At 72.3% G+C, this 44043-nt stretch carries 39 protein-coding genes; 28 read left to right on the forward strand and 11 right to left on the reverse strand.

Translation table 11 applies throughout. From position 1 onward, the window contains the following. Nucleotides 1-167 precede the first annotated feature (167 nt). The 3 genes from QK440_RS27550 to QK440_RS27560 all read left to right on the forward strand — a co-directional run bounded on the left by QK440_RS27550 (nt 168) and on the right by QK440_RS27560 (nt 3457). Entirely contained in the window at nt 168-908 is a 741-nt protein-coding gene (locus QK440_RS27550; protein ID WP_282795933.1) for a response regulator transcription factor, read from the forward strand. Then, nucleotides 905-2323, forward strand: coding sequence for a HAMP domain-containing sensor histidine kinase (locus QK440_RS27555; protein WP_282795934.1), 1419 nt, complete (start codon nt 905-907; stop codon nt 2321-2323). Before QK440_RS27550 ends, QK440_RS27555 begins: the two co-directional genes overlap by 4 nt. Nucleotides 2324-2776: 453 nt before the next feature. Beyond that, complete coding sequence (locus QK440_RS27560) at nt 2777-3457, forward strand: peptidase inhibitor family I36 protein (RefSeq protein WP_282795935.1); 681 nt, start codon at nt 2777-2779, stop codon at nt 3455-3457. A 70-nt stretch (nt 3458-3527) separates the two neighbouring features. Here QK440_RS27560 and QK440_RS27565 read toward each other — a convergent pair whose 3' ends face one another. The 4 genes from QK440_RS27565 to QK440_RS27580 form a co-directional block, all read right to left on the reverse strand. Further along, complete coding sequence (locus QK440_RS27565) at nt 3528-4661, reverse strand: hypothetical protein (RefSeq protein WP_282795936.1); 1134 nt, start codon at nt 4659-4661, stop codon at nt 3528-3530. Then, nucleotides 4658-5182 carry a sigma-70 family RNA polymerase sigma factor gene (locus tag QK440_RS27570; RefSeq protein ID WP_282795937.1) on the reverse strand — a complete coding sequence of 175 codons (525 nt, stop codon included), beginning with the start codon at nt 5180-5182 and terminating at the stop codon, nt 4658-4660. The genes QK440_RS27565 and QK440_RS27570 overlap by 4 nt, the downstream gene beginning before the upstream one ends. A gap of 221 nt (nt 5183-5403) precedes the next feature. Beyond that, nucleotides 5404-6753 carry a DUF2993 domain-containing protein gene (locus tag QK440_RS27575; RefSeq protein ID WP_282795938.1) on the reverse strand — a complete coding sequence of 450 codons (1350 nt, stop codon included), beginning with the start codon at nt 6751-6753 and terminating at the stop codon, nt 5404-5406. A gap of 82 nt (nt 6754-6835) precedes the next feature. Then, complete coding sequence (locus QK440_RS27580) at nt 6836-8695, reverse strand: bifunctional metallophosphatase/5'-nucleotidase (protein ID WP_282795939.1); 1860 nt, start codon at nt 8693-8695, stop codon at nt 6836-6838. A gap of 397 nt (nt 8696-9092) precedes the next feature. On the opposite strand from QK440_RS27580, the gene mshD reads away from it, so the two are divergent. The 10 genes from mshD (at nt 9093) to QK440_RS27630 (ending at nt 20832) form a co-directional block, all read left to right on the forward strand. Continuing rightward, nucleotides 9093-10034, forward strand: coding sequence for a mycothiol synthase (gene mshD / locus QK440_RS27585; protein WP_282795940.1), 942 nt, complete (start codon nt 9093-9095; stop codon nt 10032-10034). A 44-nt stretch (nt 10035-10078) separates the two neighbouring features. After that, on the forward strand, nt 10079-10252 hold the full coding sequence (locus QK440_RS27590) for a hypothetical protein (protein WP_282795941.1): 174 nt from the start codon (nt 10079-10081) through the stop codon (nt 10250-10252). A gap of 206 nt (nt 10253-10458) precedes the next feature. Then, nucleotides 10459-12735 carry an RNA degradosome polyphosphate kinase gene (locus QK440_RS27595; protein ID WP_282795942.1) on the forward strand — a complete coding sequence of 759 codons (2277 nt, stop codon included), beginning with the start codon at nt 10459-10461 and terminating at the stop codon, nt 12733-12735. 1 nt (nt 12736) lies between these two features. Next, nucleotides 12737-13816 (forward strand): CHAD domain-containing protein, encoded by a 1080-nt coding sequence (locus QK440_RS27600; protein WP_282795968.1) that lies wholly within the window; start codon nt 12737-12739, stop codon nt 13814-13816. 238 nt (nt 13817-14054) lie between these two features. Further along, a complete protein-coding gene (locus tag QK440_RS27605) occupies nt 14055-14564 on the forward strand; it encodes an NUDIX hydrolase (protein WP_282795943.1) in 510 nt (169 codons plus the stop codon). A 462-nt stretch (nt 14565-15026) separates the two neighbouring features. Then, a complete protein-coding gene (gene pstS / locus QK440_RS27610) occupies nt 15027-16148 on the forward strand; it encodes a phosphate ABC transporter substrate-binding protein PstS (RefSeq protein WP_282795944.1) in 1122 nt (373 codons plus the stop codon). A 105-nt stretch (nt 16149-16253) separates the two neighbouring features. Continuing rightward, nucleotides 16254-17279: a phosphate ABC transporter permease subunit PstC gene (gene pstC / locus QK440_RS27615; RefSeq protein ID WP_282795945.1), complete on the forward strand. Its 1026-nt coding sequence runs from the start codon at nt 16254-16256 to the stop codon at nt 17277-17279. Further along, complete coding sequence (gene pstA / locus QK440_RS27620) at nt 17276-18328, forward strand: phosphate ABC transporter permease PstA (RefSeq protein WP_282795946.1); 1053 nt, start codon at nt 17276-17278, stop codon at nt 18326-18328. The genes pstC and pstA overlap by 4 nt, the downstream gene beginning before the upstream one ends. A 73-nt stretch (nt 18329-18401) precedes the next feature. Further along, complete coding sequence (gene pstB, locus QK440_RS27625; protein ID WP_282795947.1) at nt 18402-19178, forward strand: phosphate ABC transporter ATP-binding protein PstB; 777 nt, start codon at nt 18402-18404, stop codon at nt 19176-19178. 226 nt (nt 19179-19404) lie between these two features. Further along, nucleotides 19405-20832: an integrin alpha gene (locus QK440_RS27630; RefSeq protein WP_282795948.1), complete on the forward strand. Its 1428-nt coding sequence runs from the start codon at nt 19405-19407 to the stop codon at nt 20830-20832. Nucleotides 20833-20919: 87 nt separating this feature from the next. On the opposite strand, the gene QK440_RS27635 is transcribed toward QK440_RS27630, so the two are convergent. Then, nucleotides 20920-21918: an inorganic phosphate transporter gene (locus QK440_RS27635; protein WP_282795949.1), complete on the reverse strand. Its 999-nt coding sequence runs from the start codon at nt 21916-21918 to the stop codon at nt 20920-20922. Between the two features lie 9 nt (nt 21919-21927). Next, nucleotides 21928-22548, reverse strand: coding sequence for a DUF47 family protein (locus tag QK440_RS27640; protein WP_282795950.1), 621 nt, complete (start codon nt 22546-22548; stop codon nt 21928-21930). Nucleotides 22549-22715: 167 nt separating this feature from the next. Here QK440_RS27640 and QK440_RS27645 point away from each other — a divergent pair, with 167 nt between their 5' ends. Beyond that, nucleotides 22716-23105, forward strand: coding sequence for a metal-sensitive transcriptional regulator (locus QK440_RS27645; protein WP_282795951.1), 390 nt, complete (start codon nt 22716-22718; stop codon nt 23103-23105). 154 nt (nt 23106-23259) lie between these two features. Here the strand turns inward: QK440_RS27645 and QK440_RS27650 are convergent, their stop codons facing one another. Both QK440_RS27650 and QK440_RS27655 read right to left on the reverse strand, forming a co-directional pair. Beyond that, on the reverse strand, nt 23260-23469 hold the full coding sequence (locus QK440_RS27650) for a hypothetical protein (RefSeq protein ID WP_282795952.1): 210 nt from the start codon (nt 23467-23469) through the stop codon (nt 23260-23262). Nucleotides 23470-23565: 96 nt separating this feature from the next. Then, the gene (locus QK440_RS27655) at nt 23566-24375 is read right to left on the reverse strand and encodes a hypothetical protein (RefSeq protein ID WP_282795969.1); all 810 of its coding nucleotides are present in this window, start codon (nt 24373-24375) and stop codon (nt 23566-23568) included. 152 nt (nt 24376-24527) lie between these two features. Between QK440_RS27655 and QK440_RS27660 the strand changes: the two genes are divergently transcribed. Then, complete coding sequence (locus QK440_RS27660; RefSeq protein WP_282795953.1) at nt 24528-24683, forward strand: hypothetical protein; 156 nt, start codon at nt 24528-24530, stop codon at nt 24681-24683. Between the two features lie 72 nt (nt 24684-24755). Next, nucleotides 24756-26357, forward strand: a complete 1602-nt coding sequence (locus QK440_RS27665) for an FAD-binding oxidoreductase (RefSeq protein ID WP_282795970.1) — start codon at nt 24756-24758, stop codon at nt 26355-26357. Nucleotides 26358-26428: 71 nt separating this feature from the next. Here the strand turns inward: QK440_RS27665 and QK440_RS27670 are convergent, their stop codons facing one another. Further along, nucleotides 26429-27130 carry a phosphatase PAP2 family protein gene (locus QK440_RS27670; protein ID WP_282795954.1) on the reverse strand — a complete coding sequence of 234 codons (702 nt, stop codon included), beginning with the start codon at nt 27128-27130 and terminating at the stop codon, nt 26429-26431. A 273-nt stretch (nt 27131-27403) separates the two neighbouring features. Beyond that, nucleotides 27404-28549, reverse strand: coding sequence for an NlpC/P60 family protein (locus QK440_RS27675; protein WP_282795955.1), 1146 nt, complete (start codon nt 28547-28549; stop codon nt 27404-27406). A gap of 200 nt (nt 28550-28749) precedes the next feature. Between QK440_RS27675 and QK440_RS27680 the strand changes: the two genes are divergently transcribed. From QK440_RS27680 to QK440_RS27715, 8 genes are all read left to right on the forward strand, one after another. Continuing rightward, nucleotides 28750-28983 (forward strand): DUF397 domain-containing protein, encoded by a 234-nt coding sequence (locus QK440_RS27680; RefSeq protein ID WP_282795956.1) that lies wholly within the window; start codon nt 28750-28752, stop codon nt 28981-28983. A 486-nt stretch (nt 28984-29469) separates the two neighbouring features. After that, a complete protein-coding gene (locus tag QK440_RS27685) occupies nt 29470-31323 on the forward strand; it encodes a hypothetical protein (RefSeq protein ID WP_282795957.1) in 1854 nt (617 codons plus the stop codon). Nucleotides 31324-31764: 441 nt separating this feature from the next. Next, on the forward strand, nt 31765-32073 hold the full coding sequence (locus QK440_RS27690) for a hypothetical protein (protein WP_030689133.1): 309 nt from the start codon (nt 31765-31767) through the stop codon (nt 32071-32073). A 192-nt stretch (nt 32074-32265) separates the two neighbouring features. After that, nucleotides 32266-33105, forward strand: a complete 840-nt coding sequence (locus tag QK440_RS27695) for a hypothetical protein (protein WP_282795958.1) — start codon at nt 32266-32268, stop codon at nt 33103-33105. Then, nucleotides 33095-34429 carry a hypothetical protein gene (locus tag QK440_RS27700; RefSeq protein WP_282795959.1) on the forward strand — a complete coding sequence of 445 codons (1335 nt, stop codon included), beginning with the start codon at nt 33095-33097 and terminating at the stop codon, nt 34427-34429. Before QK440_RS27695 ends, QK440_RS27700 begins: the two co-directional genes overlap by 11 nt. Continuing rightward, the gene (locus QK440_RS27705; RefSeq protein WP_282795960.1) at nt 34426-35985 is read left to right on the forward strand and encodes an SCO6880 family protein; all 1560 of its coding nucleotides are present in this window, start codon (nt 34426-34428) and stop codon (nt 35983-35985) included. The genes QK440_RS27700 and QK440_RS27705 overlap by 4 nt, the downstream gene beginning before the upstream one ends. Nucleotides 35986-36082: 97 nt before the next feature. Further along, entirely contained in the window at nt 36083-37504 is a 1422-nt protein-coding gene (locus QK440_RS27710) for an ATP-binding protein (protein WP_282795961.1), read from the forward strand. Further along, nucleotides 37504-39174 carry a type VI secretion protein gene (locus QK440_RS27715; RefSeq protein ID WP_282795962.1) on the forward strand — a complete coding sequence of 557 codons (1671 nt, stop codon included), beginning with the start codon at nt 37504-37506 and terminating at the stop codon, nt 39172-39174. The genes QK440_RS27710 and QK440_RS27715 overlap by 1 nt, the downstream gene beginning before the upstream one ends. A gap of 102 nt (nt 39175-39276) precedes the next feature. Here the strand turns inward: QK440_RS27715 and QK440_RS27720 are convergent, their stop codons facing one another. After that, nucleotides 39277-39825 carry a GNAT family N-acetyltransferase gene (locus QK440_RS27720; protein WP_282795963.1) on the reverse strand — a complete coding sequence of 183 codons (549 nt, stop codon included), beginning with the start codon at nt 39823-39825 and terminating at the stop codon, nt 39277-39279. A 188-nt stretch (nt 39826-40013) separates the two neighbouring features. On the opposite strand from QK440_RS27720, the gene QK440_RS27725 reads away from it, so the two are divergent. From QK440_RS27725 to QK440_RS27740, 4 genes are all read left to right on the forward strand, one after another. Beyond that, entirely contained in the window at nt 40014-40991 is a 978-nt protein-coding gene (locus tag QK440_RS27725; protein ID WP_282795964.1) for an ATP-binding cassette domain-containing protein, read from the forward strand. Beyond that, the gene (locus tag QK440_RS27730; RefSeq protein WP_282795965.1) at nt 40988-41773 is read left to right on the forward strand and encodes an ABC transporter permease; all 786 of its coding nucleotides are present in this window, start codon (nt 40988-40990) and stop codon (nt 41771-41773) included. The genes QK440_RS27725 and QK440_RS27730 overlap by 4 nt, the downstream gene beginning before the upstream one ends. Before the next feature lie 104 nt (nt 41774-41877). After that, nucleotides 41878-43212, forward strand: coding sequence for a histidine kinase (locus tag QK440_RS27735; protein ID WP_282795966.1), 1335 nt, complete (start codon nt 41878-41880; stop codon nt 43210-43212). Continuing rightward, entirely contained in the window at nt 43209-43886 is a 678-nt protein-coding gene (locus tag QK440_RS27740; protein ID WP_282795967.1) for a response regulator transcription factor, read from the forward strand. Before QK440_RS27735 ends, QK440_RS27740 begins: the two co-directional genes overlap by 4 nt. Nucleotides 43887-44043 lie beyond the last annotated feature (157 nt).

A 44043-nucleotide genomic window follows, 5' to 3' on the forward strand; every position in this document is an offset into this window, starting at 1 on the left:
TTTCAGCCCGTCCGGCGTTTGAGGACGAGGCGCGGAGCGCCGAAAAAGCGGGGTCCAGGGGCGGCAGCCCCTGGTTTGGACAAAGGGGCGGGACCGGGGCGCCCCGCGCGGGCCCGTGCGACGCTGATAGCGGCCCCGACCACCCCGTACCCGAGGAAGACACACCCATGAGCCCCGCCGAAGGCGACCCGCAGCGGATCCTGATCGTGGACGACGAGCCCGCCGTACGCGAGGCGCTCCAGCGCAGCCTCGCCTTCGAGGGCTACGGCACCGAGGTCGCCGTGGACGGCGCGGACGCCCTGGAGAAGGCGGCCGCGTACCGCCCCGACCTCGTCGTCCTGGACATCCAGATGCCGCGCATGGACGGCCTGACCGCGGCCCGCAGGCTCCGCGCCACCGGGTCGACGACGCCCATCCTGATGCTGACCGCCCGCGACACGGTCGGCGACCGCGTCACCGGCCTGGACGCGGGCGCGGACGACTACCTGGTCAAGCCCTTCGAGCTGGACGAGCTCTTCGCCCGCATCCGCGCGCTGCTGCGCCGCAGCTCGTACGCGGCGGCCGCCGGGCGGACCGCGGAGAGCGACGTCCTCACCTTCGGCGACCTGCGGATGGACCTCTCCACCCGCGAGGTCACGCGCGGCTCGCGCACGGTGGAGCTGACCCGTACCGAGTTCACGCTCCTGGAGATGTTCCTCGCGCACCCGCGCCAGGTGCTCACCCGCGAGCAGATCCTCAAGGCGGTGTGGGGCTTCGACTTCGAGCCGTCGTCCAACTCCCTCGACGTGTACGTCATGTACCTGCGCCGCAAGACCGAGGCGGGCGGCGAGCCGCGCCTGGTGCACACGGTGCGGGGCGTCGGGTACGTGCTGCGCGCGGACGGCACGGGGAACGGCGGGCGCGAGTGAACCCCGTGCTACGCCGCTACCGGGTGCTCCCGCTGCGCTCGCGGCTCGCGCTGCTCGTGGCGACGGCGGTGGCCGCGGCCGTCGCGGCGGCTGCGGTGGCCTGCTGGTTCGTCGTACGGAACACACTGATCAGCTCGATGGACGACGCGCTGAGCGAGAAGCGGGTATCCGACGAGTTCGTCCGGGACGCGATCTACGCCGACGGACGATGCCGTCAGTCGATCGTCAAGGACGGCGACCGGCCCGACCTGTACAAGCAGACCGTCATGGTGGCCGACCAACGGGGCGGCAGTTGCATCATCTTCGGCCAGCAGCGGATCGAGCTCAAGGTGGCGGACACCGAGGTGGCGCAGCGTGAGCGACCGGAGGCCTTCCACGACGCGACCGCGGTGAACGGGGACAAGTACCGCGTCTACACCTACCCGCTGTCCGGTCTTCCGTACGCCGTCTCCGTGGCCCGCCCCCTCGACGAGGTGCAGGACACCCTCAGCAACCTGGTCCTGGTGCTCTCGCTCGTCGCCGGGGCCGGTGTCGTCGGGGCCGGGGCCGCAGGTCTGTGGGTGGCCCGGGCCGGGCTGCGGCCCGTGGACGAGCTCACCGCCGCGGTCGAGCACGTGGCCCGTACCGAGGACCTGAGCCTGCGCCTGCCCACGGACGGCGCCGGTGACGACGAGATCGCCCGGCTCTCCCGTTCCTTCAACGCGATGACCTCGGCGCTCGCGTCCTCGCGGGACCTCCAGCAGCAGCTCATCGCGGACGCGGGGCACGAGCTGCGCACGCCTCTCACCTCGCTGCGGACGAACGTCGAGCTCCTCGCGCGCAGTGACGAGACGGGGCGGGCGATCCCGCCCGACGACCGCAAGGCGCTGCTCACCTCCGTGAAGGCGCAGATGACCGAACTGGCCGCTCTCATCGGCGACTTGCAGGAGCTTTCCCGGCCGGACGCGGCGCCGGGGGCGAAGGTGCAGGTCGTCGCCCTGCACGAGATCGTGGACGCGGCCCTGGAGCGGGCCCGGCTGCGCGGCCCGGACCTGACGTTCTCGGCGGACCTGTCGCCCTGGTACGTCCGGGCGGAGCCGCCCGCCCTGGAGCGGGCCATCGTCAACATCCTCGACAACGCGGTGAAGTTCGGCCCTCCGGGCTCGGCCGTCGAGGTCGCCCTGAAGGACGGCGTCCTGACGGTACGGGACCACGGCCCCGGCATCCCCGCGGACGAACTGCCCCACGTCTTCGACCGCTTCTGGCGCTCCCCCTCCGCCCGCAGCCTCCCCGGCTCCGGCCTGGGCCTGTCGATCGTGGCCCGCGCGGTGCGCCAGGCGGGCGGCGAGGTCTCCCTGGGCCCGGCCCCCGGCCCCGGAACGGTGGTGACGGTCCGCCTGCCAGGAGCCCCGACACCACCACCGGCGGCTCCTTGAGCCTGAGCGGGACGTCACTGCCGGGAATGGCCGAGAATTCCGCCTGTCGGCCGTGACATCCCGGGATTCAACCGGTGACACAGCGGACTTCCGCAGCGAACCTCACGTAGCGCAGCACTCCCCTTCTCCGGTTACGTACCACGGAACAGAGAAACGGAATACACCCGTTGTGGATCACAACTCGTGAACCCCGCAGCAGATGACATGCAAATTTTTCCGTCGGACGGTACAGAGGATCACACCTGCGCATTGCCGAGCCCGTGGTCGCCTCTCCTTTGCCAAACTATAAGAAGTTGAATACCGGGTCATCCGCATCAGCGATGCGGAATTGACCCATCTTGTTCAAGCAACGACTTACCGCCAACTCTGCTCAGCACGATCCGCTCTTACTTGCAGAGTGGTTGGCTGTACCCGCGCCGCTCGGAAGGCCCGGCGGCGCGGAAGGAGAAAATCGTGCACGGATTAACCAGGAGAGCCATCGGGGCCGCCACGGCGACCGTCGCCCTGGCGACTCTCGGCGTCAGCGCGGCCGCAGCCGACGGTCCCTCCGCCGCGCTTCCCTCCGTGGCGCAGGCCGATGAGCGGCCCGCCGTCCGTTCCCTCACACCCGACCAGCGCCAGGATCTGCAGTCCGAGGTCGAGGCCGGTCTCGCCAACTCGCTGGGCGGCCGACAGGTATCGGCGAACGAGATCGCCTTCCCCGGCACTGGCGCTCTCCTCACACTGCCGCTGCCCGGGCAGGACACCGCCCCGCCTTCCAGTGGGCCGGCGATGCGAGCCGTCGGCATCGACGCACCTGAGACCCTGGCCGACTGGGAGGGATGCCCGGCCGGTCAGGACGACAACCGCTGGTACTGCTTCTACCAGCACGAGGACTTCGGCGGGCGCCGACTGCAGTGGAACCACGCGCACTGCCAGGACGCCGTCAAGTTCAAGGACTACGACTTCAAGAACCGCACCTCGTCGTGGGTCAACACCACGAGGAACATCTCCCACTGGGGCATGATCGTCAAGGTGTGGCAGGCGGACGGTCCGAACCGCCTGATGTGGACCGAGAGACCGTGGACGAAGTCCTCCTACGTCGGGGACGAGAACAACGACAAGGCGGACCAATTCGAGGCCTGCCGCAGGTGAGGTACCAGGCAGGCGGCGCATGAGCGGGGCCGGAGGAACGGTAAGGGTTCCTCCGGCCCACGTCGTGATCCTACGGCCTCGCTCCTTCGGCTCGTACGGGTTGCCGTGTCAGGGTTTCGCGTACGGACAGCGTGGCCGGGACCTGCTTGACGTTGATTTTCAGCGGGTCTCCGAAGATCGCCTCCTCGCTGCCCATGACGGCCCCCGTGTCGGGGCTGATCAGCAGCGTCTCGCGTGAGTAGTGCTTCGGGTGTGCGGGGTCGTGGCCCGGCTTCTGCTGTGTCACCACGGCCAGTGCCTCCTGGCCCTGCCACGTACGCGTCGTGTACGTCCGCAGCGGGCCGTACCCCTCTCCGTCCCGGTCCGCGTCCGAGGGCCCGAAGTCGAAGTACCGGTCGGGCTCGGCCAGCACGCGGAGCATCGTCGCGCGTCGCGCCCCGGACAGGTGCTGTGCGCTGTCACCGCCCATCTTTCCCTCACCCGCCCATGCGGCCAGGGCGACAAGGAGCTCGCGGCGTCCGTTCTCCTCCACCGCCGACGACTTCGTCCTGATGAGTTTCGCGAGGGCGTGCGGATCGTCGGGGACGGGCCGGGGAGCGTCGTAGTGGCCGGGACCGTAGCGCTCGTCCGTCACCCCGGTTCCCGCGACCAGGCCGCGCTCGCGGGCCGCCGCTTCGGTCTCGGGGTGGGGGAACAGCGGTTCGCCGAACGCGGACCGGTCCCGCCCGGAGCCGTCCTTGTTGATCCATTGCTCCGACACGGTGGGCACCGCGGCTGTCGCGGCACCCAGCGGCGCGTCGGCGTCGATGTTGAGGGACCACCCCCAGGTCTTCGTGTAGATCCACTCCGAGGGATGCGGCGCAGGCTGCTTCTCCACCTTCGCGGCGAGGTCGAGCAGGGTGCGCCCGGCTGACTGGGGTGTCGGGGTGAGCCGCAGGACCGGAGGGGTCACGGAGGCGACGTACCGGTAGGCGTCCGCGCGGTCCCGGCGGGGCACGTCACCGAGGACCACGGCGGTGGCCGCCGCCGCGACGGCCGCGGCGGCCGTACCGATGACGATCCGCCGGCGTACGGCGTTGCACGCCGGCGCGGCGGCTTCCCGCACGTCGTCGGCGCCCTCGACGCGGGCCAGGACGCGCGCTTCCACGCGTGTGCCGACGGCAGAGGTGTCGAGGTTCGTGGCGGGGTCGGGAGGCAGCGTCATGTGCGGGTCCTCTCGGGGCGGACGGGCCGGCGGGCAGGGGACGTCAGGAGCTGGGCGAGCCGCTTCCGCGCACGGTGGAGGCGGACGAGGAAGGCGACGCGGTTGCACCCCGTCACCGAGGCGGCCTCGGCCGGAGTGAGGCCGTCCCACGTCGTGAGCATCAGTGCCTCGCGGTCGGCGGGCGAGAGCGCGGCGAGGGCGTGGTAGGCGTGGATGCGGTCGATCGCGCCGTCCTCCGCCGACTGCGCCATGGCGTCCCGCCACACCGTCCGCAGCAGGTCGAGCGAGCCCTGGGCGCGATCGTGCCGTGCCAGGTGATCGGCGACCTGCCGCCGGGCGATGGTGTACAACCAGGGCAGGGGATCGCCGCCGCGCTGCTGCGACCGGGCGTGCCAGGCGCGGACGAAGACGTCAGCGCAGACGTCCTCCACCGCGTCGGGCGGAAGGCGCCGGGCGAGGTAGCGCAGGACGTACGGGTGGCAGGTGCGGTACAACTCGGCGAACCGTTCACGCTCGTCCATCCGGCGGCCCTTCGTCGGGTTCGTCTACGTCATGTATGACGCCGGGACGGAGCCTCGATTACACGGCTTTCCCCGGATTCCCGCACGGCGTGCCGGGGTGGAAGTCAGGAGCCCTCGGCTCCGGTTCTGGTCTCCGGCTGACGCGCCTCACGCCCCGCGCGCGGGGTGTGTCACGTGCGGCGCGGGCCCAGGGCGTCGGGACCTGTCGCGCGCCCCGCGCCTCACGTGCCGAAGCCGATGCCGTAGCCCTCGACTACGACGCGGATTCCGCCCTGGTGCACGGTGACGTCGCGCAGGCGTAGCGCTCCCTCGCCCGGTAGCTGCGGGAGTTGGAAGGCCAGGGAGAGGCGGTCGGTGAGGACGGGGCGGGTGAGGCCTTCGAGGCCCTTGAGGAGGGCGGGGTCCAGGCCCAGGCGGCGCAGGAGTTCGGGGTGTTCCCTTGCCACGTCCAGGAGGTTCAGGCGCATCACGTCGTCCACGAACCGGGGCGAGCCGGTCAGGTCGTTCAGCTCGGCGTCGCCGCGCAGCGCCTCGCGGACGGCGGAGTCCGGTACGCCGAGCCGCCGCGCGACCGCCGGCACCGCGAGGAGCGCCTTCGCCCGGTCCGACTCGCGGGCCACCCGCGCGGCGGACGCGCGGCTGAGGTGCAGGCCCTCGGAGGGCTTCGCGCCGGGCCGGTACGTGGCGAGGTCGCCGATGTCGAGCCGCATCCGGTCGATGTCGGTGGCGATGCCGCGCTCGCCGATGCGCTCGATGTGCGCGTCGGCCCGCACCTTCAGGTCGTGCCCGGCGACGGGCAGCGTGCCGCGCGCGAGCACCTGGTCACGGCCGCGGCCGGTGAAGGTGACCTGGGAGGCGCCGAGTTCGCGGTTCAGGTCGTCGAAGGACAGCAGCACCTCGCCGCGCATGCTGTCGATGACGGCGCCCGTCAGGGAGGTGGGGCCCGCGCCCTTGAGGGTGATGTCCTTCGCGGTCGCGGACACCTTCGCGAGTGAGACGCGGTCGGCCGCCACGTCCGGGACGGTGACCCGCACCTCGTCGAGGCGCTGGTCGAGGACCTGCGTGAGGAAGGGGAAGCCCTCGATGTCGACCTCGGGCGCCGCGCTCAGGCCGAGGGGGCCCTTGAGCCGGTCGGCGGCCTCGTGCTCGGCGTAGAGGAGGGCCCAGCGGTCGGCGAGGACGAGGAAGGCGGTCCCGACGGCGAGCGCGACCAGGAGCTTCGCGGCGAGCGGGAGCCCGGCGAACCGGTTCCGCCGACGGCGGCTGCCGCGCCGGTGGTTGGGGGGTGACCAGGGCTCTTCGTCCTCGTCACGCCGCTCGGTCCGGCCGGTCCGACCGGTCCGGCCTGCGCTGCCGCTTGCACCGTTCCCGCGGTTCTCGCGGCTGTCGGTGTCCGGGACCTCCGGGACTTCCGAGGCGTCCGCGGCGTCGTCGGTGTCCTTGAGGAAGTCGTCCAGCGGGTGCCGCGCGAGCTCGGCCAGTTCGTCGTACGGGTTGGGCCGGGCGGCGGGGGGTGGGGAGTGCGGGGAAGCGGAAGGATCGGGTGGGGCTATGCGGTGGGGGGAACGCATCGGTCGATCTCACCACACGTTCACACCCCACCCCAAGCCTCTTTGCGGAGAGTTACTTCACAGCCGCTAAGGAGCTACGGCGCTACTTCACCACGGTGATGCGGTCCGCCTTGGGCGGCGCGATCGGCTTGCCGGCCGAGGAGTTCGCGGCGAAGTAGTCGTTGAGGGCCTTCAGGTCGTCCGCGCCGACCAGCGGCTTGGTGCCCTTGCCCAGCTCGGTGAAGCCGTCGCCGCCGCCCGCGAGGAAGGAGTTCATCGCGACGCGGTAGGTGGCGTTCGGGTCCAGCGGCTCGCCGTTGAGCCGCACCGAGTCCGTGACGACGCGGTCCGCGCCGGACTTGGTCAGGTCGAGCGTGTACGTGAGGCCCGCGGAGACCTGGAGGATCTTCGGGGAGGCCTCGTTCGAGCCGCTGACCTGCTGGCGCAGCGCGGTCAGGAGCTGCGCACCGGTGAGGTCGACGAGGTTCACGGTGTTGCTGAAGGGCTGCACGGTGAACGCCTCGCCGTACGTCACGACGCCGTCGCCCTCGCCGCCGCTCGCCTTGTGGACGAGGTCGGAGCGGATGCCGCCCGGGTTCATCAGGGCGAGCACGGCCTTCGGGTCGAGGGACTTGGCGTGCGCGAGCTGCGCGTCGGCGATGAGGTCGCCGAGCGGGGACTCGGGCGTCGCGGCGCCGCGGCCGGGGATGTCGCCGGAGATGTAGCCGACCGGCCTGTCCGCGATCGGCGCGGCCAGCTTGTTCCAGCGGTCGATCAGGCGCGTCATGTCGGCGGCCTTGGGCTGCGTCCGGCTGACGACGTGGTTCGCGGACTTCACGCTGGTGCGCACGATGTCCTTGGTCCTGCGGTCGTACGTCAGGGTCGTGTCGGTGTAGAGCTTCCCGTACGACGACGCCGACGTGACCATGCGCGGCTTGCCCGCCGGGTCCGGGATGGTGCAGACGTACGCCTGGTGCGTGTGACCGGTGACGAACGCGTCGACCTTGGGCGAGGCGGCCTTGGCGATCGCGGCGATCGGGCCGGAGATGCCGTCGCCCGCGCCCGGCGAGTCGCAGTCGTAGTTGTACGCCTGGCTGGCCGGGGAGCCGCCCTCGTGGACGAGGGTGACGATCGACTTCACGCCCTGCCTGTCGAGGACCTTGGCGTACTTGTTGATCGTCTCGACCTCGTCGTGGAACTTCAGGCCCTTGATGCCCTCGGCCGAGACGATGTCCGGGGTGCCCTCCAGGGTCAGGCCGATGAAGCCGATCTTCACGCCCTTGTGCTTCCACACCCAATAGGGCTTGAGGAGGGGCTTGCCGGTCTTCTCCTTCGTGACGTTCGCCGCGAGGTAGGGGAAGTCGGCGCCCTCGAACTTCTTCGGCTTGCCGTGCTCGTCCTTCTCGTAGCAGCCGTCCTTGGGGTGGCAGCCGCCGTTCTGGATGCGGGCCAGTTCCGTCGCGCCCTCGTCGAACTCGTGGTTGCCGACGCTGGAGACGTCGAGGTCCATCTTGTTCAGGGCCTCGACGGTCGGCTCGTCGTGGAAGAGCCCGGAGAGCAGCGGGCTCCCGCCTATGAGGTCGCCGGCCGCCGCGGTGACGGAGTACGGGTGGCCCTTGCGGGCGGTGCGCAGGGACGTCGCCAGGTACTCGGCGCCGCCCGCGTCGATCTTCTTCTCCGTGCCGTCCGGCTGCTTCTCGACGACCTGGCCCGAGGAGCCCGCGGGCGTCTGGAGGTTGCCGTGGAAGTCGTTGAAGGACAGGAGCTGTACGTCGACCGTGCGCTTGGTGCCGTGGTGGCCCACGGCCGCCATCCGGTCCTGTCCCTGCTGCTGTCCCTGCTCCTGGCCCGCGGTGGCGGGCAGCGCGGCGGCGAGCGCGCCGACGGTGGCGAGGCCCGCCGTGACGGCGAGGACACGGGCGGTTCTGCGCCGGGGCCTGCGTGGCTGGGAGGTGGCTGACACGAAATCCCCTGGGGTGGTGTGGACGACTGGGGCCGTGCCGAAGCCTAAGGTCAACGCGCGTAGCGCAACAGGGGCCCGGGGGTTACGTCCTGGTTGCCTTTCGCTGGCGGGGGCGCCTTGGGCTGGCGGGGGCGCCTTGGGCGGGGCTGTCGCGCTGCGCGCTCGTCCTCAAACGCCGGACGGGCTGTTCTCCCGCTGGCCGCGGGCGGCATCGCGCGCCTCTCCTGTCCCGACCGATCGCGCTCCGCGCTCGTCCTCAAACGCCGGACGGGCTGTTCTCCCCTGGCTGCCGTCGGCATCGCGCGCCGCCCCCACACACAAACCGCTCGCGCCGCGCGCTCATCCTCGCCCGGCGGGCTGTGTCTTCGGCCGGTGGCTTCGTCTTACCCTCGGATCCATGACAGACCAGCAGCCCGCCAGGGGCCCCGCCCTTCGCCAGATCGACACCTACGACGCGCTCACGGCCGAGCAGGCGGACGCCGTGCTCGGGCTTCTCGCGGATGCCGCCCGTACCGATGGTCAGCAGGCCGTGTCCGAGCAGGGGCGGCTGCAACTGCGGGGCGGGGCCCGGGACGGCGTACGGCATCTGCTGCTCACCGTCGGCGGTGAACTCCTGGGGTACGCGCAGCTCGAGGACACCGACCCCGTGGAGGCCCCGGCCGCCGAGCTCGTGGTGCGGCCCGGGCACCGGGGGCACGGCCACGGGCGTGCCCTGGGGACCGCGCTGCTCCACGAGTCGGGCAGGCGGCTGCGGGCGTGGGCGCACGGCGGGCACTCCGCCGCGCGGCACCTGGCGCAGGTCCTGGGGCTCACCCTGTTCCGCGAACTGCGCCAGATGCGGCGGCCGCTGGCCGATCTGGAGCTGCCCGAGCCGGTGCTGCCGCACGGCGTCCGCGTCCGCGCCTTCGTCCCCGGCCAGGACGACGCGGCGTGGCTCGCGGTGAACGCCGAGGCGTTCGCGCACCACCCCGAGCAGGGCTCGCTGACCCAGCGCGACCTCGACGACCGCAAGGCGGAGCCGTGGTTCGACCCGGCCGGCTTCTTCCTCGCCGAGCGCGTGACCGCGGACGGCGGCGCCGAGCTGGTCGGCTTCCACTGGACGAAGGTGCACGCGGCCGAGCAACTCGGCGAGGTGTACGTCCTCGGGGTGCGGCCGGGCGCCCAGGGCGGCGGACTCGGCAAGGCGCTCACCGCGATCGGCCTGCGCCACCTGGCCGCCGCCGGGCTGCCCACGGCGATGCTGTACGTGGACGCGGACAACAAGGCGGCGGTGAACGTCTACGAGCGCCTCGGCTTCACCACGCACGAGACGGACCTGATGTACCGCACGGAGTCCTGACGGGGACGCTCCGGACGAGCACTCGCACCCGGGGGCGGCGTCCCTTGACGCCGCCCCCTTCCGGGACCTCGTCCCCCTGGGCGGCACCGCCACCGGCCGACTTCCCTCCCCGCTCCCACTTCTGGTACACCCAGCTCATCGAGTGCGGCATCGTCCTCGCCCTCGCGGCGGTGGCCGCGTGCGCCGCGTGCGCGGTGCTGCGGCGTCGTACGCCCTGATCCGGCACGCCCGGTGGACGCCTGGGGGACGTCATGCGCACTCCCAGGCGTCATGTCGGCGTAACCCATGATTCAGACAGGCTTGCGACGCTCACGCAATGCAGCCGCCCCCCGTGCCCGACCCAGCGCGCCCGAACGGCCGGGCCCGTCCCGCGCCCTCGTCCTCCGGCGCGCTTGCCGGGGGGCATGCGCGGAAGAATGGATCCATGAGCGAGCCCACCGCGCAGACCGACCGCACGACGAGCCCCGACGCCGACGGCATCCGGCACGCCCAGCCCTCCGTCGGCTCCCTCGCCGCACACCGGCCGCACACCCTCGCGGCCACCGTCTCCGACCTCGACCCGGACCTCGACGCCGACCTCGACGGGTACGATGAGGACGCCGCGTCCGGGCACGAGGGCGCCGCGCTGCCGCAGGGCCGCTTCCTGGACCGGGAGCGGAGCTGGCTCGCCTTCAACGAGCGCGTCCTGGAGCTCGCCGAGGACCCGGACACCCCGCTCCTGGAGCGGGCCAACTTCCTCGCGATCTTCGCCTCGAACCTGGACGAGTTCTTCATGGTGCGGGTCGCGGGGCTCAAGCGCCGCATCGCCACCGGCGTCGCCACCCGCTCCGCCTCCGGGCTCCAGCCCCGCGAGGTCCTGGAGCTGATCTGGACCCGCTCGCGCGAGCTGATGGCCCGGCACGCCGCCTGCTACCAGGAAGAGGTCGCGCCGGCCCTCGCCGACGAGGGCATCCACGTGGTGCGCTGGCACGAGCTGACCGACAAGGAGCAGTCCCGGCTCTACACGCTGTTCATGCAGCGCATCTTCCCGGTGCTCACCCCGCTCGCCGTGGACCCCGCGCACCCCTTCCCGTACATCTCGGGCCTCTCCCTGAACCTGGCCGTCGTCATCGAGAACCCGGTCAGCGGCCACGAGCACTTCGCCCGCGTCAAGGTCCCGCCGCTCCTGTCCCGCTTCCTGGAGGCCTCGCCGCAGCGGTACGTCCCCATCGAGGACGTCATCGCCGCGCCCAGGCACCTCCAGGAGCTGTTCCCGGGGATGAACATCAAGGAGCACCACATGTTCCGGCTCACCCGGAACGAGGACCTGGAGGTCGAGGAGGACGACGCGGAGAACCTCCTCAAGGCGCTGGAGAAGGAGCTCATGCGGCGCCGCTTCGGCCCGCCGGTGCGCCTGGAGGTCGAGGAGTCCATCGACGACAAGGTCCTCAACCTGCTGATGCGGGAGCTGAAGGTCAGCGAGTCCGAGGTGCACCCGCTGCCGGGCCCGCTCGACCTCACCGGCCTGTTCGCCATCGCGGGCCTGGACCGGCCCGAGCTGAAGTACCCCAAGTACGTCGCGGGCACCCACCGCGACCTCGCCGAGGTCGAGTCGGCGTCGGCGCCCGACATCTTCGCCGCCCTGCGCGGCGGCCACGACGTACTGCTCCACCACCCGTACGACTCGTTCTCCACGTCCGTGCAGCTCTTCCTGGAGCAGGCCGCCGCCGACGAGAACGTGCTGGCCATCAAGCAGACGCTGTACCGCACCTCCGGCGACTCCCCGATAGTGGATGCGCTCATCGACGCCGCCGAGTCCGGCAAGCAGGTCCTCGTCCTGGTCGAGCTGAAGGCCCGCTTCGACGAGCAGGCCAACATCAAGTGGGCCCGCAAGCTGGAGGAGGCGGGCTGCCACGTCGTGTACGGCCTCGTCGGCCTCAAGACCCACTGCAAGCTGTCGCTCGTCGTCCGCCAGGAGGGCGACCAGCTCGTGCGCTACTCCCACGTGGGCACCGGCAACTACCACCCCAAGACGGCCCGCCTGTACGAGGACCTCGGCCTGCTCACCGCGAACCAGGAAGTCGGCGCGGACCTGTCCGACCTGTTCAACCGCCTGTCGGGCTACTCGCGGCGCGAGACCTACCGCCGGCTGCTCGTGGCCCCCCGCTCGCTGCGCGACGGCCTCATCGCCCGCGTCGACCGGGAGATACAGCACCACCGCGCGGGCCGCCCCGCCTACGTCCGCATCAAGGTCAACTCGATCGTCGACGAGGCCGTCATCGACGCGCTGTACCGCGCCTCGCAGGCGGGCGTCACCGTGGACGTGTGGGTGCGCGGCATCTGCGCCGTCCGGCCCGGCGTCGCGGGGCTCTCGGAGAACATACGCGTGCGGTCCGTGCTCGGCCGCTTCCTGGAGCACTCCCGGATCTTCGCCTTCTGCAACGGCGGCGAGCCGGAGGTGTGGATCGGCAGCGCCGACATGATGCACCGCAACCTCGACCGCCGCATCGAGGCGCTGGTCAAGGTGACGGCCCCGGCCCACCGGGCCACCCTCGGGCGGCTCCTGGAGACCGGCATGTCGGACACCACGGCCTCGTGGCACCTGGGGGCGGACGGCAACTGGACGCGGCACGCCACCGACCCGGACGGCCAGCCCCTGCGGAACGTACAGGAGATGCTCATAGACGCCCGGAGGCGCCGGCGTGGCACAGCAACACCATGAGATGACGGCGGGCGAGGCCCTGTCGGTCTACCTGCAGGACCAGGCGACCGCGTTCCTCCGCTCGCTGCGGCTGCACCGCGAGTCCTCCACGGACGCGCAGGGAGCCGAGGAGTCGCTGGCGGCGGCCCGCTCGCTGCGGCACGCGGCGCGCCGCATCGGCGCCACGCTGCACACCTTCCGCCCCCTCCTGGACCAGGAGTGGACGGAAGCGCTCCGGCCCGAGCTGGCCTGGCTCTCCGGGACCCTGGCCCGCGAGCACGCGTACGCGGCCCGGCTCGACCGGCTCCTCGGCGCCCTGCACCGCCTCTCGACCCCGGCCCCCGTCCCGGCCCCGGCGGACGCGCCCGCCGTACCGGCCGGTTCCGCGGCGGGCAGCCGGCCCGCGGGGCGCGAGCGGTGGACGCAGCCCACGCCACCGCGCGCCGGTGACACCAGGGCCGGGCAGGGGGCCAAGAAGCCCGCGGGGCACCTGGCCGTGGGCGCCGCCAAGGCCGCCGCCCTCCTGGAGCGGCAGCTCACCCTGGCCCGCACCCGGGCCCACTCCGCGGCCCTCCAGGCCTTCGGCTCCTCCCGCTTCCACGCCGTCGCCGACACCGTCGCCGTCCTGGCCAGCGAGGTCCCCCTCCACCCGGCCCGGGACACCGACCTGAAGCCGCTGGCCGCCGCGGCGGAGGCCCAGCTCGCGGAGGCCGTCGCCGCGCTGCCGCTGCTGCGCGCGGGCCACCCGTACAACGCCGAGGCCCTCGTGCACGGCCTGGCCGCCGACACCGCCCCCGAGGCGCAGGACGCGCCCTGGCTGAAGGTCCGCTCCCTGCTGCGCCTGCACCGCTACGCCCAGGAGGTCCTGCACGGCGACGCCCTGCGCGACCCCCGCCTCGGCCAGGCGGGCCAGGCCCTGGACCTGCACCGGGAGGCGGCGGACGCGGCGACGGCGGCGGCCTCGGCCGCGCGGACGCCCCGCATCGCCCCGGCCACCGCGTACGCGCTCGGCGTCCTGCACGCGGACCAGCGCCACGAGGTGGAGGCGGCGCGGTTCACGTTCCAGCAGGCCTGGCTGCGGGAGGCGGTCACGGCACCATGACGCGGCAGGCGGCGCACGGGCCCCGAAGGACGGCCCGGGTGAGGCACGAGAGGGCCGGAGCGAGCCGCGGAACGGCCCGAGCGACCCACGCGACCTGGGTGGCCCATGTGACCCCGGCGACCCGAGCGGCCCTTGCAACCTATGCGCCCCGAGTGACCCAGTCGGCCCGAGTGACCCAGTCGGCCCAAGCGGCCCGAGCACCCCGCAAGGCAGCCCCGACTCCCCCCGAGGCCCCCCGATGACGGCGGCTCTCCCCGAGCCCGAGCCCGAGCCCGAGCCCAGGCCTAAGTCCGAGCCCAAGCCCGAGCCCAAGCCCGAGCCCGAGCCCGAGTCCGAGCCCGTCCTCGCCGCGGGCTGCCTCCTGTGGCGCCGCTCCACCGCCCCGGGCGGCCTGGAGCTGTGCCTGGTGCACCGGCCCAAGTACGACGACTGGTCCTGGCCGAAAGGCAAGCTCCAGCCGGGCGAGACCCTCCTTGCGTGCGCCCTGCGCGAGGTCGAGGAGGAGACGGGCCACCGCTGCGTGCCCGGCCCCGCGCTGCCCACGGTCCGCTACCTCAGCAACGGCCGCCCCAAGGAGGTCCACTACTGGGCCGCCGAATCCGCGGGTGGCCATTTCACGCCAAGCTCCGAGGTCGACCGCGTGCGCTGGCTCCCCCCTGACGAGACCCGCGCCCGCCTCACCCGGCTCCGGGACAGCGACCTCGTGCCGGTCCTCCTGGACGCCCTGCGCGGCGCCGGGGCGCTCTGAGCCCGCCGGAGCGCGCCCCCGGAGCAGGTGCCCTGAGCGGGCGCCGCCCCCTTTCCCCGGCCTCACGCGTACTCACGCGCACGGGACGCCCCACGCGCACCGCCGGACGACGGCCTCCCGCTCACGGCACCCCCGCGCGGCCCGGTGACACCGAGCCCGGCGCACGCTCCCGGCGCGAAAATATCGATGCGCGCCCCACAAGCCCTTTACGCGCCCGTAGCCGTAATCAGCCCGTGACCTCACCACAAAGTCCGCGTAGGTTCACCGCTCGTTCATGTACGGCCATCAGCCGCTTCACCTGTTCTGCCTAATTTCGGCCTTACGTGATGCGCGGCGCGACCGCCCGGGCCGTCCCCGCACCGCGTGTCGAGAATCATCGGCCGCCATGGCCACCCGAACCACTTCGCACGCCGCCACGACGGGCCGGCAACGGCCGGCGGCTCCCGGAAGGAACTCCCGAAAGTGAAGCTTCAGCGCATGAACCGGCGGGCCCTCACCCTCGGTGCTCTCGCCGTCTCCGGCGCCCTGGCCCTCACGGCGTGCGGCTCGGACGACACCGGCGACAGCAACGGCGGCGAGAAGACCACCGCCAACAGCAAGATCGACTGTGAGGGGGCCAAGGGCCAGCTCATGGCCTCCGGCTCGTCCGCGCAGAAGGGCGCGATCGACGCCTGGGTCAAGCAGTACCGCGCGGCCTGCAAGGACGTGCAGCTCCAGTACAAGCCGGACGGCTCGGGCGCCGGCATCACCTCCTTCCTCCAGGGCCAGACCGCCTTCGCGGGCTCCGACTCGGCCCTGAAGCCGGACGAGATCGCCGAGTCGAAGAAGGTCTGCAAGGACAGCCAGGCCATCGACCTGCCGATGGTCGGCGGCCCGATCGCGGTCGGCTACAACGTCCCGGGCGTCGACAGCCTGGTCCTGGACGCCGAGACCATCGCCGAGATCTTCAACGGCAAGATCAAGACCTGGGACGACAAGGCGATCAAGAAGCTCAACCCCAAGGCCGACCTGCCCGGCACCAAGATCCAGGCCTTCCACCGCTCCGACGAGTCCGGCACCACGGACAACTTCACCAAGTACCTCAAGGGCGCCGCCCCCTCCGCCTGGCCGCACGAGCCGGGCAAGAGCTGGGCCGCCAAGGGCGGTCAGTCCGCGAGCGGCTCCTCCGGCGTCGCCCAGCAGGTGAAGCAGACCGAGGGCGCCATCTCCTACATGGAGCTGTCGTACGCCAGCGAGGGCATCAAGACCGTCGACATCAAGACGGACGCCAAGACGCCGGTCAAGGCCACCGTCGACAACGCCTCCAAGGCCATCGCCGAGGCCAAGGTCGTCGGCAAGGGCAAGGACCTCGCCATGGAGCTGAACTACAAGCCCACGGCCGAGGGCGCGTACCCGATCATCCTCGTCACGTACGAGATCGTCTGCGAGAAGAACAACAAGAAGGACACCCTCGCCACCACGAAGTCCTTCCTGAACTACATCGCCTCCGAGGACGGCCAGGCCCTCCTCAAGGACGAGTCCTACGCCCCGATGCCCACCGAGATCATCACCAAGGTCCGCGACACCATCAAGGGCCTGAGCTGAACCTGAGCGCGGCCCGCCACCCCGGCGGGCCGCGCCGTCCGGTGCACCGCCGCCTGGAGCCGCACGCGCCGACCGCACGGCCGGCTCCGCAGACCGGAGAACCCCATGGACATACCCACCGACACGCCTCCGCCGCCCTCGCACGTCGAGGACGCCAAGCCCACGACCACCGAGCAGAAGCGCGCCGCACGCGGCGCCACCCGCCCGGGTGACCGGATCTTCCTCGGCCTCTCCCGCGGCTCCGGCATCGCCCTGCTGCTCATCATGGCCGCCGTCGCGACCTTCCTCGCCTACCGCGCCTCCGTCGCGCTCGCGGACAACGAGGGCAACTTCCTCACCACCTTCGAGTGGGACCCCGCGGGCGTCGCCCACGACGGCAAGCCCTACTTCGGCATCGCCGTCCTGGTCTTCGGCACCATCGTGAGCTCGATCATCGCGCTCGCCATCGCCGTGCCCGTGGCCATCGGCATCGCGCTGTTCATCTCGCACTACGCGCCGCGCAGGCTGGCCGCCCCCATCGCCTACGTGATCGACCTGCTGGCCGCCGTGCCCTCGATCGTCTACGGCCTGTGGGGCGCCCTCGTGGTCGCCCCGAACCTCACCGGCCTCTACACCTGGCTCGACGACTACTTCGGCTGGACCGGCATCTTCGAGTACGAGGGCGGCGCCCCGCGCTCCCTGATGACCGTCGGCATCCTGCTCGCGATCATGATCCTGCCGATCATCACCAACGTGAGCCGCGAGGTCTTCCTCCAGGTCCCGAAGATGCACGAGGAGGCCGCGCTGGCCCTCGGCGCCACGCGCTGGGAGGTCATCCGCATGTCGGTGCTCCCCTTCGGCCGCTCCGGCATCATCTCCGCCTCGATGCTGGGCCTCGGCCGCGCGCTCGGCGAGACGATCGCCGTGGCCACCGTGCTCTCCCCGAGCTTCGTGATCCAGACGTCCGTCCTCGACTACGGCGGCGGCACGTTCGCGCAGAACATCGCCAGCAAGTTCAGTGAGGCCAGCGAGTACGGCCGCGACGCCCTCATCGCCTCCGGCCTCGTCCTGTTCGTCATCACCCTGCTGGTCAACGGCGCGGCCCGGCTGATCATCGCCCGCCGCAAGGAGTACTCGGGGGCCAACGCATGAGCACCACGCCTGTCATCGAGCACGCGGGCCTCAACACCGCCCGCCTGCCCCGCTGGACCCCGTACGCCGTCGCGGCCGGATCCGTGGCCGTCGCCGCGGGCGTCGGCCTCGCCGCGGGCCTCGACTCCCGCATGCAGTGGGGCCTGATCGCCGCCCTGCTGTTCATCGGCGCCTCCTACGCCCTCTCCGCCTCCGTCGAGGGCACCCGCCAGGCCAAGGACCGCCTCGCCACCTCCCTGGTGTGGGTGATGTTCCTGCTGGCCGTGGTGCCGCTGGCCTCGTTGGTCTACGAGACCGTCGAGCGGGGCGTGAAGGTCTTCGACGGCTACTTCCTGAGCCACTCCATGGGCGTCGTCGCCGACGACGAGCCCGGCGGCGGCATCTACCACGCCATCGTCGGCACCGCCCAGCAGGTGGGCCTCGCCTGCCTGATCGCCGTGCCGATCGGCCTGCTCACCGCGATCTACCTGGTCGAGTACGGACGGGGCAAGCTCGCCAAGACCGTGACCTTCTTCGTCGACGTCATGACGGGCATCCCATCGATCGTCGCCGGTCTGTTCGTCCTCAGCTTCTGGATCCTGATCCTGGGCTTCGACTCCTCCGGCTGGGCCGGCGCCATGGCGCTGTCCATCCTGATGATGCCGGTGGTCGTGCGCTCCACCGAGGAGATGCTGAAACTCGTACCGAACGAGTTGCGCGAGGCCTCCCTCGCCCTCGGCGTGCCGAAGTGGCGCACCATCCTGAAGGTGGTCCTGCCCACCGCGATCGGCGGCATCACCACCGGCGTCATGCTGGCCGTCGCCCGCATCGCCGGCGAGACCGCGCCCGTGCTGCTGCTGGTCTGGGTCAACCCCTTCATCAACACGAACCCGTTCGACGGCCCCCAGGGCTCGCTGCCGCTGTACATCTACCAGCAGTACCAGTCCGGTACGCAGGCCGGTTACGACCGTGCCTGGGCGGCGGCGCTCGCCCTGATCGCCTTCATCATGATCCTCAACCTCCTGGCCCGGCTCGTCGCCCGCTGGAAGGCCCCGAAGACCGGTCGCTGAGGCGACCTCATTCGGCTCCGCCGAGTGGGGCCGTCAGCGACCAACAGCAGACTTCTCGAAAGCAGTGATCCCCATGGCCAAGCGAATCGACGTCTCGGGCCTCAACGCCTTCTACGGCTCCCACAAGGCCATCGAAGACATCTCCATGACGGTCGAGCCCCGCTCGGTGACGGCCTTCATCGGCCCCTCCGGCTGCGGCAAGTCCACCTTCCTGCGCACCCTGAACCGCATGCACGAGGTCACCCCCGGCGGCCGCGTCGAGGGCAAGGTCCTCCTCGACGGCGACGACCTGTACGCCTCGGGCGTCGACCCCGTGAACGTGCGCCGCACCATCGGCATGGTCTTCCAGCGCCCCAACCCCTTCCCCACGATGTCGATCTTCGACAACGTGGCCGCGGGCCTGAAGCTCAACGGCTCCTACAAGAAGTCCGAGCTCAGCGACGTCGTCGAGAAGTCCCTCAGGGGCGCCAACCTCTGGAACGAGGTCAAGGACCGCCTGAACAAGCCCGGCTCCGGCCTCTCCGGCGGCCAGCAGCAGCGCCTGTGCATCGCCCGCGCCATCGCCGTGGAGCCCCAGGTCCTGCTCATGGACGAGCCCTGCTCGGCCCTGGACCCGATCTCCACCCTGGCCATCGAGGACCTGATCGGCGAGCTGAAGGAGCGCTTCACGATCGTCATCGTGACGCACAACATGCAGCAGGCCGCCCGCGTCTCGGACCGCACGGCGTTCTTCAACCTCGCCGCCGTCGGCCAGCCCGGCAAGCTCATCGAGATCGACGAGACGGAGCGCATCTTCTCCAACCCGTCGGTCCAGGCCACCGAGGACTACATCTCCGGCCGCTTCGGCTGAGCCGCCCCCGACTCCCCGCGGTGCTGCATGGCGGTGCCACCGCAGGGGATGAAACGGGCCCGCCCCCTGGCTCCCGGGGGGCGGGCCCGTCCCTTGCCCGGCCTCCGGCGCCCGTGCCCGGCGTAACCCACGTCACACCAACCATCCGGTCCCTCCGGTGGTCAACCCGGCACCAGGACCAGGCCACGGACGCCTACCGGCCTGCCACACCCCAGGGGGAACTCCCGTGCGAAGAACCACCTTCCTGACGGCCGCCGCCTGCACGGCCGCCCTGCTGGGCGCCACCGCCCCGGCCCAGGCCGCCCCCGCCGCCCCGGCCTCGCCCGCGGCCGAGGCCGCCGCCGACTTCAACGGCGACGGCTACCCGGACCTGGCGGTCGGGGCGCCCAACGCCACGGTCGACGGCCTGAAGCGGGCCGGGCTCGTCTCCGTCGTGTACGGCTCCGCCACCGGCCTGCGGTACGACGCCCAGCAGCACATCAGCCGCGCCACCCCCGGCGTCCCCGGTGAGCCCACGACCGGGGAGAACGGCTGGGGCCACCAGGCGAGCCACGGCGACCTCGACGACGACGGCTACGACGACCTCCTGATCAGCGGCGCCGGCGCTCCGGTGGTGCTGTGGGGCGGCAAGGACGGCATCTCCGGGGGCACCGAGGTGCCGGCCGGCGAGGGCACGGAGCAGTCGCCCGCCTTCCGCTCCGGCTGGCACAAGATCGGTGATGTCAACGGCGACGGCAAGGCGGACATCGCCGGCGCCGCCCAGGTCGGACCGCAGGCCGGGGCCATCTGGGGCCTCGGCACCCTGTACGGCCCCTTCGACCGCACCTCGGGCGCGCCGGCCGCCACCGGCTGGCGGGACACCGCGGCCGAGGACGGCGTGGCCACCAGCGGTGTGCGGATCGGCGACATGACCGGCGACGGCGTCGACGACGTCGTGGCCATGGGCACCGGCCGCGTGCCCGCCGACGGCTTCCAGGCCCGCCTCCTCAAGGGCACGCGCGCGGGCTTCGTCCCCGGCGGCAGGCTCGACGCCCGCCACGGCGGCGCCTTCGGCGACCTCAACGGCGACGGCTACCAGGACTTCGTCGGCACCCCGCAGGCGTACGACGCCAAGATGTACGGCGGCATCACCGTCACCTACGGCGGCCCGGACGGCGTGAGCAGGACGCTGCCCGCCCGCCGCTACGACCAGGACAGCCCCGGCGTCCCCGGCGTCAACGAGAAGGGCGACCGCTGGGGCACCGACCTGGCCGTCGGCGACCTCGACAAGGACGGCTACGGCGACATCCTCGTCGGCGCCTCCTGGGAGTCCGCCACCGCCGCGGACACGGCCCTGTCCGGCTCGGTCACCCTGCTGCGCGGCGGCAAGGACGGCGTCACCACCGAGGGCGCCAAGGTCCTCACGCAGAACTCCAAGGGGGTGCCCAGCACCTCCGAGAAGTCGGACCACTTCGGTGAGGCGGTCACCGTCGTCGACGCCGACAGGGACGGCGCGCCCGAGGTGTACGTGGGCGGCAACGGCGAGGACACCTGGGCCGGCCGGGTCTGGCAGCTCCGGACCGGCGCCGACGGGGTGACCGGCACCGGCGCCAGGAGCTTCTCCCTGGGCGGCGGCTACGGCTCCGCGCACTTCGGCGCGTACGTCGCCACGTAGGCCCGTGGCGCGTGGACACGAAAGTGCCCCCGGCCCGGATCGTCGACCGATCCGGACCGGGGGCACTCACTGCCGCCGGGGCGCGCCTCACAGGAAGGCGAGGTTGACCACCCAGAAGCTCAGCGCGGCGACGACGGCCGCCGCGGGCATCGTGATGAACCAGCCGAGGATGATGTTCTTGGCGACGCCCCACCGCACGGCGTTCACCCGCTTGGTCGCCCCCACACCCATGATCGCCGAGGTGATCACATGGGTCGTGGAGATCGGCGCGTGGAACATGAAGGCGGTGGTGAACATGATCCCCGCGCCCGTGGTCTCCGCCGCGAAGCCCTGCGGCGGGTCCAGCTCGATGATCTTCCGCCCGAGCGTGCGCATGATGCGCCAGCCGCCGGCGTACGTACCGAGCGAGAGCATCACCGCGCAGGAGATCTTCACCCACACCGGGATGGGGTCGCCCGCGTCCTCGACGTCGGCGATGACCAGCGCCATCACCACGATGCCCATGGTCTTCTGCGCGTCCTGGAGGCCGTGGCCCAGGGCCATGCCCGCGGCCGACACGGTCTGCGCGATCCGGAAGCCCCGCTTCGCCTTGTGCGGGTTGGACTTCCGGAACAGCCACATGATCCCGCACATCACCAGGTAGCCGACCACGAGGCCGACCACGGGCGAGATGAACATGGGGATGACGATCTTCTCGACGACGCCGGACCAGATGACGTCGATGCCGCCGGCGAGCGCGGCCCCCACGAGCCCGCCGAACAGCGCGTGCGAGGACGACGACGGCAGCCCGAAGTACCAGGTGACCAGGTTCCAGACGATCGCGCCGACGAGGCCGGCGAAGAGGATCCACATCCCCTTCGTGCCGTGCGGCGTCTCGATCAGCCCCTGGCTGACGGTCTTGGCGATGCCGCTGCCGAGGAAGGCACCGGCGAGGTTCATCACCGCGGCCATGGCGAGCGCCGCGCGGGGCGTCAGGGCACGGGTGGAGACGGACGTGGCGATGGCGTTCGCGGAATCGTGAAAGCCGTTCGTATACGTAAATCCGAGCGCGACCGCAATGGTCACGACCAGCGCGAAGGTGTCCATGGCGGGGCCTCAGGACTCCTTGACCGCGATGGTCTCCACGGTGTTGGCGACGTGCTCGAACGCGTCGGCCGCCTCCTCCAGCACGTCGACGATCTGCTTGAGCTTCAGCACCTCGATGGCGTCGTACTTGCCGTTGAACAGGTGCGCGAGCAGCTTGCGGTGGATCTGGTCGGCCTGGTTCTCCAGACGGTTGACCTCGATCCAGTATTCGGTGAGGTTGTCCATGGTGCGCAGGTGCGGCATGGCCTCGGCCGTCAGCTCGGCGGCCCGGGCGAGGACCTCGATCTGCTGTTCGACGCCCTTGGGGAGTTCCTCGACCTGGTACAGGACGACCAGGTCGACGGCCTCCTCCATGAAGTCCATGATGTCGTCGAGCGAGGAGGCGAGGGTGTAGATGTCCTCGCGGTCGAACGGCGTGATGAACGAGGAGTTCAACTGGTGGAAGATCGCATGCGTCGCGTCGTCCCCCGCGTGTTCCGCGGCCCGCATACGCTCTGCGATCTCGGCTCGGGACGAGGCGTCGGCCCCGAGCAGTTCCATCAGGAGCTTGGAGCCTGTGACGATGTTGTCCGCGGATGCCGCGAACATGTCGTAGAAGCTCGTCTCCCTGGGGGTCAGACGAAATCGCACGTGGGGTCCTCGGGGTGCTTTGGATGCGGACAGGCTGATGCTAGGCGCATCATCCGGCCACGGCTAACCGGCCAGTCCCCAGTGTCGCCCATCAGGCACAGTGATCAGCACACCACCCGAGAAATCCAGTACCCTATACCCACCAGGGGTATGCACAGGAGGACGCGATGACGACCACAGAGGCGGCCGGCACGGCCACGACCACGGAAGCGCCCTCCGTCACCGAGCAGACGTCCGCCACCGGGCAGACGGCCGCCGACGACGCCGGGCACCGGACACACGGGTACCACCACCAGAAGGACGAACACCTCAAGCGCCTGCGCCGCATCGAGGGCCAGATCCGCGGTCTCCAGCGCATGGTCGAGGAGGACGTCTACTGCATCGACATACTCACCCAGGTCTCCGCGGGCACGAAGGCACTGCAGTCCTTCGCCCTCCAGCTCCTGGAGGAGCACCTGCGGCACTGTGTCGCCGACGCGGCGGTCAAGGGGGGCGACGAGATCGACGCGAAGGTCGAGGAAGCGACGAAGGCCATCGCCCGCATGCTCCGCACCTGACCCCGCGGGCCCCACTGACCGTCCCCACTGGCGCCGTCGGTATCCCCGCCGGTGACCCCGCCCGGGTCCCTCACCAGGCCCGACCCCTCGCTCCCCTGCCGGGCCGGATCCAGCCCGGCAGGACCGGGCGCGGCCGGGCGCGGCCTCGCGGAGGCTAGGCTTCCGCGCCGCCGCCGTCCCGTCGCTGCCCGTCGGAAGCCCCCTGCTGCCCGTCGGAGACCCGAAGCACCTCGTCGATCCGGTCAGCACTGAGCCGCTCACCACGCGCGGCCGACGCCGCGATGATCAGTTCGCCGCACAGCTCGATCTCGGCGAGGGCAACGTGGTCCTGAACCGCCGCGCCGCGCACCGGAACCACGTTCACCACCTCTTCCTGACCACGGTTTGTGTGCCGGTACCGGTTTCCTAGGGTAGGGAGCGGCCCGCGTGGCGCGCATGGCACGGACGGACCATATTGCGACTAGCGCGCGGCGATCTTCCCGGTGTAGATGTCCCGCTCCGCGGGCAGCCGCACCCGCACCGGCGCCCCGAAGGCGTACAGCGACGTCGTGGACGCCACCTGTCCGTTGGCCACGTCGAACCGGTGCCGGAGCTTGCGCAGCCGCCCCTGCTCGTCGACGTACGCGTCGAAGGGGACCCCGCCCCTGCTGAACCCTTTCCCCGCCGCCGCCCGCAGCGCGTCCCGGTAGGGCGCGGACGCCGCCGCCGCGGCACGGCCGAGTTCGGCCACGCCCCGGTAGTGCCGTACGGCGGCCCCGGCGGCCCGCGTCTCGCCCAGGTACGTCACCTCCCGGGCGCCGCGCAGCAGCTCGGCGGCGACGAGCGGGTCGGTCGCGCCGCCCGTGACGAGGTTCCCGTCGGGCAGGGACGACGTCTCGACCCGCACCCACTTGTCGGCCGGCACCCCGGCGCCGCGGTTCTTCATGTACAGGTCCCCGCCGGTCATCAGCTCCGTGACAGGCGGTCTGCGTCCGCCGCCCGCCGCCGGGTCCTGCGGCAGCACGACGTCGAACTGCCCCTGCCGGCGCCGGAAGTCGTACGCGCCCTGGCCGCGGATGGTCACGCGGGTCCCGCCGCTGGCCATCTCCATGGTCGTACGCGCCCTGGAACTGCCCGCGCGCACCAGCGAGTCGGCGGCGTCCCGCACCCGCGTGGCCGGGTCGTCGCTGGCCGCGGCGCCGCCGCCCGCACAGCCCGTGGCGAGGGTGACCAGCCCCAGTGCCGCGGCCGCGGCGGCCACCGTGCCCGTGTGCCTGCCCTGCTGCCCCATCGCTCTGCCGACCCCCAGCCTCTCCACGCGTCAACCGGCGCCGAACCGCGTCGAGCCGTGTCAACCGGCTCGACTCCCGTGTTCCGGATAACGACCGGTACGAAGTGTTGTCACGCGCCACCGCGTTCACCCGGTCGGCGTACCGTGGGGGCGTGCCCGAGCAGCAGTCCCCCGATCCGCACCGCACGACCACCGTCGAGAACGGCCCCTTCTGCTCCGCCCGGTGCAGTTGCGGCTGGCGCGGCCCCGCACGCCGCGCCCGCAGCAAGGCCCGCGCCGACGCCGACGCGCACAGCGCGCCTTCCTGAGCCCGCCGGAACCCGGCAGAGCCCGGTGCCGTCTCGTTGGGCGGGAACGCTACGGGAGGTCACATGGCAGGGCTGGCACGACGCACGTTCATCGGCACGGCGGCGGCCGCGGTCGCGACGGCCGGCGCGGCCGCGTGCACCGGCGGGGGCGGCGGCGGGACACGGACGGCGAGCGGCGGCGCGTCGACCGCGGATGCCGCGGTGAGCGCCGGGGCAGCGGGTGGCACCACGCCGATACGCACGGCGGCCGCGTCGGCCGCCGCCAACCTCGGCGCCCTGGCCCGCGACCTGGACGGCTCCCTGATCCGGCCGGACGACTCCCACTGGGCCACGGCCCGCCAGTTGTACAACACCCGCTTCGACAGCCTGAAGCCGACGGCCGTCGCGTACGTCGCGCACGCCGACGACATCCGCACCACCCTGGCCTACGCCCGCGCCCACGACGTCCCCGTGGCGATCCGCAACGGCGGCCACTCCTACGCGGGCTGGTCCTCCGGCACCGGCCGTCTGATCGTCGACGTGTCCAAGCTGAACCGCACCCGCGTCTCCGGCTCCCGCGCCACCGTCGGCGGCGGCGCGAAGCTCATCGACGTCTACCGCGCGCTCGCCGCGAAGGGCGTCACCATCCCGGCGGGCTCCTGCCCCACGGTCGGCATCAGCGGCCTGACCCTCGGCGGCGGCCACGGCGTGGTCTCCCGCGCGTACGGCCTGACCTGCGACAGCCTCACCTCCGCCACGCTCGTCACCGCCGACGGGAAGCTGGTCACGGCGGACAGCTCCGCGCACAAGGACCTGTTCTGGGCGCTGCGCGGCGCGGGCAACGGCCAGTTCGGCGTCGTCACCGAGCTGACCTTCCGCACCCACGCGGCCCCGCGGGCCGTCTCCGCGTACCTGACCTGGCCGTGGTCGAAGGCCGCCGCCGTGGTGAAGGCCTGGCAGGCGTGGGGGCCTTCGCAGCCGGACGAGATCTGGTCGTCGCTGCACCTCGCGGCCGTGCCCGGCTCCACCCCGACCGTCTCCGTGGCCGCGTTCTCGCTGGGCACGTACGGCGCGTTGCAGAACGCCGTCGACCGCCTCGCCGACAAGGTGGGCGCGCCCGCGCGCGGCGTCTCCCTGAAGCGCCGGGGCTACGAGGAGGCGATGGAGGTGTACGCGGGCTGCTCGTCGTTCGCCACGGACGCCCAGTGCCACCTGCCCGGCAGAACGCCGGGCCGCACCCCGACCGGCGCGCTCGGCCGCGAGACGTACGCGGCCCGCTCGGACTTCTTCGACCGCTCGCTGTCCGCCGCCGGGATCCGGGCGCTGCTGGACCGGATCGAGCACGTGCGCGGCGAGCGCGGCACCGCGGGCAGCATCGCCCTGACCGCGCTCGGCGGGGCGATCAACCGCGTGGACCCGGCGGCCACGGCGTTCGTCCACCGCCGCTCGCGGATGCTCGCGCAGTACATCGTCTCCTGGCGGGCGGGGACCGCGGGCACCGGCGCCCAGGCCTGGCTGACGTCGGCCCACAGTGCGATGCGGCGGTACGCGTCGGGGGCGGCGTACCAGAACTACACCGACCCGACGCTCAGGAACTGGCGCGAGGCGTACTACGGCCCGGCGGCGCCACGGCTGAAGAAGGTGAAGGAGAAGTACGACCCGACGCGCTTCTTCACGTTCCCGCAGGCGCTGTAGGCGCCCGCGGGCGGGGGCGTGCGCCTGAGGCGGCGCCGTGGTGCGTCCGGGGGCGGGGTCCGCGGCGGTCGCTACGCGGCGAGGTCCTTCTCGTCGGTCCCCGCGGACTCCTGCTCGGGCAGGCTGGCGACGGGCTCCACGCCGCGGTTCCCGGCCCACACCAGGCGGGCGGTCGCGCGGGAGCGGCCGACCGCCTTGGCGAGCGGCGTGAGCAGCGCCATCGCGAGCGGGGAGAGCAGCAGGGCCACGGCCGTGCCGAGCGCGAAGCCGCCGATCACGTCGGTGGGGTAGTGCACGCCCATGAAGACGCGGCAGAAGCCCTCCAGGGCGGCCAGGGCGATCCCGGCGAAGCCGAACCTGCGGTTCGCGACGAACAGGCCCACGCCGATGGCCATGGCCAGGGTCGCGTGGTCGCTCACGAACGAGTAGTCGTTCTTGCCGTCGACCAGGACCTCCAGCCCCGGGTGGTCCCGGAAGGGGCGGGGGCGCTCCACGAAGTTCCGTATCGGCACGTTCACGAGGACGGCGACGCCTGCGGCGAGCGGCGCCCAGACGACGGCGGCGACGGACGAGGCCGCGTCGTCGAGCGTCCCGCGCCTGCGGGCGCCCCACCAGCACCACAGCACGAGCAGCACCAGGGCCAGCAGCAGGCCGTACTCGCCGACGAACTCCATGGTGCGGGCGAACCAGCCCGGGGAGTCCTCCGCCAGGCCGTTGATGTCGTAGAGCAGGCTGACGTCGGGGTTCGACCCGGTGGTGTCGAGTCCAGCCATGATGCCGCGGCCCCTTGTCTTCTCGCTCCTGGGCGCGTCGCCTGACGCGTCCTCCATCAACCCCCGTGGCCAGTGCGTGCTGTACCAGTCAAGCTGTTCCAACCAAGGGAACGCACGGTCCCCTTCTCTACGTTCCACTCTCCACCGAATGATCACTCAGACGTTATCGAAGAGAGACTCATCACCGCAGCTCAGGGGGGTGTTTCAGGGGAGCGTTCCAGCCAGTGCGGACGGCGCGTGCGCCGGGCGCACGCCTTCCGCTCCGGGCGCCGGTCAGACCTCGGTGCGCTCGGGCGACGAGGGGCCCGTGGAGCCCCCGGGCGTCGCCGACGGCTCTTCGGAGGGCCTGCGGGGCGGTGCACCACCCGCCTCGGCCGCCGCGTCCCGCCCCTTCTCGGACTCCTCGTCCCGCTCCTCGGGGGGCTCGCTGGGCACTGCTTTTGCGCCATCTTCGGTGACCCGGGTCGCGCCGAAGTAGTCAGGGGTGTCGATCGGGTCGAAGCGGATCTTCGCGCCGGGCCGGGGCGCGTTGATCATGTAACCGCCGCCCACATAGATACCGACGTGCCGGATGGCCCGGGGGTTGCTCAGGTCGTCGGAGAAGAACACGAGGTCGCCGGGGAGCAGTTCGTCCCGCTTCGGGTGCGGCCCCACGTTGTACTGGTCGTTGGCCACGCGCGGCAGGTCGATGCCCACACTGCGGTACGCGGCGAGCGTGAGCCCCGAGCAGTCGAACCGGCCGCCCTGCTCGGGCGTGCCGTTCCCGCCCCACAGGTACAGGGTCCCGAGCTTCTTCTGCGCGTAGTAGATGGCCCCCGCGGCCTGCTGCGAGGGATTGACCCGGCCGACGGGCCGCGCGAAGCTCTTCTCCAGCGTGGTAATGATCTTGACGTAGTTCTGCGTCTCCCGGTAAGGCGGCACGCCCCCGTACTTGATCACGGCGTACGCGCCCGCGTTGTACGCGGCGAGCATGTTCTTCGTCGGGTCGCCGGGCGCGTCCTTCACGTACTTGGCGAGCTCGCAGTCGTACGAGGCCGCGGACGGGATGGCGTCCTCCGGGTCCCACACGTCACGGTCGCCGTCCCCGTCCCCGTCGATGCCGTGCGTGGCCCAGGTCCCCGGGATGAACTGCGCTATCCCCTGCGCCCGCGCGGGACTCTTCGCGCGCGGGTTGAACCCGCTCTCCTGGTAGAGCTGCGCGGCGAGCAGGGCCGGGTTGATGGCCTTGCACAGGTTGCCCCACTTCTGCACGAGCCCCTGGTACGAGCTGGGCACGGCTCCCTTGGCGAGGCCGACGCTGCCGCCGGAGCCGTTGCCCGCGAGCGAGCCCGCGGCCACGAACGTCCCCACCACGAGCAGCATCAGGAAACCCAGCGACCCACCGAACGCGACGGCCGCCAACAACCACGTCTTACGCACCGTCAACCACCCCTCGCCGCCCGGGAGTCCGCCGCGCACAGTGTAGAGGCGGCACCTCCCGCCGGGGTGGATCATCCACAGGCCCGGACGGACACTCGAAGCCGCACTCCGACCGCACTCCCACCGCACTCCGACCGCACACTCCCACCGCACTCCGATCGCACGCCGACCGCACTCCGACCGCGAAGGAGGACCCGCCCGTGTCCCACCCGCCCCCGGACCTCCCCACCGACCTGGAGTGGATCCGCGCCGCCCCCGAGGACGCCGAGGGGCCGGGCCCCTGGATCGAGTACGCCTTCGGCCCCGGCGACACGGTCCACCTCCGCGAGACCAGCACCCCGGAGCAGGTCGTCACGACCACGCGCGCGAAATGGGAGGCGTTCGTGCTCGGCGTACAGGCGGGCGAGTTCGACCACTTCGTGGTGGACTGCTGAGACGGACGCGGACGCCGTCCCCCGCCTGCGCCCGGCCCGGCGGCCACGCGGACGTCGTCGCCGTCGTGCGGGCCTGGTGGACCGACCGCGGCGCCGCCGAGATGCGGGAACTGCGTACGAGACGTTCCTGCGGGCCGCCGCGGCGGCGGGGCGCACGCGGGTGCGGTCGGTGACCTCGCCCACGGACACGCGGTCCATCGCCTTCCACCGCGCGCACAGGGGCTACGACGGGCCGGGGCTCGACCGCGTCTGCTTTCTGCGGACGCTGGGCGTCCCGGAGCCCTGAAAACCGCCGCTTCCCTGTGGTTTCTGTGGCTTCTGTGCTCTCCGCGCTCCCCGAGGTGGCCATCCGGCCACGACACGGCCGGAAGCGTACCGTCACGGGCGATTGACGGAGCGCCAACTTTGCCGGACGGTAGGAGGGCCGGGGCGCGAGGGGACGCGCCCCCGCGGTGTTCTGCGTCCTACGGCTGGGGGGAGCCGACGATGGAACCCAACGACCCCGGAAACAGGCCCGCGCCCGAGGACCGGCGCCCGTCCGAGGACGGCACCGGGCCGCGCCCGGGCCCCGCGCCCGAGGACGCGGCGGCCCCGGCCGGCTTCGGCCCGCCCGTTCCCCCGCCGCCCGGTTACACCCCGGCCACACCAGGCCCACCAACCGCCGGGAGCCCCACGGGTCCCGCCACCGCCCCGTACACCGCGCCCCCGCCCCCGCCCTGCGGCCCGCCCGCGCCGGGCCCGGCGGCGTTCCCGCACGGGGCCGGAGCCGGGGGAGCGACGCCGCCCGCGCCTCCCACCCCCTACGGGCCCCCGGAGATCCTCGAACCGACGGCCGCCGCGCCCTCGCACCCCGCCGCCGCGCCGGAGCCGCTGCGGGCCGTCGCCGCCGGGCTGCTCAACCTCACCGGGCTCGGCCTCGGGTACGTCCTGCTCCGGGCCTGGCTGCCCGCCGCCCTGTGCTGGGCGGCGACCGCCGCGCTGCTCGCGACCGCGCTGCCCGCGGACGTGGACGGCGTCCCGGGCGGCGTCCTCGTCGGCTACCTCACCGTGCTCGTGCTCGCCGCCGCCGACGCGGTCCGCCGCGCCCGCCGCACGGCCATCGGCTGGACGCGGCTGCGCGCCCCGCTCGCGGCGGGGCTCGGCGTCGTCCTGCTCGCCGTCCCGGCCGGCGGCGCCTTCGCGTACGAGGCCGCGCAGGACGAAGCCGTGGAGGACATGCTCCTGGACCGGCTCGCCGAGGCCGACCGGCTCGTCGCGGCCCAGGACGGGCGGGACTTCACCGCAGCCGAGGACGACTACCGCTCCGCCCTGGACACCTACCGCGACCTCGTCCGCGACCACGAGGGCTCCCGCGCCGCCGACCGCGTGCCCGACCGCCTCCGCACGTACTACGAGTCCGTCGCCCGCCCCTACGCCGACCGCCGCTACTGCCAGGCCGTCCAGCCGCTCAAGTACCTGCGCACGCTGCCCGCCACCGTCGGCGAGGACCGCCTGGGCCGCTTCGCCACCTGGCCCGACGACCGGCTCGCGACCTCCTTGTACGCGTGCGGAGCGACCGCCCTGGACCGGGGCGACGGGACCCATCTGCGCGAGCTGATGACCACCTTCCCGGCCTCGGACGCCGCCGCGAAGGTCGTGCCCGCCCTCCGCGACGCCGTCGACGACCGCACCGCCGACCTCCGGGGGGCCGACCCCTGCGCGGCCACGGAGAAGCTGGAGCGGGTCCGGTCCGTCGCCGCCGGGCTGCCCGGCGGGGCCGGTACCGCCGTGGCCTCCGACGCCCGGCGCGCCGTCGAGACGGGCGCGTACGCCTGCGGCGTCGACCAGTTCGAGGACGGCCGGTTCACCGAGGCCGCCCAGCGGCTGCGCGACTTCGCCACCACGTACAAGGACAGCGGCAGGCGCGAGCGCGCCCGCACCATCGCCATCGCCGCCGAGGTCGCCGCCGAACGCCCCCAGGCGGGCCGCGGCCTGCCCGCCCAGCGCGGACCCGGCTCCGGCCAGGAGTTCGTCGTCAAGAACGACGGGCCGAGCCCCGTCGAGGTCCTGTTCACAGGACCGGCCACCGGCAGCGTCAAGCTCGGCCCCTGCGCGGGCTGCACCTCGTACTCCAGCAAGGCCGAGGGCCGCAGCAAGGCCTGCAAGGCCGACCGCGGCTACCCGCAGCGGACCCTGCGGCTGCCGCCCGGCGAGTACCACTTCCTCTACAAGCGCGGCGCGGGCGGCACCGGCCTGGTCCGCAACCACAGTGACGGCGCGAAGGTCCAGAGCGGCTACCGCTACACGGACTGCACGTACGTCGTCCGCGGCGGCGTCGGAGACTTCGACGGCCTGACGTAACCGGCCCGCCCCCCGGAAACCGCCCCCCGGAGACCGCCCCGCGCGGGCGCCCCGCAGAAGCCGGCGAAGCCACCGTGCGAGCCGTCGCAGGAGCTGACGCGGAAGCTGACGCGCCGTCGAACTGCGGTGTTGCACAGGGTGCTGAGGCGACGTCAGGGGCCACGCCTGTTCTTCATTGCCGGAGGTCACCCCGCGTGGTACACAGAGTGACCATACGTTCCTTCGTATACCGTTCTGCGCCACCGTGAGGGACGGCGGCGCGGAGGGCGTCCGGCGAAACGTACGAAGTCGGCCAACGAATGGCGACAAGGCGGCACCAGCCGGACTGATTGTCGGCGACAATGAGCTTCGCCCTCTGCGCAGAGCCGGCCACCACGGTGACCGGACGGGCAGGGGCGGGCAGAGGTACACGAACAACCCACTTGGGGCGGTGAGTTACACATGCTTATGGCAGCCGAGAAGGGCGACATCACCACCATCATCGGTGGGATCGCCCCCGACTGGGGTCCCTTCGGGAGCCTGGGCAACGAAGCGCGCGTGATGATCGAGGTCGTGATGGCGGTCGCGATCCTGCTGTGCCTCGGCATCGCGATCTGGGGCGCGGCGAAGCAGCGCATCGGAGCGACGGCACTGCGCGACACCTTCAGCGCGGAGCAGGGCAAGGGCCTGATCATCGCGGGCCTGACCGGTGTCTTCATCATCGGCTCGCTCGGCACGCTGTTCACCATCGTGTACGGCATGGCGGTCTGACCCCCGCCCCGCTCCCCTTCTCCCCCCGTCCCCCTTCTCTCCCCCGTCCGTCGTGCCCACCGGCTGAGGTTGCAACTCCCTGATGTCGAGTCACCACACCGCGCCCGCGCGGCGAGCAGCACGGCTACCGTCGTATCCGGCGCACCTGATGGACGTGGCGGTCAAGGAAGAGGTTGAGGGGGCGTACGCGGCATGAGCGATGACGATGACCTCTTCGGCGGCACCGGCGAGACCCGGACGCGGCTGCCCGAGCGCGGCGGGGCGGACGGCTACGGCCCCGGCCGCAGACCGGGCCGCCCCGGCGGCCGCGCCCCCTCCCGGAGCCTCGTCACCGTCGTCGGCGTGGTGGTCCTCCTCATCGCGGCCATCGCCTTCGCGAACCGGGACAATTCCTCGGACGACGGAGGCGGGGGCCGCGGCGACGGCAAGGGCACGGAGGCCGCCCCCACGGCCCCGACCGGCGAGAAGCCGGTGAGCGGCAGGAACGGGGGGATTCCGTCGGGGTTCGCGAAGAGTGAGCAGGGGGTGCAGAGCGCCACGGCCAACTACGCCGTGGCCCTCGGCTCCGCCGACATGTTCGACGAGGAGCAGCGCCACCGGATCGTCGACACGGTGTACACACCGCAGGCCGCCGCCACCCGGCGACCCGGCCTGGACAAGGTGTACAACAACAAGTCGTTCCTGAACAGGATCGGCCTGCGCGACGACGGTACGGCGCCGAGCGGCACGACGTTCATCTCCCGCATCATCCCCGTGGGCACCAAGGTGACCAAGTTCGACGGGAACTCGGCGACGGTCGAGATCTGGTACTCCTCGCTCTTCGGGCTCGCGGGCGAGGACACCAAGAACCCCGTGACGGAGAGCTGGTTCACCAACACCTACGACATGCGCTGGTCCGGCGGTGACTGGAAGGTCGCCGACTTCAAACAGCAGGACGGTCCCGTCCCGGTCGGGCGTGATCAACGGGCTTCCACGGCGGACGACATGGCGAAGGCCGTCGAGGAGTACGGAGGGTTCACCTATGCCCGGTAGCACCCGTCGTCGCGCCGTCACGCTCACAGCCACCGTGACGGCACTGCACACCGTCGTCCTGCTGCTCGCCACCCGCGCCTCGGCCGCGCCCGACGACGACCCCTGCGAACTCATCCGAGGCCCCGCCAAGAAGTACTGCGAACAAGGCGAGGGCCGCAGCGGTGGTGCCCGCAAGGCGCCGCCCGAGACGCCCGCTCTGGACAACCTCGACCCCCTCGCCTCCCTCGCCCGCGGGTTCGGGGACGCCGCCTCCTGGATCGTCAACAAGCTCACCGAGTACGTGAACGACACCGCCGCGGTCGACTTCACCAACGAGAAGTTCCTCCAGCAGTACGCCGTCGTCTTCGCCGCGTCGACGATCCTCACGCTCATCGTGTGGCTGCTCGCCGTCACCAAGCGGGCCGTGCGCGGCGTGCCGCTGCTCACCGCGCTGTCGGAGGCCATCGGCTTCCTGTGGCTGACGGTGCTCGCCTCCGCGTTCACGCCGCTGATCCTGTCCACCGTCGTGTCCGCGACGGACGGCGTGTCCGAGGTCCTCGCCAAGTCCGTGGGCGGTGACACCGACCAGTTCTTCGGCACGTTCTCGCAGGCCCTCGACAAGGGCACGGACATCGGCGGCGGCCCGATCATGCTGATCGTCGTGTCCGCCGTGTCGATCGCCGCCGCGGGCATCCTCTGCCTGGAGCTGGTGATCCGCGCCGCGATGCTCTACGTCGGCGCGCTGCTCGGCACGGTCGTGTACTCGGGCCTCGTCGACAAGAACACCTGGGGCCGCATCCGCCGCTGGGCCGGCCTGATGGTCGCGATCATCCTGGTGAAGCCCATCATCGTGATCGTCCTCGGCGTCGCGGGCGCCCTCCAGGGCGAGGACGGCCCCGACTCGCTGTCCGCCGTCGTCTCCGGGCTCTCGGTGATCCTGCTCGCCATCTTCGCGAGCGCCTCCATCTACCGGTTCATCCCCGGCTTCGGCGACGACATCATGGCGACCCGCAACAACCGCCTGATGCGCGGCGCCGAGAACCGCGCCGCCACGGCCCTCAACTCGCCCGCCGCCTGGGTCGCCCAGGGCATCCGCACCCACAGCTCCCGCCCCGGCGGCAAGGCGGGCGGCGGCAAGGCCGGCGGCGGCGACGCCCCGCCCCAGCCCGCCACCGCCAACGCCGTGGGCAGCGGCCTGTCCTCGCACGCCCACCGGCAGCCGGGCCCCGCACAGAACGGCGGCGGAAGCGCCCCCTCCGCCGTCCCCCCGCCCCGCACGAGCCCGTCCAGCACCCCGCACGCGGGCGACCGCGGTACGAACAGCACAGGAGGTGACGGGCGTTGACGACCCAGTCCCATGTGTCCCCACCGGTCACGCCCCGCCGCACCTATCTCATCGGCCGCGCCCGGCCGAACGCCATCATCGGCCGCAACCGCGAGACCGGCGAGATCGCCCTGATCATCGTCGGCGCGTTCCTCGGCATGATGTGCGGCATCCTCATTCCGTTCCTCGCCCCGCGCATCGTGCTGCTCGTCGGCTTCCCGATGCTCGCGATCGCGGCGGTGTACGTCCCGTACAAGGGCCGTACGTTCTACAAGTGGTACGAGATCAACCGCACCTACAAGCGGTCCCTGCGCCGCGGCACCGCCTACCGCTCCGCCGCCCCGGAGGCGGGCGTACGGCTCGACGGGCGCGAGGTGGAGATCGGCCCGCCGCCCGGCATCGGCCGCATCAGCTGGCTGGCCGCGCCCTTCGGCCCCGACGAGATCGCCGTACTCCTGCACGCCGACCGGCGCACCGTCACCGCGGCCATAGAGATCGAGGGCCCCGGCGTCGGCCTGCGCGACAGCGAGGACCAGGAAGCCCTCGTCGACCGCTTCGGCACCCTGCTCAAGCACGTCGCCAACGGCGACGGCTTCGTGACGCGGCTCCAGATGCTCGCCCGTACGCTGCCCGCCGACCCCGACGCGCACGCCAAGGACGTGGCCGCCCGCGGCGACGACCGCTCCCAGCCCTGGCTCCAGCACAGCTACGACCAGCTCCAGTCGATGGTGTCCACCAGCAGCGAGCAGCACCGCGCCTACCTCGTCGCGTGCATGCACTACTCGCGCGAACTGGCCGCCGAGGCCCAGGCCATGGCCCGCGCCGCCCGCTCCGGCGGCGCCCGCAAGGTCGACCGGGACGCCGGGCTCGCCGTGGTCATGGCCCGCGAGCTCACCGACATCTGCTCGCGCCTGCAGGAGGCGGACATCCGGGTGCGCCAGCCGCTCGGCCAGGGCCGCCTCGCCTCGCTGATCCACTCCATGTACGACCCGGACCACCCCATCGACCACATCCAGGCGATGACGAAACGTAATGCCTGGCCCGCCGAGCTGGACGCGATGGAGCCGACGTACCTCCAGGCGAAGACCCGCGAGTCCGCGACCCGCGCCCCCTGGTGCCACGCCACGGCCTGGATCAAGGAGTGGCCGATGACGCCCGTCGGCGTCAACTTCCTCGCGCCGCTCCTCGTCCACACCCCGGACGTGATCCGCACGGTCGCCGTCACCATGGACCTGGAGCCCACCGAGATCGCCATCGAGCGGATGCTCACGGAGAAGACCAACGACGAGGCCGAGGCCAGCCGCCAGGCCAAGATGAACCGCACCGTCGACCCCCGTGACGTCGCCTCGCACTCCCGCCTCGACCAGCGCGGCGAGGACCTCGCGAGCGGCGCCGCCGGCGTCAACCTCGTCGGCTACATCACGGTGTCCTCCCGCTCCCCCGAGGCCCTCGCCCGCGACAAGCGCACGATAAGGGCGTCCGCCGGCAAGTCGTATCTGAAGCTGGAGTGGTGCGACCGCGAGCACCACCGGGCGTTTGTGAACACGCTGCCGTTCGCGACCGGCATCCGCCGATGACCCGCGACGGCGCACGGCCGCGACAGCGGCGCCACCGCGCGCGGCCACCGCACGACGGGTCGACGACCAGGCCAACGGTTAAGGGTGTGAAGGTGCGATGCGGGATCCGCTGACCGTCCTCACGGACGCGTTCACCTCGTTCCTGTTCGGGAAGGTCGAGACCACACGGCTGCCGGTGCGTACGTCGACCGGGCAGGCCCAGGCGGTCTACCTGCCGACGGCCGCGCCCGGCCTCGGCGACTCCGGCGTGATCATCGGCCGCGAGGTGTACTCCGGCAAGGGCTACATCTACGACCCGTTCCAGCTCTACGGCCAGCAGCTCCCGGCCCCCCACTGGCTGGTCCTCGGCGAGTCCGGCAACGGCAAGTCCGCGCTCGAGAAGACGTACGTCCTCAGGCAGCTCCGCTTCAAGGACCGCCAGGTCGTCGTCCTGGACGCGCAGGGCGAGGACGGCGTCGGCGAGTGGAACCTCATCGCTCAGGAGCTGGGCATCACACCCGTCCGGCTCGACCCGACGGCCGCCCTGGACATGGGCATCCGCCTCAACCCGCTGGACCCGGCGATCACCACCACCGGCCAGCTCGCCCTCCTGCGCACCATCATCGAGGTCGCGATGGGCCACGGCCTGGACGAGCGCTCCGGCTTCGCGCTGAAGGTCGCGCACGCGTTCGTCAACGAGACCATCGTCGACCGCCAGCCCGTCCTCACCGACATCGTCGAGCAGCTGCGCCACCCCGAAGCGCGGTCGGCCGAGTCCATGAACGTGGCCATAGACGACGTACGCGCCTGGGGCCTGGACGTGGCCCTGGTCCTCGACCGCCTGGTGGACGGCGACCTGCGCGGCATGTTCGACGGGCCCACCACGGTCGGCATCGACCTGGACGCCCCGCTCACCGTCTTCGACCTCTCCCACATCGACCGCAACTCCATCGCCATGCCCATCCTCATGGCGATCGTCGGCGTCTGGCTGGAGCACACCTGGATCCGCCCCGACCGGAAGAAGCGCATCTTCCTGGTCGAGGAGGCCTGGCACATCATCAACAGCCCCTTCGTGGCGCAGCTCTTCCAGCGCCTGCTGAAGTTCGGCCGCCGCCTCGGCCTGTCCTTCGTGGCGGTGGTCCACCACCTCTCGGACGTGGTCGACGGCGCGGCGGCGAAGGAGGCGGCGGCCATCCTCAAGATGGCCTCCACCCGCACCATCTACGCCCAGAAGGCGGACGAGGCACGCGCCACGGGCCGCGTCCTCGGCCTGCCCCGCTGGGCCGTCGAGATCATCCCCACCCTGACCCCCGGCATCGCCGTCTGGGACGTCAACGGCAACGTCCAGGTGGTCAAGCACCTCGTCACGGAAACGGAACGCCCCCTGGTCTTCACCGACCGCGCCATGACCGAGTCCGCGAGCGACCGGCTCGCCGACGACGCCCTGGCCGCGGCCGAACGGGAGGCGGAGGAAAGGGCGGCGTACATGGAACGGCAGATGGGCGACGGCCCGGCGGGCTCCCGGTCGACGGTGGCCTGATGGAGCGGGACCGCTACCCGGACCGGCACGGGCGCGCGTACCAGGACCGGCGCGAGCGCGGCGTCCCCGACGCCCTGCTGGTGGGCGTCCTCGTCTTCGTGCTCGGCATGGTCGTCCTCATGTGGTCGGCGACCGGCATCGCCGCCCTGTGGGCCCACGGCTCCTGGCCGGACCACGTCACGTTCAACAACACCCCGCCCGCCGTCCGCCACCTCATCCAGGAGCCCCACGACATCGCGGGCGCCTGGCCCGCCACCCCCCGCGACCAGCTCTCTGGCTACGGCCTGTTCTGGGGCTTCGTCATAGGCCAGGTGATGGTCCTCATCGTCCTGGCCATCTTCGTCCTGGGCACGGTGACCCGCTTCCGAGCCGTACGAAGAGCCCAACGCACAGGCACCCCCCTCCAGAAACAGCCCCCACCCGCCACGCCCGCACCTACGCCCCCCGCTACTCCCCCTACGGACAAGCACCCCACACCGGCCCCGCCCACGGACGAGCGCCCCGCGGCACCACCTGCTGTCGACGACCCGGCTGTCGGCGCCCCTGCTGCGGGCGACCCTGCTGTGGGCAGTCGTCCCGCGGGGCGATGGGGGTCCCCCCTGCTCGAGCGAAGCCGAGAGCTTGGGGGAGGGTGGGCACAGCCCGAGGTGCCCAGCACCGCTGTCACTGAGGCCTCCACTGCCACCGAGCCCATCGCACCCCCAGCCGGAGCGCCCAGCACCACGGTCACCTCGGCCTACGCGGCCGCAGGCCCCCTGTTCCTGGGCCCCCCGAACACCCGCCGCCCCCTCGCCGCCGAAACCCTCGCGGCAGCGGAATCCGCAGCAGTGGTCATCACCTCCGACCCCACCCTCTGGGAGGAGACCAAGGACGCCCGCGCCAAACTGGGCCCGGTCCTCGTCTACGACCCCTCCCACCTCTGCGACACCCCCGCCCGCCTCCACTGGTCCCCCACCGCCGGCTGCGAGGACAGGGCCACGGCCACCCACCGCGCCCGCGCCCTGCTGGCCCCCATCAGGCCCGGCGCCAAGCTGGACACCGCCGTGGCGGACACCGCCGAGACCCTGCTCAAGAGCTTCCTGCACGCCGCCGCCGTGGACGGCCGCTCCGTGAAGCACGTCCACCGCTGGGCCCAGGGCACCCAGGTCCAGGAGGCGGTCCGCGTCCTGCGCGCCCACCCCAAGGCCGCGTCGGGCGCCGCGGGTGAGCTGGAGTCGGCGCTCACCGCGCACCCCGAGCGCCGCGACATCGCCCAGGAACTGACGGCCCGCGCCCTGTCCGCCCTGTTCACGGTGAACGTACGGGAGTCCTGCACGCCCCACCGCGCGGACTCCGTCGGCCTGGATTCCTTCGTCGACGAAGGGGGCACGCTCTTCGTGGTGGGCGAGGCTATCGAGGACCCCAAGACGAACCCCGGCGCGATGCCGCTGCTCACGGCGCTCGCCTCCAGCGTGGTCGAGCGCGGCCGGCGCATGGCCGAACGGTCATCCTCCGGTCGCCTCGACCCACCACTGACCCTCGTCCTCGAGGACGTCGCCGCCGTGGCCCCGCTGCCCGAGCTGCCGGAGCTGCTCACCACCGGGGCCGACCAGGGCATGCCCACGCTCGCCTTGATCCGCTCCCGCGAACAGGGCCGGGCCCGCTGGCCGAACGACGAACTGCCCGGCTGACCCGCCCGCCGGACGCAGCGCCCCGACCACCCGCCTGCCGGACGTAGAGCCCCGGCGGGGCCGACCCGCCCGCCAGCCCCGGAGCCCCGGCGGGCCCGGACGCTACGCCAGCACCATCTCGTACTCCAGCGCCGACGGATCCCCCGGCACCGGCACGGCCTCCCCGCTGCGGACGAAGCCGAACCGGCGGTAGAAGGCCTCGGCCCGCCCGTTCGCCTCGTGGACGAAGAGCCGCACCCGCTCGACCCCGGCCCCCTCCGGCGCCCGCGCCCACTCCACCGCCGCCTGGAACAACGCCTCGGTCAACCCCGTGCCCCGGTGCTCGGGGCGCACGTACACCCCCACCAGGTGCGCCTGCGGCACCGTGCCGCCGGGCCCGAGGACGCTGCCCGCGCCGGGCTCCTCGACCAGCACGGTGACCGACCCCGCCCACCCGCCGTCCGGGCCCTCCGCGATGAACTGCCGCACCGTCCCGCCCGGCCCGGCGGCACCCGCCGTCCGGTCCTTCCAGTACGCGTCGGGCTTCGCGACGGCGTTCTCGTAGGTCTCCAGGAACGCGATCGAGGCGGCGGGGTCCCGCAGCGCCAGCAACCGCAGCGCACGGACCTGCCGCCACTCGTCGCCGCGCACGGGTCGTATGAGGTGCTCCATACACTGATCTTGCGGGCCGCACCCGCCGCCCGCAACGCGTTTCCCGCCCGGCGGACACCCGCCCGCAAGGCTTCCGCCCGGCCTCCACCCGCCCAGGCCCCCGCCGTCGTACCCCGGTACTACGCCAGGCCCCGGCCCGGTCCCCCGGTCCGACGCGCCGGCTCCCGCCCCCGGGCCACCATCGACCCATGATCAGGGCTCACGCACTCACGAAACGCTACGGGGGCGGTCGCAAGCGCCCCAGGACGGCCGTGGACCACCTCAGCTTCGAGGTCCGCCCCGGCACCGTCACCGGCTTCCTCGGCCCCAACGGCGCGGGCAAGTCCACGACCATGCGCATGCTCCTCGGCCTGGACACCCCCACGAGTGGCCGGTGCACCGTCGGCGGCCGCGCCTACGCCACGCACAGCGCGCCCCTGACCGAGGTCGGCGCCCTCCTGGAGGCCCGCTCCCTGCACCCGGGCCGCTCCGCGTACCACCATCTGACGGCGCTCGCCCACACCCACGGCATCCCGCGCTCCCGCGTCGAGCACGTCCTCGGCGTGACCGGCCTCGCCGACGTCGCGGGCCGCCGCGTCAAGGGCTTCTCGCTCGGCATGGGCCAGCGCCTCGGCATCGCGGCGGCGCTCCTCGGCGACCCGGCGACGCTCGTCCTCGACGAGCCCGTCAACGGCCTCGACCCGGAGGGCGTCCTATGGATCCGCACCCTCCTCAAGACCCTGGCCGCGGAGGGCCGCACGGTCCTCGTCTCCTCCCACCTCATGAGCGAGACGGCCGTCACCGCCCACCACTTGATCATCATCGGCCGGGGCCGGCTGCTCGCCGACACCACGGTCGAGAGGTTCGTACGCGAGTCCGGCACCGGCTCCGTCAAGGTCGTGTCCCCGGAGGCGGCCCGCCTGGCCGAGCTGCTCGCGGGCCCCGGCGTCACCGTCGAGAGCGCCGCCCCCGGCACCCTCGACGTCCGCGGCGCCGACGCCGAGCACATCGGCCGCACCGCCGCCGCCCACGCCGTCCCCCTCTTCGAACTCACCCCGCACACCGCGTCGCTGGAGCAGGCCTTCATGGACCTCACGCACGAGGCGGTCGAGTACAGCACGCCGGGCGCCACACCCCGGGAGGCCGCCTCCCCGGACGCCACCGCGCGGGAAGGAGCAGCGGCATGACGACCACCGCCCCCGCCCCCACGCCCTACCGCATCACCCCGGCCCGTGTGCTGCGCTCGGAGTGGCACAAGCTGTGGACGCTGCGCACCACCTGGATCACCCTGTTCGCGGCGGCCGTCCTGGTCCTTGCGGTCGGCATCACCATGGGCAGCACGTACGACGGCGACGACTCCGACGTCGACACGGTCGTCTTCGTCCTCCTCGGCACCCAGCTCTCCCAGATCTGCCTCGCCGTCCTCGGCATCCTCGTCACGGCGGGCGAGTACGCGACGGGCATGATCCGCGCCTCGCTGACCGCCGTCCCGCGCCGGCTGCCCGTCCTGTGGTCGAAGGCGGCGGTGTTCACGGCGGTCGCGTTCGCGCTGTGCCTCGTCACGAACGTCGCCACCTTCCTCACGGCCCAGATCTGGCTGGCCGACACCGACAAGGAGCTGGCCCTGACCGACTCCGGCGTCCTCGGCGCCCTCGCGGGCAACGCGGCGGGCGTCACCCTGCTCGGCCTGATCGCCCTCGGCCTCGGCGCGCTGCTGCGGTCGGTGCCCGGCGGCATCGGGGCGTTCGTCGGCGCGGTCCTGGTCGTACCGGAGATCGTGTCGACGCTGCCGTTCGGCGGTGTGGACGCCGTCGTACGCCACTTCCCCGCCCAGGCGGCCACGTCGCTCGGCTCGCTCACCCGCGTCCAGGACACCCTCGCCCCGGGCCCGGCCCTGCTCACCCTCGTCCTGTGGGCCCTCACAACCCTGGCCGCGGCGTCGTTCCTGCTGCGACGCCGCGACGTGTGACCGAGACCGTACGCGTGACGCGAACCGTACGCACGACACGAACCGTGCACAGGACGCGGACCGTGAGCGGGCCCGGAACCGTAGGCCTGAAGGGAACCGTACGTGTGGACGAGGATGAGCCCGTGGCCCACGACCCGCACCCCCTCACCCAGCACGTCCAGCGCCTCGTCCAGCGGGTGCGCGCCGTCGACCGGCGCCGCCCGCTGGTCTGGGACCTGCTGGTGACCGGCTTCTTCGTCACGGCGGGCCTCATCGACTTCGCGGGCGGCGGCTGGCGCAACATCGCGCACAACACGGGCGTACCCGGCTGGCTCGTCCTGGTGACGACGCTCGGCCTGACGGTGCCGCTGCTGTGGCGGCGCCGCCGGCCGATGGCGGCCCTCGCCGTGATGGTGCTGTTCGGCACGGTCAACGGCGGCACGGGCGCGATGCTCCAGGTCGCGCTGGTACAGCTCATCGTCCTCTTCAACATCGCGCTGCGGCTGCCGCTCCGCACGCTGGGCCGGGCGGGCGCGCTGATGCTGGCGCCGCTCGTCGTCGGTACGGTGCGCTACCCGCGGGGCAGTTGGGACCAGCAGATCGTGCCGCAGGTGTGGGCGTACGCGCTGGTCGCGCTCCTCGGCATCGCCGTCCGCTCGCGGCAGGACTACACCCAGGCCCTGGTCGAGCGGGCCCACCGCCTGGAGGTCGAACGCGACCAGCAGGCCCAGCTCGCCGCGGCCGCCGAGCGCACCCGGATCGCCCGCGAGATGCACGACATCATCGGCCACAACCTGTCGGTGATCACGGGTCTCGCCGACGGCGGCAGGTACGCGGCGGCCAAGTCGCCCGAGCACGCCGCCAAGGCCCTCGACGCCATCGGTTCCACCAGCCGTCAGGCCCTGGCGGAGCTGCGCCGCCTCCTCGACGTGCTGCGCGACGACGTCCCGGAGGCGGCCGCGCTCACGCCGCAGCCGTCCCTGACGGACCTGGACCGCCTCGTGAACGGCGTACGGTCCGCGGGCCTGCCGGTCCGCACGGCGGTCCGGGGCCGCGCTGTGGCGCTGCCCCAGGGGCAGCAGCTCACGGTGTACCGGGTGGTGCAGGAGGCCCTGACGAACACGCTCAAGCACGGCGGCCCGGGAGCCACGGCCGCGGTCGACATCGCGTACGCGGAGGACGGCGTGACGGTCACGATCACGGACACGGGCTGCTCGGGCCGCACGGGCCGCTCGGGCCTCGCAGGGCACACGGGCCGCGCGGAACTCGCGGACCCCGCGGGCCACCCAGGCCCCGCGGGTCACTCAGGTCGCGGACTGACCGGCATGCAGGAGCGAACCTCCCTGTACGGCGGCACACTTGAGGCCGGCCCGCGGCCGCTCCCCGCGTCCGGCTGGCAGGTCCGCCTGCACCTCCCGAAGACCACCGCCCCGACCGCCCCGAAGGACACCGCTCGATGACCACCGTCCTCATCGTCGACGACCAGCCCTTGCAGCGCTTCGGCTTCCGCATGCTCCTTGAGAGCCAGGACGACATGACGGTGGTGGGCGAGGCCGGCAGCGGCACGGAAGCCGTCCGCCTGGTGGACCGACTGCGCCCGGACGTCGTCCTGATGGACATCCGCATGCCCGACATGGACGGCATCGAGGCCACCCGCCGCGTCGTCGTGTCGGGCAGCCCGTCCCGCGTCCTCATCCTCACGACGTTCGACCTGGACGAGTACGCGTACGCGGGCCTGCGCGCCGGGGCTTCGGGGTTCCTCATCAAGGACGCGCTGCCGGAGGAGCTCCTCTCGGGGATCCGCGCGGTGGCCTCGGGCGACGCGGTGGTCGCGCCGCGGCTCACCCGCCGTCTCCTGGAGGCCTTCGCCGAGCACCTGCCGGCCGGCGAGCACGGCGACACCCCCGGGGACCCGGCCGCACACCCCCGGCTGTCCTCCCTGACGGAGCGGGAGCGCCAGATCCTCACGGTCATCGGCCAGGGCTGGACGAACGCGGAGATAGCCACGCGTCTGCACCTGGCCGAGTCGACGGTGAAGACCCACGTGGGCCGCGTCCTGGCGAAAACGGGCGCCCGCGACCGCGTGCAGGCGGTGATCCTCGCGTACGACACCAAGCTGGTACGCCCCGCCTGACCCGGAACGGACATTCCCCGCGACCGGATACAGCAGAACAGCGGTACAACGCGAGAAAGCCCCCGTGCCAATGGCACGGGGGCTTTCTCTCAACAATAGTTCGGCGGCGTCCTACTCTCCCACAGGGTCCCCCCTGCAGTACCATCGGCGCTGAAAG

Origin of the sequence: Streptomyces sp. CC224B (genome assembly GCF_030010595.1) — a bacterium.
In the GTDB taxonomy this organism is placed as follows: Bacteria; Actinomycetota; Actinomycetes; order Streptomycetales; family Streptomycetaceae; genus Streptomyces; species Streptomyces longispororuber.

Excerpts from the sequence above, each read along its gene's own strand:
- QK440_RS27605 (WP_282795943.1), top strand. The coding sequence starts at position 14,055 with ATGACGGCGGCTCTCCCCGAGCCCGAGCCCGAGCCCGAGCCCAGGCCT.
- QK440_RS27550 (WP_282795933.1), top strand. The coding sequence starts at position 168 with ATGAGCCCCGCCGAAGGCGACCCGCAGCGGATCCTGATCGTGGACGAC.
- QK440_RS27725 (WP_282795964.1), top strand. The coding sequence starts at position 40,014 with ATGATCAGGGCTCACGCACTCACGAAACGCTACGGGGGCGGTCGCAAG.
- QK440_RS27645 (WP_282795951.1), top strand. The coding sequence starts at position 22,716 with ATGACGACCACAGAGGCGGCCGGCACGGCCACGACCACGGAAGCGCCC.
- QK440_RS27685 (WP_282795957.1), top strand. The coding sequence starts at position 29,470 with ATGGAACCCAACGACCCCGGAAACAGGCCCGCGCCCGAGGACCGGCGC.
- QK440_RS27670 (WP_282795954.1), bottom strand. The coding sequence starts at position 27,130 with ATGGCTGGACTCGACACCACCGGGTCGAACCCCGACGTCAGCCTGCTC.
- QK440_RS27600 (WP_282795968.1), top strand. The coding sequence starts at position 12,737 with ATGACGGCGGGCGAGGCCCTGTCGGTCTACCTGCAGGACCAGGCGACC.
- QK440_RS27695 (WP_282795958.1), top strand. The coding sequence starts at position 32,266 with ATGAGCGATGACGATGACCTCTTCGGCGGCACCGGCGAGACCCGGACG.
- mshD (WP_282795940.1), top strand. The coding sequence starts at position 9,093 with ATGACAGACCAGCAGCCCGCCAGGGGCCCCGCCCTTCGCCAGATCGAC.
- QK440_RS27715 (WP_282795962.1), top strand. The coding sequence starts at position 37,504 with ATGGAGCGGGACCGCTACCCGGACCGGCACGGGCGCGCGTACCAGGAC.
- QK440_RS27655 (WP_282795969.1), bottom strand. The coding sequence starts at position 24,375 with ATGGGGCAGCAGGGCAGGCACACGGGCACGGTGGCCGCCGCGGCCGCG.
- QK440_RS27730 (WP_282795965.1), top strand. The coding sequence starts at position 40,988 with ATGACGACCACCGCCCCCGCCCCCACGCCCTACCGCATCACCCCGGCC.
- QK440_RS27740 (WP_282795967.1), top strand. The coding sequence starts at position 43,209 with ATGACCACCGTCCTCATCGTCGACGACCAGCCCTTGCAGCGCTTCGGC.
- pstC (WP_282795945.1), top strand. The coding sequence starts at position 16,254 with ATGGACATACCCACCGACACGCCTCCGCCGCCCTCGCACGTCGAGGAC.
- QK440_RS27595 (WP_282795942.1), top strand. The coding sequence starts at position 10,459 with ATGAGCGAGCCCACCGCGCAGACCGACCGCACGACGAGCCCCGACGCC.
- QK440_RS27635 (WP_282795949.1), bottom strand. The coding sequence starts at position 21,918 with ATGGACACCTTCGCGCTGGTCGTGACCATTGCGGTCGCGCTCGGATTT.
- QK440_RS27570 (WP_282795937.1), bottom strand. The coding sequence starts at position 5,182 with ATGGACGAGCGTGAACGGTTCGCCGAGTTGTACCGCACCTGCCACCCG.
- pstA (WP_282795946.1), top strand. The coding sequence starts at position 17,276 with ATGAGCACCACGCCTGTCATCGAGCACGCGGGCCTCAACACCGCCCGC.
- QK440_RS27700 (WP_282795959.1), top strand. The coding sequence starts at position 33,095 with ATGCCCGGTAGCACCCGTCGTCGCGCCGTCACGCTCACAGCCACCGTG.
- QK440_RS27710 (WP_282795961.1), top strand. The coding sequence starts at position 36,083 with ATGCGGGATCCGCTGACCGTCCTCACGGACGCGTTCACCTCGTTCCTG.
- pstB (WP_282795947.1), top strand. The coding sequence starts at position 18,402 with ATGGCCAAGCGAATCGACGTCTCGGGCCTCAACGCCTTCTACGGCTCC.
- QK440_RS27565 (WP_282795936.1), bottom strand. The coding sequence starts at position 4,661 with ATGACGCTGCCTCCCGACCCCGCCACGAACCTCGACACCTCTGCCGTC.
- QK440_RS27690 (WP_030689133.1), top strand. The coding sequence starts at position 31,765 with ATGCTTATGGCAGCCGAGAAGGGCGACATCACCACCATCATCGGTGGG.
- QK440_RS27575 (WP_282795938.1), bottom strand. The coding sequence starts at position 6,753 with ATGCGTTCCCCCCACCGCATAGCCCCACCCGATCCTTCCGCTTCCCCG.
- QK440_RS27720 (WP_282795963.1), bottom strand. The coding sequence starts at position 39,825 with ATGGAGCACCTCATACGACCCGTGCGCGGCGACGAGTGGCGGCAGGTC.